Raw genomic sequence first — 55,031 nt, 5'->3', positions numbered from 1 at the left:
ATGCCGCTCACCACCCGGCCAAAGGCGGCGTAGCTGCCGTCCAGGTGCGGCGCGTCGGCGTGCATGATGAAGAACTGGCTGCCGGCCGAGTCCGGGTCCATGGCCCGCGCCATGCTGATCACGCCGCGGCTGTGGCGGATGGGGTTCTCCCAGCCGTTTTTCTGGAACTCCCCCTTGATGTGCCAGCCCGGGCCGCCCATGCCGGTGCCGTCCGGGCAGCCGCCCTGGATCATGAACCCGGGGATGATGCGGTGGAAGGTCAGGCCGTCGTAAAAGCCCTCGTTCACCAGCTTCAAAAAGTTCTCCACAGTCAGGGGCGCGGCCTTTTCGTCCAGCTCCAGCTCAATCACGCCGCCGTTTTTCATGGTGATGCGTACCATACTCGTTTCTCCATTCCCGCGCGCGGCGCCCTGGGGGCCGCGCGCGCTGTTTTTAGTATTGTGCAAGTATTATAGCATATGCTTAAAAAAACGGCAAACCGGCGTTTCCCGCACTGCTTTTTTCTCCAAATCGTCCCATATTTATTTCTTTCTTTTTCCATTTTTAAACTATAACACTTTTAATCATACTTTTAAATATAATTAACATTTTAAATCCTTATATAGCCACTTTTAAAATGTTTATCATTAGTTACAGTAATAATGAAAGTGGGGTGGACGTGTGGAACGGGATGCTTTTCGTCCATTTATCCGCGGGCGCATTACCACACTTCGTTTTGGCAAAGGCGTATCGGAATATGAGATGAGTCTGGCTTTGGGCCGTAATCACTGCTAATGTTAGGTATGGGAAGTAATATGGACAAAAAGAAAATAGGCAGAAGGATCAAAGAAGCGCGGCAACAAGTAGGATTTAGCCAAAGTGAATTGGCAGAGACAATCGAGGTGACGGTAAGTGCGATTTCAACAATAGAACGCGGTGTTCGCGCGCCGAGCCTCGAAGTCCTGGTAAATATATTAGGAGCGCTGGGAACGTCCGCCGACCTGGTACTTCAGGATGTTTTGGAATGCGGCTTTAAAATCCGGGAGACAGAGCTTGACGACAAATTACAGAATTTACCGCCGGAGGAGCGGGAACGGATTTTTCGTGTTATCAACGTGATGGTCAATGAGGAATACCAGTAGAGGATAATGAGAATGAAAGAAGGACTGTATTCCAAGGCGCAGCGCTTCGAGATCGAAAAAGTCCGCGGGGTGTTCAGCGCCTACTTCCAAACCAACTCGCAAAGGTGCGCACCTTCCTCACCCTGCTGGAATAGTCCATACACAAAAAAGATCCTGCCCGCGATGTTTTTCACGGGCAGGATCTTTTTTAATAAAAACCTTGTGCTCTTTTCTTCAGCCGGCAGCACCATTTGACACCATTGACACCATTCAGGCCAAAGCTCTCTTTTGGCCCTTCTTCGTCTCAGCGCTTCTCCCACTGCATGATCTTCTGCCCCATCAGCACCCCCATCACGCTGGACATCATCAGCCCCCGCGTCCACCCGGAAGAATCGCCCAGGCAGTGCAGGCCCCGGATGTTGGTCACCAGGTCCGCGTCCATGCGGATGCGGTTCGAGTAAAATTTCAGCTCCGGGCTGTACAAAAGGGTCTCGCCGCTGGCAAAGCCCGGCACCACCTGGTCCAGCATCTGGATAAACTCCACAATGTTGGTCATGGCCCGGTAGGGCATGGCGGCGGTAATATCGCCCGCCACCGCGTCCACCAACGTGGGCTTTACGTTCGATTGGCTCAGCTCCTTGGCCCAGGTGCGCTTGCCGTCCAGAATATCGCCGTAGCGCTGCACCATAATGTGCCCCGCCCCCAGCATGTTGGTCAGCTCGCCCACCTTTTGGGCATACTCGATGGGCTGGTTGAAGGGCTCGGTGAAGTTGTGGCTGCACAAAATGGCCAGGTTTGTGTTGGGGCTCTTTTTTTCCTTGTACGAGTGGCCGTTCACCACCGCCAGGTCGTTGTCGTAGTTCTCCTGGCTCACAAAGCCGCCCGGGTTCTGGCAGAAGGTGCGCACCTTGTTTTTAAAGGGCTTGGGGTAGCCGATGAGCTTCGACTCATACAGCACCTTGTTCACCTTTTCCATCACCTCGTTGCGCACCTCCACCCGCACGCCGATGTCCACCGTGCCGGGCTTGTGGGCGATGCCGTGCTCGGCGCAGATGTTTTCCAGCCAGTCCGCGCCGCGGCGGCCGGTGGCGATTACCGTGCGCTTTGCCCGCACCTCGCGCTCCGCGCCGCCATTCTCCCGCACCCGCACCCCCAGGCACTGGTCGCCCTCCAAAAGGATGTTGGTGCACTCGGTGCCAAACAGCATTTCCACCCCGTGATCGGCCAGGTAGTTCTGAATGGCAAGGTAAAGCCCCTGGGCCTTCTCGGTGCCCAGGTGGCGGATCGGGCAGTCCACCAGCTTCAGCCCCGCCTGGATGGCGTTCTTGCGGATCTCCTTGATCTCCTCGCCGTCGTATACCCCCTCCACGTGGGGGTCCGCGCCGAATTCCAGGTAGATGCCGTCGGTATAGTCCATCAATTCCTGGGCAAACTGTTCGCCGATCAGGCTGGGCAGATCGCCCCCCACCTCATAGCACAGGCTCAGCTTTCCGTCTGAAAAGGCGCCCGCGCCCGAAAAGCCGGTGGTGATATGGCAGTAGGGCTTGCAGTTCATGCAGCGGCCGGTTTCGGCCTTGGGGCAGTGGCGCTTTTCCACCGGGCGGCCCTTCTCCACGATCAGCATTTTTTGCTTTGAACCCTTGCGCAGCAGCTCCAGCGCGGTAAAAATGCCGGCCGGGCCGGCGCCCACGATCACCAGATCATACATGTTCAAAAAGCCCTCCTGTGAACAAAATTGTGGTTGTGGCCGCAAAAAAGCCAGCCGCCCGCGGACGCCGGCAGCTGGCCTAAAATGCTTGTTTGCAATGCCTTATCCCTTTTATTATTAGCACAAAGTCATACTATTGTCAAGAGATAACGCATCTTTTCTTTTATTTTCTTCCGGTCGCCTGCAAAATCAGCCCCGCGCACAGCTCCGGCCCCAGCTCGGCGTTCAGGCACAGGTCGTAGTGCCCGGCCGCGCCCCACCGGTATTCGGTGTAATAGTTGTAGTAGCCCGCGCGGCGTTTGTCCTCCTTCTCGATCAGCGCTTCCAGGGCGCGGTCGTCCAGGTCCGCGGGCAGCTGCTTTTGTGCAAGGCCCCACTTTCTCCGGTAGTCGGCGGGCGCGTGCAAAAACACGCTCAGCAGGCGCTCGTCGTCCCGCAGCACATAGTCTGCGCACCGGCCCACGATCACACAGGGCCCCTTTTCCGCCAGCGACTGGATCACCTTGCTCTGGATGATGTACACCTGGTCGCTCAGGGGCAGGTCGGCCCCCATGGTGTAAAGGCCGTACAAAAGGCTGCCCGTGCGGCGCTTTTCGCTGGCGGCCACCGCCTCCTCCGAAAGGCCGCTCTCCTTGGCGGCAAGGGTGATCAGCTCCTTGTCGTAAAAAGGCACCCCCAGCGTCTCGGCCACCTGGCGGGCGATGCCGATGCCCCCGGTGCAGTATTCGCGGCTCAGTGCAATGATGGTGCGTTCCATGGTATGACCCCCTTCTTTTTCCGGCCCGGCGGGCCGGTTTATCCGGATGTGTTCACCTCGCCCACCAGCGTGCAGCCGCTGGGCCAGATGGCGTAAACCGTAATCTTTTTGCTTTCGCCCAGCAATTCGGGCGGCAGGTGCACGCCGCCGTCGGCCGCCGCCTGCACGTAGCAAAAATGCTTGTGGGCCGTGGTGGCGTGGGCCGTGCCGTCCTGCACCGCGCAGGCAATCGTGCCTGCAAACTCTGCGGGCAGGGGCTGGTCCTCGCCCCCCTCGGTCTGGAACATGTAAGCGCCCACCTGGGGCAGCGGCCGCAGCGCAGCGTGGCGGCGGCCGGGGCTGCCTGCGCCCTGCTCCTTGTGCCTGCCCCGCACCAGCAGGGCCCGGCCGCTGTACGCCTTCCACAGGTCGTCGGCCTTATAGCGGTGCTCGGCCTCCCGGTCGCTGGGTGCCAGGCTGTCGTTTACCAGGGCGAACGCCGTGTCGCCCGCCAGCTCGAACCCGCGCAGCGCCATCAGCTGGTTTTCGCCGTTTGCAAACGCGCCGGGCAGCAGGGGCAGGCCGGTGGCCTGCGCGTCCTCGGGCGTGGCGGCGTAGTGCACCGCCAATGCCACCGACTCGCCCAGCTTCACATGGTTCCACACCGCCGCCGGGTCCAGGTACGCAAGGTACGCCTCGTAGCCGTAGGCGCCTGCCAGGGCCGCGGCGAAGGCGTGGTTGTGGCAGCCGGGGCCGCCGTGGTCGAACATGGCGTGGGCCAGCTCCTCGGGCAGCGCGTCCTGCCCCCACCGGTTCACAAGGCTCGCCAGCGCGGCGGCCGCGCTCATGCCCTGGCGCAGCGCCGGGTCCCGCACCTGCTGGCTGTAGGCGGGCAGCCGCAGCAGGCGGCCATAGGGCGCGGCAGGCTCCTGGGCCCACTCCGCCGGGCGCACGCTGGCCGCCAGCAGCCGCACACTGGGCGTCTGGCGCTCGTCGTCGGTATAAAGATAAATGCGCAGCTGCGCCTGGATCGCACGCCCCTGGGGGACATGCACCGTGTCGCCCTGCAGGTAGGCCGGGGCTGCGGGCGGTTGGCAGGCGCTGGCCCGCGAAAGGTACGGGCTCCACTTGCCAAAGCTCATCCAGCCGCTCCATGCGCCGTCCACCAGCACCCGGGCCTGCGCCTCCACCACCGTGCCCTGCGGGGTTTCGGCGTTCCAGCTCATGGCCAGTTCTGTAAACGGCGGGAAAGCGATCACCGGCGAGGTGTAGCACCCATACAGCACATAGCGGCCCGCCGTCTGTTCCAGGCACACCGCATTTTCAGCCAGGGCCACATTGTCCAGTTCCCCCCGGGTGAACGCCTCGGTGCCGGCCAGGATATACCCATTTTTTGCGTTCTGCATCTTCGCTCCGTCCCAAATTTGCGGGCGGCGGCATGCCGCCCTTTCTTATCTTTATGGTATCCCACGCGGCGGCCCATGTCAAGAAAAAGCCGCCGCATCCCCGGGTCCGGCAAGGCGGTTTCGCCGGGCGGCGCGCCCGCTGCGCTTTTTCCAAAAGGGGCTTTTTGTCCGGTTCCGGGGCTGGTTTTGGCGAAAAAGCGTCTTTGTCACTTGCTTCTTTTTCGCTGTGCGGTTATAGTATAGGTAAGTGCGCGGCGCAGGTCCCTTGGGGCGGCGGGGCGCGCTGTGTTTTGTGCGGGCCGCGGGGCCCGTTTTCCCATCACAAAGAACAGGGAGTGCCAGGCATGAAGATCATTATCGCCGGCGACGGCAAGGTGGGCATCGCCCTCACCCGGCAGCTGCTGCACGAGGGCCACGACGTGACCATTGTCGATTCCAACCCCCACGTATTGCAGGCCAACATGTACCTCGACGACGTCATGGCGGTGCAGGGCAACGCGGCCACCCTGGAGGCGCTGCGGCAGGCCAAGGTGAACGAGGCCGAGCTGCTCATCGCCGCCACCAGCGCCGATGAGATCAACCTGCTGTGCTGCCTCACGGCCAAAAAGCTGAACCCCCGCATCCACACCATCGCCCGGGTGCGCAACCCCGAATATTCCGAGCAGCTGTACGTCATGCGCGAGGAACTGGGCCTTTCGCTCACCATCAACCCGGAGCTTTCGGCCGCGCGCGAGATCTTTCACCTGCTGCAATTTCCCAGCTTCATCCGGCGCGACGGCTTTGCCAAAGGCCGGGTCGAGATCGTGGGCCTGCGCATCGACGAGGGCAGCCGCCTGGACGGCGTTCCCCTAAACCAGCTCTACCAGATCGCCCAGGTCAAGGTGCTGGTGTGCGCGGTGCTGCGCGAGGGCGAGGTCACCATCCCGGACGGCAGCTTTGTGCTGCGCCGGGGCGACCGCATCTTCGTCACCGCCCGGGCGGTGAACCTGGCCCAGCTCATCAAAAATCTGGGCATCACAAAGCAAAAGATCCGCCAGGTCATGCTGGTGGGCGGCGGCCGGGTGAGTTATTACCTGGCCCAGCGCCTTCTGGACGCCCGCGTTTCGGTCAAAATCGTGGAGCAGGACCGCGCCCGCGCCCGCCTTCTGGCCGACCAGCTGCCCGGCGCCTCGGTAGTCTGGGGCGATGGCTCCAGCCAGGCCCTGCTGGCCAGCGAGGGCCTGGCCCAGACCGACGCCCTTGTCACCCTCACCGGCATGGACGAAGAAAACATCGTCATCAGCATGTACGGCCACGCCCAGGGCGTGCGCAAGGTGGTCACCAAGGTCAACCGGCTGGAATACGGCCACATGTTCATGGACATGGGCGTGGGCAGCGTGGTCAGCCCCAAAGAACTGTGCAGCGCCCTCATCACAAGGTATGTGCGCGCCATGCAGAATAAGACCGGCAGCATCCTGGCACTGCACCACATTGCCGAGGGCGCGGCCGAAGCCCTGGAATTCCGGGTCGACGACACGGTCCTTCACCGGGGTGTGCCCCTCAAGGACGTGCCTGTAAAGCCCGGGGTGCTGATCTCCTGCATCACCCGCGGCCCCGACACCATCATCCCGGACGGCGCCACCCACTACGAAACCGGCGATACCGCCATCGTGGTAACGACCCGCCAAAGCCAGTTCCGGCGCATGAACGATATCTTTGCGTGAACACGCCCGCCGGCAAGGCGGGCAAAAAAGGAGTTGCGGCCTTGAACTTTCGTGTTGTGAGCCACACCATCGGCCTGATCCTGTTGGTGGAGATGGCTTTTATGCTGCCCAGCCTCGTTTGGTGCTGGGCCGACGGCGAGGGCGGCGTGGCCCTGGCCTTTGTGGTCTCTCTGGCGCTCATGGGCCTTGCGGCGGCCGCCCTGCTGCTGGCCGGCCGCCGGGCCAAGGGCGGTTTTTTTGCCCAGGAGGCCTTTGTCACCGTGGGCCTGTGCTGGGTGGTCATGTCGCTGCTGGGCTGCCTGCCCTTCTACCTGAGCGGCCAGATCCCCCGCTATGTGGACGCTTTGTTCGAGGTGGTCAGTGGTTTTACCACCACCGGCGCCTCCATCCTGGCCGACCCCGCCCTCCTCAGCCGGGGGCTGCTGTTCTGGCGCAGCACCACCCACTGGCTGGGGGGCATGGGCATTCTGGTGTTTGCCCTCGCCATCGTGCCCGCCGGGCGCAAAAGCGGCGCCTTTTATCTGATGCGCGCCGAGAGCCCGGGCCCCAGCGTGGGCAAATTCACCCCGCGCCTCAAGCAGACCAGCAAGATCCTGTACGCCATGTACGTTGCCCTCACCGCGCTCTGTGTTCTGTTTTTGCTGGGGGGCGGCATGCCCCTGTTCGAGAGCCTGTGCACCGCCTTCGGCACCGCCGGCACCGGCGGCTTCGGCGTAAAAGCCGACAGCATGGCAAGCTACACCCCCTACCTGCAATGGGTGGTCACCATCTTCATGGCCCTGTTCGGGGTGAATTTCAGCATTTATTATCTTCTGCTGCTGCGGCGCTTCAGGCTGGCTGCCAAAGACGAAGAGCTGCACTGCTATGTGCTGGTACTGCTGGCGGCGGGCGGGCTGATCGCCTGGAACATCCGCCCCATGATGGCAAGCTGGGGCGAGAGCATTCGCCACGCCTTTTTCCAGGTCAGCAGCATCATGACCACCACCGGCTTTTCCACCGTGAACTTTGATCTCTGGCCCGCCTTCTCCAAGGCGATCCTTCTCTGCCTCATGCTGATCGGCGCCTGTGCAGGCAGCACCGGCGGCGGCGTAAAGGTCATCCGGCTGGTCATCATGGCCAAGGTGCTGCGGTGCAACATCCGGCGTACCCTGCGCCCCCGCAGCGTGCAGCTGGTCCACGTGAACGGCAAGGTGGTCGAGGACGAGGTGCAGCAGGGCGTGTCGGCGTATCTTGCCGCCTACTGGTTCATCGTGTTCGCCAGCTTCATCTTCATCTCGCTCGACGGCTTCCCCCTCGAGAGCAATTTCTCGGCGGTGTTTGCCTGCATCAACAACATCGGCCCCGGCTTCGGGGTGGTGGGCCCCATGGCAAACTACGCCGCCTTCGGCGATCTGCCCAAGCTCGTGCTCACGGCCGACATGCTGCTGGGCCGGCTCGAGATCTTTCCCCTCCTGGCCCTCGTCAGCCGCCACAGCTGGAGCCGCCGCATCTGACACCCGTTTTTTTGGCCGAAAACCGGCAATACTCATTTAAAACTTGTTTTGGGAGAAATTCATCCATGCACCAGGCAGACCTTCAAAGCCCTTCCCCCATCGTCATCCGAAACGAAACCCCCGCCGACTACAGGCGGGTCGAAGAGATCACCCGCAAAGCCTTTTATAACCTTTATGTGCCCGGCTGTTCCGAGCACTATCTGGCGCACATCCTGCGCTCCCACCCGGACTTTGTGCCCCAGCTCGACCTCGTGATCGAGCTGGGCGGCCAGGTGATCGGCAGCATCATGTACACCAGGGCAAGGCTGGTGGATGAAACCGGCCTCGAAAAGCCCATCCTCACCTTCGGCCCCCTCAGCGTCCTGCCCCAATACCAGCGGCAGGGCTATGGCAAGCGGCTGCTCGGGCATTCCTTCCAAAAAGCCGCCGCCCTCGGCTTCGATCTCATCGTGATCTTCGGCGTCCCCGGCAATTACGTCAGCCGCGGCTTCAAAAGCTGCCGCAAATACAACGTCTGCCTGCCAAACGGCGCGTACCCCGCCGCCATGCTGGCAAAAGAGCTTCGCCCCGGCGCGCTGGACGGCCGCAAGTGGTTTTACCACGACAGCCCGGTCATGCAGCTCGACGAACAGCAGGCCAGGCTCTTCGACGAGGGGCTCGAGCCGCTCGAAAAAAAGTGGCAGCCCAGCCAGGAAGAGTTCTATATCCTTGCAAACTCCCTGCTCGGGCCCGAGGCGTAAAACAGCGCGGTCTCGGCTCTGCAGGCCCTGTCCAGGCGGGGGAAGCAAAATGCTTCCCCCGCCCTTTTCTTTTTCCAAAAAGTCACAGGCCGCCGCCCGCGGGGCTTGCAAAATCGGTTTCCATAAATTATAATAATAACTAATATCATATAGAAAGAGGGATCGCTATGAAAAAACTGTTGAACGCCGCGTTCGCCTATGGTGTCGCAGGCATTGTGATGGGGGTCGTTTTCCGCGAGACCAGCAAGTTTCTGCACTACACCGCGCCCACGGCCCTGGCCCGGGTGCACACCCACCTGTTTGCCCTGGGCATGCTGTTCTGCCTGGTGCTGCTGGCGCTGGAAAAGGGCTTTGGCCTGTGGGCCGACGGCAAGTTCAAGGGCGTCTTTGCGCTCTACAACGTCGGCGTCGTCGGCGCCGCCGTCATGATGAGCCTGCGGGGCTTTTCCCAGGTGTTCGGCCTCGCGCTGGCAAAGGGGCCGGACGCCGCCCTCAGCGGCGTCACCGGCCTGTTCCACATCCTGCTCACCGTGGCGCTGGTGCGCCTGTTCCTGCTGCTCGGCCGCCGGGTGGCCGCCTGCCAGCAGCCGGCCTGACCCCGGCGTTCCAACCCTCCGGCACAGGGCGAAAGGCCCGCGGCGCCCCTGCGATTCTGTTCCGGCCGCAATTGTTTTCTCCCCGTTTCCGCGCATAATAAAAACGAGATGGACGCCCCGTCCCCGGGGTGTCCATCCCGTTTTTTTGTTTCATCCGGCGGGCTTTTTTTCCGGCCGGTAAAGCAGCATGGCAATCACCACGCCCACCATGCACACCGCGGGCAGAATAAACATGGTCACGTCAATGCCAAACAGGGCCAGCGGGCTTTGGGTCTGGTTTGCCGCATAGCCGGTGGCGCCCAGAACAGCGCCGCTCACAAACCCGGAGATGGCCCCGGAAAATTTGTTGGCAAAGCTGGTCACCGAGTAAAGGATCCCGTCGGCCCTGAAGCCCTCCCGCCGCTCGGTCTCGTCGGTGATGTCCGCCACAAAGGCCCAGATCAGCGCATAGGGCACCGAGCCGCTGAGCCAGGTGATCATGGCCATGGCCAAAAACACCGCCACGCCGGCCGTGCGGGCCGCGTACAGGCCGCCGTAGGCCGCCACGCACACCGCCACGCTGGCAATGGTCAGCCACCGCTTGCCAAACCGTTTTGCCAGCCGGGGGGCCAGCAGCGCCGCCGCAATGTTCACAATGGAAGAAATGGCCATGTACACCGGCATAATGGACATATCGCCCCTGGAGTAGGTAAAGAAATACATGGCCGCGCCGTTGCTTAAAAAGATGCGCAGGTACATAAAAAAGTACATCAGCACCACCAGCATCAGGTTGCGGTTTTTAAAAATGAGCCGCAGCAGCAGCTTGGCGGTGTACTTGGGCGGGGCGGCCGCCTGCACAGGCCGCTCCTTCACCATAAAAAAGGTCACACAGAACAGGGCCAGGGCGATCGCGCCGTAAATAAGCCCCACCTTGCCAAAGCCGTCGGCTGTGATCTGTCCGTTGCCGAAAAACTGCAGCAGCGGCACCGTCAGCACCGAGGCCACCAGCACGCCCACACCCTGGAAACCGCCCTTGATCGAGGAAAGGGAGGCCCGGTCCTCGGGGGTGCGGGCCAGATTGCTCAGCATGGTGGTGTAGGGGATGAACGCCACGGTGTACGCCATGCCAAACAGGATATACACCGCATACATGTAGATCAGGTTGCCCTGGCCGGCAAAGCGGACGTTGTTCAGGTTTAAAAACAGCGAAGCCGCCAGGGGAACGCCCCCGATCAGCAGCCAGGGGCGGTACTTGCCCCACCTGGCGTAGCTGCGCTCGGTGATGATGCCCATCATGGGGTCGTTCACCGCGTCCCAAATGCGGGCCACCAGAAACATGGTCCCCGCCGCCGCGGTGGCAATGCCCAAAAAGTCGGTCATAAAGAACATCAGCTGGGTGGCCAGTGTATAGGATACGATCAGCATGCCCGCTTCGCTTACCGCATAACACACCTTTGTTTTCGTCGATAGCTTTTGAGAATCCATTTGCACATCCTCCTCAGGTTTGCCCCCCGGTTTCAAAGGCCGGCGGGTCCTCGCAGCGTGTTCAAAGCGTACTGCACAAACAGGCTGGCCCCATAGCAAAGGGCCTCCTCGTTCAAATCGAAGCCGGGGTTGTGGTTGGGGCGCGCCAGGCGCATGTCCCGGTGGTTCGCCCCCAGCTTGCCGTAGCAGCCGTCCACCAGGCGCAGATACTCCGCAAAGTCCTCCGACACCGAGTCGGTGCCCGTCTCAAACAGGCTGTCCGGCCCAAACAGCTGGGCCGCGCTTTCCCGCGCGCGGCGGCTGGCCTCCGGCCGGTTCACCAGCGGGTAGGCGATATGCTGCAGCTCCAGCTGGGCCTCCACCCCATAGGGGGCGCTCACCCCCCGGGCGATGCGCAGCATCCTTTCCGCCAGCGTGCCGCAAAGGGCCTCGTCCGAATACCGGCAGGTGCCCTCCACCCTCACCGTGTCCTCTTTTTCCTCCAGGCCGCCGTCCATCTGGCAGCAGGAAAAGGCAAACACGGTCTTGGGGTCCACCTCGCGGCTGGCCAGGGTCTGCAGGGCCGAGACCGCGGCGGCCGCCGCCCGGATCGCCTGGCTGCCCGGCCCGTTCCCCCCGCCCGCAAACCGCAGGGCAAAGCGGTCGGCCGCGCAGGTGCGCACCCCGGTGCTGATGTCAAAATGGCCGGCCGGCTGCTCCAGGGTAACATGCATGCCGAACACGGTGTCCACTCCCTGCAGCGCTCCGGCGGCGATCATCGCCCTGGCGCCCTGGCAGTTCTCCTCCGCGGGCTGGAACAGCAGCCGCACCTCGCCCTGTATCTGGTCCCTCAGCCGGCAAAGGATCGCGGCCGCCCCCAGCAGCGCGGCGGTGTGGCCGTCGTGGCCGCAGGCGTGCATGGCCCCCGGCCTGCGCGAGCAATAGCTGGCGCCCGTTTCCTCCTGCATGGGCAGGGCGTCCATATCCGCCCGCAGGGCCAGCGTCCTGCCCGGTTTTGTGCCGTAGATATGGCCTACCACCCCATGGCAGCTCAACAGCTGGCACTCGATGCCCAGCCGGCACAGCCGGTCATATACAAAGCGGGAGGTGTTTTCCTCCTGCCCGCTGGGTTCCGGGTTTTGGTGCAGATAGCGGCGGTCGGCCACCATCTGCTCCTGCTGTTCCCGGGCAAGGGCAAAAATATTGTGTGTCATCACTGGCCCTCCCCCTCAAATTGCAGGCTGCACTGCACCCGCAGCGCCTGCGCCGCCCGCTGGGCCGCCCGGCGCAGAGGTTCCTCGCAGCCGGCGGCGGTGTCGGGTCCGATCCGCAGCACTCCCTGCAGCCGCAGCTGCTCGGGGATGATGTTGAACCGGGTGCCGCCGTGCACCTGCTGCCAGCAGATCGCGGCCCCCTGGGCGGCGGCGGCCTCCTCCAGCAGCGGGATCAGCCAGGCGGCCGCCACAATGGGGTCCATCGTTTCATGGGGCATGGCGCCGTGTCCGCCCCGGCCCTGCAGGGTGCAATGGAAGATACGTTTATTTGTTTTCAAGCAGAATTTCCTTTCGTGAGGCCGCCTCTTAAAACCCGCCCCATGCCCGCGCGGTGTCCATCCCCCGCGGGCACAGGGCGGTAAAGAGAGGGCTCAGCCTTCGGTCTTGGCGGTTTCCTCGGGTTTCTTGTCGGCCTCGGGGCGGTTTTTCAGCGCGCTGAAAATGCCGCCGCCCAAAATGAACACCGCGCCCACGAGGAACTGCAGGGTGGGCACCTCCCCAAAAATGATGAAGCCCAGCAGCACCGCCCAGATGGGGCCGACATAGTTGTACACCATGGTCTTGACCGGGCTCACGTTAAAGCCTATATACACGCCCAGGTGCTGCGAGAAGGTGGGCAGGATGGCAATGCCCAGGATGGCCAGCAGCATGGTGACCGGGGGCATCACAAAGGGTTGGCCGTCCGCCAGCATCAATCCGCCGGACACTGCGGTCATAAACACCATCGAGATCAGCATCACGCTGCTGGGGTTCGAGTATTTGCGCAGCGCGCGGCCGCAGACTTCCAGCATGCCGATGAACATGGCCGCGGCGATCGCCACCAGCATGGGAACGATGCTGGAACCGAACTGGGGCGGGGTGATGATCAGCAGGCCGATGAAGGAAATTACCATGCCCGGGATGGCGAATTTGTTCAGCTTGTCCTTCAGGATCAAAACGGTAAACACGATGGCAAACAGGGGGCCCAGGTTTTTCACGGTGGTAAAATCCCCCAGGGGCATGTTCACCGCCGCGTAGAAGGTGGTGTAGGTCACCATAAAGCCCACCGCCGCGCGGGCCAGCTGCCAGGGCCAGTGGCCCACCACAAACTTATCCTTGCTCTGCACAAAGGTGAACACGATGAACACCAGGCCGATCAGGCTGCGCAGAAACACCTTTTCCCACATGGGGATGCCGGTCACGTACTTGTTGCAGGCGTCGCCCGCCGCAAACAGCAGGGCGTTGAGCAGCATCAGGGCCACCCAATACCAGGAAGATCTCGCTTTCTTTACCATTGTTGATTTCTCCTTTCACATTACCGCGCGTTGCTGCGCGCTTTACGCGCCCGTGTAGTCCGCCGTGCTGGCAAAATCCAGGCCCGTCAAAGCCATAAATCCCTGGGCGGATCCGGCGCCATATTCGCCCTCAAAGCATTCCAGCGCCTTTTTCATGATCTCTTCCGCTTCCACGGGCAGCGCCGCCTTCAGCGAATTTTCCAGGGAAACATAGGTGTGCGCCAGCTGATAGTCCCAATTTTTCAGCGCGGCCGAATTTTTGATGCGGCCGCCCCAGGCGCGCATCTTCTCCTGCACCTCGGGCCGGGCGATATGGACGCCGCGGAAATAAAGGTCACAGTGGGCGGCACCCTCGGTCAGGTTCCCCATCGAGTCGATCACGCAGGAGGGGTCAAACCCCTCTGCCAGCGCGCGGTCCACATGGCGGCAGTAAACGCCGCAGTACCGGGCAAGACCCAGCTCCTTCCACCGGGTGCTCCAGGGGCACTTGGTGGGGGTCGAGTGGAAATCGCCGTTGGGCTCGTGCACCTCCGGGCCGCCAAACTCGGCGGGGTCCACCGGGTATTCCCGGTACAGCAGGTAGGTGGACATGTTCAGGGGCAGGCCGTCGGTGATGGCCCGCTGGCGCATGCGGCCGCCCCGCTCGTGGCCATACTGGATGACCGCTTTTTCCAAAATGGCTTCGCCCTCCCCGGGGTGGCGAAGCATCACCTCCCGGGCGATAAAGCCAAAAAGGGCTGCGTGGGCGCCGGCAGAATAGGCTGGGTTCATCGTTCATTCCTCCACTTTATGTTTTTTCTTTTGTAACCAGATCGCGCACCCGCTGGCGGTGGGCGGCGGGCTCCAACACAAGGGGCTGGGCGGGGTCCACCAGCTGCAGGCAGGCCAGCCCGGGCCTGCCGTTCACCTGCAAAACGCACCGCCCGCAGATGCCGTGGTTGCAGGCGCTGTGCCTGTAATAGGCAAGCGAGGGGTCCTGCCGCAGGGAAATGTAGTCCAGCACATCCATCACGCTCCACACGTCCCCCCCGGCGGGCACCGGCACCTCGAATTGCTCAAAGCGGCCCTGGGGCAGCAGCTCCGGGTCGTAGCGGTACACCGTCACCTTCATTTTTTAACAGCACCTCCCTTTTGGCCCCGGTAACCGGTCCGCTCGCTCAAAAAATAGGCCATCACGTTTTCTTCCCGTCCGGTGGGCAGAGCGATGCGGGTGACCTTGGGCGCCTTGCGGCTTAGCCGGTGCCCGCCCCCGCAGTTTTCGTCGATCAGGCGCACACACCAGTTGTCGTGGTCCACCTGGGGGTAGTCCTGCCGGATGTGGCAGCCCCGGCTCTCCTTGCGCAGCAGCGCGGCGCGGATGCCCGCTTCGGTGCACACGGCGGTGTTTCTCACCGTACAGGCGGTGAGCCACTCGTAATTGTAGCGGCGGCTGGGGCTGCTCACCCCGAGCGTGTCCAGCTGGCCGGCGCATTCCCGCACCCTGGCCAGGGCTTTTTCCAGCCCCTCCTGTGTGCGGATCACCCCAAAGCCCTCGTCGGCGGCCTGCTCCAACCCGGCCTGCAGCGCCAGCGGGCTTTGCCCCGCCGGGCGCTGCAAGGGCGCCAGGATCTGGCTGCACAGGGCCTGCGCCTGCTCCTCATCCACGCCGGGCAGCTGGCCCTCGGCACAGTATTCGGCGGCGGACTGGCCGGCCCGCCTGCCCTGGCCCAGCATCTCGGTCAGGCCGTCTCCGGCGCGGCAGGCGCCGAACACGCCGCTGGCCGCCTCGCCCGCGGCAAAAAGGCCCGGCACATTGGTGCGCATCCCCGCGTCCACCAAAAGGCCGCCCATACTGTATTCATAGCCCAGACCCACCTCAAAGGGCCTGCCCTGCTCCACACAGTCCAGAATGGAGCGGATGTTGTCCCCCTTGTAGCAGCCGGGCGGGTAATGGCGCCGGTTGCCGGCGTCAAAATCGGCCACGTCCCGGGCGCGCAGCGCGGCATCGTTTTGCGAAAAGTCCATATACACGCCGCCGTCCGCGCTGCCGCGGCCCTGGGCGATGGCGTGGCCCCAGTAATAATCGCTGCAAAGCTTGCTCAGCTTGGTGCGGTGGCAAAGCCGGTAAATTTCAGGCGGGATACATATCTCCGCCCCATCCCTGTCCAGCACCCGGTGGCTGATGCGGCGCATGGCCATTTCAAACACGAAGGGGTAGATTGATCCCCGCAGGGCCCGGGGGTTCAGCGCGGTGGGAAACGCCAGCAAAAATTCCATATCCGCCAGTTTGGCGCCCGCCCGGAAGCCCATGGCCGGGCCGTCGCCGGTCATGTCGGTCACGGTATTCTTAAACGAGAAGGGCTGGTAACCGCCGGTGGCCAGCACCACCGCCTGGGCGCGGATCAGCACCAGCTGGCCGCTGTACAGCTCAATGGCCAGCGCGCCGCACACCCGGCCCCGGCTTGTGAGCAGCTCCACCACGGCGGTGTCCTCCAGCAGGGCGATGCCGCTGTTTTGCTTTAAGCCCTGCTTGATGCACTTGCCCCAGCTCAGCCCTGCCGAGGACCAGTTGGCCGGCGGGCGAAAATCAAAGGAAAGGTTTTGCGCCCTGCCCCAGTCCAGCAGCTCCTTCACCGCGGCGGGGCTCTCCTGTACGAACTGCTCCAGCACATCCTGTTCGCTTAAAAAGAAGCCCTCTTTTACAATGTTGTCAAAATACTGTGCCTGGGTATAGCTCTCTTCCGCCCGCTCCTCGCCCACAATGTGGCGGGCGCTGTAGCCGTCGGTCCCAAAGCCGCCGCCCGCCATGATGGCGTTGCCGCTGCGGCCCACCTTCCCCTTGCACACCAGCAGCACCTGTTTTTTCTGCCGGTGCGCCTGAATGGCGGCTGTAACGCCGGCGCCCGAGCCGCCCACCACCAAAACCTGTGTTTCCATAACGCGGTCTGCCAGCAGCTGCATGATCCCCTGCTCCTTTCCGGCCTCTAAGCCTCTTTGCACACCATCTGCTCCATCAGGCATTCCAGGTCCCGGGCGCTTGTGCCCCGGCGGCACAAAGCCAGCACCCGGTCGGCCTGGTCTTTTTCCACCCGGCCGTTAAAGTTCACGTTGTACCAATATTTTTCGGCAAATTCCTCGTCGGTCATCTCATTGCCGGGCACATCGCCCTTTACAAAGTCCAGCGCATGGCACAGGCTGCGGCCGTCCGCCAGCAGGATCTCCATGCGGCCCTGATGGGGGTCCTCCCCGGGCAGGGGGGCAATGTCGACCCGCCGGGCCAGCTCTGCCAGCTTCGGGTCCAGGATGACCCGGGGCGTGAACAGGTGGGGCAGCACCTGGCCGTAGGTCAGCGCGCAGGCGGTGTTGAAGCGCAGGTTGAACAGCGCGCTGCCCTGGGCAAACTCCGGCCGGGGCGCAAAGGGCGCGCAGACAAAAAGCCCCGTCTGCCAGGCCGGCAGATACATGCGCACGGCCTGCACCTGCTCCGGTTTTATTTCGTACCGCCCGCGCAGGGCCAGGGCGCACTGGATGGCGCTGTGGTTGAACCGGCACGAGGGGTAGGGCTTGTGGATCACCATGTCGTAAAAGCGTTCGCCCAGGCCCTGGGTCAGGTGCTCGGGCCGCGCGCAGCCGCCGCTGGTATAAAGGGCGTAATAGCCGGCCCGGCCCTGCAGCGGGTCGGTGGGGGCCGTCCAGCCAATGAGGGCCAGCTTCGCCGCAAAGATGCCGCACCAGGCGGCCCAGCCCTGGTTGAATTTAAAGCTGGTGCAGCCGGCCCACATGTTTTCAAAGCTGCCGCACATCATATTCAGGCTGTGGCCATAGGCGAACAGCTGCTGCTCTTCGCCCAGCCGCATCAAACGGCCGGCGGCGGTCACCGCTCCCAGCAGGGTGGAGGTGCCGGCGGGGTCGAACCCTTTGGGCGCGTCCAGGCCCGAGGCCTTTCCCACCCGGGCGCACACGTCGGTGGCCAGCACCAATGCGTCCAGCACCTGTGTCAGGCTTCTGCCATGGGCCTGTCCCACAGCCAGCGCCGTGGGCACAATGCAGGCGTACAGGTGGGCGGGGGTCATCACCTCAAAATCATAAGAGCGGCAGCTCACGCTGTTCATCAGCGCCGCGTCCTCCATGGCCAGGGCGCCGCCGTGCACCCACACTGTGGCTTTTTGCGGGCCCTCCTTTTGCCGAAGCAGCTCCAGCAGCTCCCGGTTCCCGGGGGCCTCGGCCCCGCCAAAAGCGCAGCCCAGCACATCCAGCATGCGCAGGCGGGCTTTTTGCCGTTCCTCCTGGGGGATCCGTCCGCCTTCACAGCGGCACACATGCCGTGCCAGCTGCCGCACAGGGGTCAGTTCGCTCATATTCGGTCACCTCACTGGTCCCAGTATAGCATGGGCCGCCCTGGGGGTGTTATGGGCCCCAAAATGAAATCTCCCGGCAATGTTTTGACCCGGCACACCGCCTTTCGTCAAAAACCGCCGCGTTTTTTTGGCGCTTTTCACGGATGATTTGGCAATTCCGCACAGGCGCCGCCCCCCTTGTTTTGTCAAAAAAGCTTAAAAAGCCGTATTTCCAAAGGATTTAAAAAGCACAAACACCATCGATCTTATTTGTGCTATAATACAATCAAATACAAAAACAGGGGGTATATCATGTCGGATATTTTTGTAAAAGAGCATGAATTGCTGCAAGCCTTGTACCAAAATACCAATTTGCAGCATATCTGCAACAAGATCGAAGAACTCACCGGCACCCCCATCGGGGTGGGTGATTTTTTCTGGGGCAAGGTGGCCATGTCCCGCGGCTTCCCCAAAGACGATCTGGCCGATATGGTCAACCGCATTGAGCACCTGCCCACCCAGCAGCGGGAGCGCAGTATGGAAAAGATGTTTCAATGGCTGCAGGACCGCCAGCCCCGCCTGATCGAGCTGCCCTATCTGCGCAACTGCCGCATGGTATGCGGGGTATTTCACCAAAATCAGCTGCTGGCTTATCTGGAAGCGCCGGATGTGGGCAGCTCTTATGACCAGCTGGACCTGGAGCTGTTCAAGGCCTGTGCCGATATCATGGGGCTGGCTCTTTATCTGAACCATTTTCCCGTCGTCCAGGCAGGCCGGCAGCCCTTTACCCTTTTGTGGAACCACTTCAACAGCACGGTAAGCGAAAAGTACATCGAGGACTGGAGCCATTGCCCCGAGTTTCGGGCGGTGGACCGGTTTACCATGCTCTGGCTGGAAAGCCCGTCTTTTGACGAAGCCCTGGCCCTGGAGCTGACCCATCTGGCCGCCCCCTATTGGCATTTGGCCCTGCCCGAGGGCTCCCTGTGCCTGTGGGGCGCCGGCGGGGAGCTGGCCGCCCCCCTGGCCCTGGCCGCCCAGCAGCAGGGCATGCTGGTGGGCGCCAGCGACAGCTTTGCAAGCCTGGACGACCTGGACGAGGCCCTGCGCCAGGCAAAGGCGGCCGCCGCCTTTGCCCGCCGCCTGGGGCCGGAGCGGGGGCTGGCCGTTTACAACAATTACAAGCTGCAGGATCTTCTGGGCCAGGCCGGCCGCCATTTGGAGCTGGGCAATTTTTGCAGCAACACCCTTTTCGAGCTGCGCGCCTGGGACGCGGAACACCAAACTGAATACGAGCGCACCTTAAAAACCTACCTTTTGTGCGGCCAAAGCATTTTGGCCACCGCCCGGCAGCTGTTTATCCATAAAAACACCGTGATCTACCGCGTCAACAAGCTCAAAGACCAATTTGGCGTCGACTTTAATGACTGCGGCCAGATAAGCCATCTGTACTGCAGCTTTTTGATCGACCGCTGACCCTCCCGCGCAAAAGATCCCCCCGGCCGCGAGGCCGGGGGGATCTTTTGCCATATCGTAACATGTGCAATCAATTTTACTCTTTGTATTTCTTCTTCCAGGCCCCGCTGGCAAACCGCCCCACAAAAAAGCCGGTGCGGCACACCCAATCCACGATCATGGCAATCCACACCCCCACGGCGCCCATGCCGCAGCGCACGCCCAGCACGTAGCTCAGCCCCAGCCGCCACACCGCCATGCTGGCAATGCTCACCGCCATGGTAAAGCGCACGTCGTTGGCCGCCCGCAGGGCGTTGGGCAGTGTAAAGCTGGCGGGCCACAGCAGCAGTGCGCTGCACCCGTGGATCAGCACCAGCAGCCGGGCCAATTCCAGCGATTCCCCGCTCAGGTTATAAAGGTTCAGCAGCAGCGGCAGGCACAGCATCACCAAAATATTCAGCGTGCCGTCCACCACATACACCAGGCCCACCAGCCTTTTGGTGTAGCGCACGGCCGCCTCGTTGTCCCGCGCGCCGATGCACCGGCCCGCCACCGCGATCAGTCCCAAACCGATGGCCTGGCCGGGTATGATGCCGATGTTGTCCAGGTTGTTGGCCACCGCGTTGGCGGCGATCTGCACGGTGCCAAAGCCCGCGATGATGCTTACCACCAAAAGCCGCCCCAGCTGGAACAGGCTGTTCTCAAACGCCGAGGGCACGCCGATGTTCAAAATGCGCTTTGCCATGCCCCCCTCCAGCCGCAGGCAGGCCCGCAGCTCCACCGGCAGCTGCCCCGCGGGGTCGGTGGCCCTGCGCAGGATCAGCACCGCCGCCAGCGCCCGGCCCACCAGCGAGGGGATCGCCACGCCCGCTACGCCCATTCCCAGGCCGAACACGCACACCGCGTTGCCAGCCACGTTTACAAGGTTCATCAAAATGCTGATCCGCATGCTCACCCCGCTGTCGCCCAGGCTGCGGAACAGCGCCGCCCCCCCATTGTACACCGCCAAAAACGGGAACGAAAGCGCCGAGATCTGCAAATAAGTAAGGGCCGCCGCCATCACGTCCGGCTCAATGGCCCCAAAAAACAGCCGCAGGATCGGCCGGGCCAGCGCCAGGCTCAGCGCCATCAGCGCACAGCCGGCAATGGCCGCAAGGCTGAACAGCTGCCCCGCACCCTGCCGGGCTTTTTCCCGCTGCCGCGCGCCCAGGTATTGGCTGATCACCACCGCGCCCCCTGTGGCCAGCGCCGCGAACAGGTTGATGATCAGGCCGTTGATCATGTCCACCAGCGACACGCCCGAGATCGCCGCCTCCCCCGCGTGGCTCACCATCATGGTGTCGGCAATGCCCACCGTCACCGCCAAAAATTGCTCGATCACCAGCGGCACCAGCAGGCGGCTCAGCTCCCTGCGGGTAAAAAGCACGCTCTTTGTCGCTTCCATTTCGTCCTTTCCCCCTCCTGCGCCCCGCCCGGGGCCCACGCCGGGGCGCGGCCCCGCTTTTTTCTTCCGGGGCCTTTCCCAAACCCCGTGCACACTTTACGGCCCCATTGTAGATCTTTGCCCCGCTTTTTGCAAGTATAGCCCCCGCAGCCCTTGTGCCCGGCGGTTGCCGGGGTGCGTCCCAGAGCATAGAATGGCGCACAGAACACTTGAAAGGAGAGGTTTTCCTCCATGAAAAAACTTTTGAACGCCGCCTTTGCCTACGGGCTGGCGGGGATTCTTGCCGGCATGGCCTGCCAGCTGCTGCTGCAGGTCTGGTACTGCCCCGAACACGCCCCTCTTGCGGGGGTACATTCCCATCTCCTGGTGATGGGAATGCTGCTGTTCCTGGTGCTGCTCGCGCTGGAAAAGGTGCTGCACCTCACCTGCGACCACGGCTTCTGCGCCTTTTACATCACTTATAATGTGGGGCTTGCCGGCGCAGCAATCGTGATGGCCCTCAACAGCCTGGAATACTTTTGTGCGCTGCCCTATGAGCTCACCTGGTTTTTGGGCTTTCTGGGCGCCGCGTTCCACATCCTGCTGGCGGTGGGCCTGGGTCTTTTGTACGGCGTTCTGCGCCGCCGCCTCCGGGCCTGCAGCTGCCCCGCCCACTAACGGGCTTCCATCCCTTCGCAAAAGTGCCGGCCCCGGAGCATCTGCCCGGGGCCGGCGCTTTTCTCTTTTTCAGTGCGCCCGCCTCCCGGCGTACAGCCGGCGGGTCCGGGGCGCTTTTTTCAACGGGCGGGCTCAGCCCAGCGCTTTTTCCAGGGCGTTCACCAAAAGCTCCAGTGCCTGCACCCGCGCATATTTTTTGTCCACCGACTGCAGGATGTGCCAGGGCGCATACTCGGTGCTGGTTTTTTGCAGCATCTCGTCCACCGCCTGCTCGTAGGCGTCCCATTTTTCCCGGTTGCGCCAGTCCTCGTCGGTGATCTTCCACTGCTTTTCGGGGCACTCCTGGCGCGCTTTAAAGCGCGCCAGCTGGGTGTCCTTGTCAATGTGCACCCAGAACTTCAGGATCACCGCGCCCCAGTCGGCCAGCTCGGCCTCGAACTCGTTGATCTCGTTGTAGGCCCGCTGCCAGTCATTCTCCGCGCAAAAGCCCTCGATACGCTCCACCATCACCCGGCCGTACCAGCTCCGGTCGAAAATGGCAATGTGCCCGGCCTTGGGCAGCCGGGTCCAAAAGCGCCACAGGTAGTGGCGCGCCTTCTCGTGGGGCTCGGGGCTGGCAATGGGGTTTACCTGGTAGCCCCGGGCGTCCAGCGCGGCGGTGACCCGCTTGATGTTGCCCCCCTTGCCCGCGGCGTCCCACCCTTCGTACACCACAATCACCGGCACTTTTTTCAAATACAGCCGGTTATGCAGCTGGCTGAGCCGTTTTTGCAGCTCCTTCTTGCGGGCTTCATACTCCTCGCCGGGCAGGGTTTTGTCCAGCTCCACCTGGCTGAGCCTGGGCATGGTGCGCAGCGGGAAGGTGTTCTGCAAAAGGGGCACCGCCAGGCTCTCGTTGTGCAGCGCGGTTTCAATGCCGGCACACAGCGTTTCCAGGATCTGCAGCTCCGCCCACTTTTTCTCTGCCGCGTCCACCACATACCAGGGGCTGCTGGGCAGGTTGGTGGCGCGCATATATTCCTCAAACACCGCCAGGCACTCGTCGTAGTGTTTGTTCTGCCAGCGGTCGCTGTAACTCACCCGCCAGGCGGTGTCTGCCTCCTCCAAAAGCCGCTCAATCCGCTTTTTCTGCTCCTTGCGGCCAATGTGCAAAAACAGCTTCATCACCAGGTAGCCGTTGTCGGTCAGGGTGCGCTCAAACCGGTTCACGCTGGCAATGCGCTTTTCGTACTTTTCGCCCTCCAAATGGTCCCGCAGCCGCGCCTTCACCACCTCATCCATCCAGCCGGAATCCAAAAAGGCAAACTTTCCCGTCTCGGGAATGGCCGCCATGTACCGGTGCAAAAAGGGGAAGCGCTGCTCCTCTTCGGTGGGCGCGCTCATGGAATTCACCGAGAAAAAGCGGGGGTCGATCTGCCGGATCACCCGGCCGATCATGCTTCCCTTGCCGGCAGCTCCCCAGCCCTCCACCAGTACCAGCACGGGCAGGCCGTGTTCCTTGATCTTCAGCTGCAGCGCCCCCAGCCGCTCCCGGGCGGCGGTCAGGCGGCGGGCCAGTTCTTCGCCCTCGGGCGGGCGGGGCGGGTTCCAGGATGTGAGCATAATGGTATCTCCTTTCCAGTGTTTGTGCGGTCAGGGCCTTTTTGTTTATTATACCACTTAATTTGCCCGGCGCGCGCACAATCGAAACAATGGCGCGGCATGGCCGGCTGCCCCAAAAGGCAGCCGGCCATGCCGTTTCCTTTTTATTCGATTTCCGCTCCCATCATGCGGGCGCGCCATTTGCCTGGCGTCATGCCGAAGGCCTTTTTGAACTGCCGGGTAAAGCTGGTGGGGGTGGCAAACCCCGCCCGGCTGCCCACCTCCAGCACCGAGGTGTCGGTGTGCATCAGCAGCGCACAGGCCGCCTCCATGCGGGTCAGCTGCAAATAGTCCAGCGGCGAGCACTCCATGATCTTTTGGAACATCCGCCGCAGATGGGTCGGGCTGATGTGGCACAGCTCGGCAAGCTGGGGCACGGTGAGCGGCTCCATATAGCACATCGAGATATGCTCAATGGCAGGCGCGATAATCTGCAAATTGTTACCCCGCGCGCCTGCCCCAGGCCGTTCCTCCTGCTGCATGCCGGCCCGCGCCATGCGCAGCAGCACCGCCACAAACGCCTGCCCCAGCCCGCGCACCGCGTCCTTATAGCCCTTTCCCCGCTCTTCCAGCTCCCGGATCATGCATCGCACGATCTCCACCATCTGTGGGGCCTCGCCCCCGGTCACCGTGCAGGGCACAGGCGTTTTGCCGTACAGCACGGCCATCAGCGCCTGTTCCTGCCCGTGGCTCATGCGGGGCAAAAGGCCGATGGGGTCCAGATACAGCCATTTCCACCGGCTCACCACGTTGCGCTGGCTGGTGCAGAAATGCAGCGCCTTGGCCGGGATCAGCGAAACCGTTTCGGTGCAGTAGGGATACAGCACCCCGTCGATCAGCGAATACCCCTGTCCCTCATAGCAATACCCCACCTGCAGGCAGTTGTGAAAATGCACCATGGTAATGGCCTGGTAGGGGGAATACCACTTGTCGCCCTGCATCAGCTCAACGGGGAACTCCGGCGCAAGGTTCAGGCGGCAGAATTTCACCTCCCGGGCCTGGGATGGTTGATTTTGCATGTATTATGCTCCTTTTCGTATTTGCCGGGTGTTTTAACAGCATTATAATGAATTCAGAAAAGAAACACAAGGCTATTTTCTCTTTTTATTTTGGTTTTTAGCTGGAATATGTATCCAATTTTATAAAGATTTATTTTCTGTTTTTTATTCAAAAAGTGCACGCCGGTTTATGTCTGCTCACAAAAGGAAAAATCCGCTTTCTTGCTCTTTCTCCCCCTCGTTCCGCCTATTTAGGTCGAATGTGCATGTTACCGTTCTGCGCGGCGTCAGGGCCCGGCGCGGCGCAGAGGCGGGGCGGCAGCGGGGGAGGGGCCTTTTGCGGGCCGGGCACAAGCCGTGAAACAAAAAATTGTCAAACCACAAAGGAGGAAAGAAATCATGAAACGCTTTATTGCCCTTGCAGTGCTGGCCGCGCTGTGCCTCAGCCTTTTGGCAGGCTGCGGCCAGCCCGCCCCCTCGCAGAGCGCCGCCGCGCCCAGCCAAACGGCCTCTCAGCCGGCCGGCAGCGCGCCCGCCGCAAAAGAATACCCCGCAGGCAAAATGACCTTTTGGACCTATGGCATGCCGGAATACATGAAGCGCTATTTCGACGGCTACATCTCCCGCGAGGGCAGCGGCGCCGCGGGTGTCGAGGTTGAAATGGTCAACTATTCGGGCGAGGCCGAGGTGCGCCAGCAGGTCATGATGAGCCTGACCGCCGGTTCCACCGCCGACCTGCCCACCGCCATCTCCACCTTCCCCGTCAGCATGCAGGTGCTGGCCGAAAACGGCATTTTGAAGGACATCACCGATCAGGTCCAGCCCTATCTCGACCAATTCATCCCCGGCGCCTTCGACCAGGCCACCTACAACGGCCGCATCTACGGCATCCCCTACGCCCTGCAGCCCAAGATGCTGTTCTACAACAACGACCTGTTCCAGGAGTACGGCATCGACCCTGCCCGCATGTCCACCATGAGCGGCTACATCGAGGTCGGCAGGGAGCTGCTGGAAAAGAGCGGCGGCAAGGTGCAGCTGTCGTATGTGGACCCGGGCAGCTACACCTGGCGCTACTGGTTCCGCCGCGGGCTCATGCCCCAGGCGAACGCAAAGATCTGGAGCGACGACGGTGCCTCGGTGGTGTTCGACACCGACCCCGGCACCAAGCTGGCTTTCGATACTTTCCAGCAGCTGTTTGAGGGCGGCATGCTGTACAACGCCGCCACCTTCCAGCCCGCCCAGTACGAGGCCGCCCGCGAGGGCAGGATCGCCACATTCTACATCGAGTCCTTCTGGGACTCCTACCTGCGCAGCAACCTGGCCGACATGAGCGGCTCCTGGCGCAGCATGCCTGCCCCTGTGTTCGAAGAAGTGGGCACCGCCGGGGCGCAGGCCATCGGCATGTACTGCATCGTCAACAAGGAAAACGACCCCTACACCGACCTGTTTGTGGACATGATGCTGGACTTCAACCTGAACACCGAGGCCCGCAACGCCTGGTCGGACGAGATGCTCGCCGAGGGCCTGCCCACCGAGCACCCCATCACCAAGGCCATGCTGGCCGACCCCTACTGGAGCCAGCCGTCGGAGTATTACGGCGGCGAGAGCTATAAGCAGATGGTCACCAAGGCCTACGAGAATCAGTCGGATAACCTGCCCGTCACCGAGAACGACGCCGAGGCCGATACCATCATCTCCTCTGAGCTGGAAAAATACGTGGCCGGCTCGCAGGATATGGATACCACCATTCAAACCATCGGCAAGCTGCTGCGGCAAAAGCTGAACCTGAAGTGACCTCTCTCCCAGGGCCTTTGGTGGCAGGCACAGCGCCCCTGCCAAAGGCCCTGGTCTTTTAGGAGGATGCAAATGACAAGCACAAAAAAAGCCGGACCGCCCCGCGCCCATTACCGCAAAAACGAGGTGTTTTACGGCTATCTGTTCATCGCCCCTTTTTATCTGCTGTTCCTGGTCTTCCAGCTCTACCCCATGCTCTGGTCCTTTGTTCTGAGCTTTTACAAGTGGAACGGCATCAGCCCCAAAACCTTTGTGGGCCTGGCAAACTACAGGGCCGTGCTCAGCGACCAGATGTTTTGGGATTCCATGCTGAACACCTTCTGGTATCTGGCCGCAAACCTGTTGTTCATTCTGCCGCTGGCGTTGCTGCTCGGGCAGCTTTTATGCAGCAGGTCCGTGCGCGCGCGCAAGCTGCACAAGACCATCCTGGTGCTGCCCTACATCACCTCCACCGCGGCGGCGGGCATTCTGTTCAGCATGCTGTTCGACGCGAACATCGGCGTAATCAACGGCCTGCTGCAAAAGCTGGGCCTGTCTGCCGTGCCCTGGCTCACCAGCGTGGAGTGGTCCAAGATGCCGGTAATGCTGCTCTCGATCTGGCGCAACACCCCCTGGTACATGCTGATTGTCATGTCCGCCATTTTGGGGGTGGACGCCCACCTGCACGAGGCCGCCCGCATCGACGGCGCGAACGCCTTTCAGCGCATGGTGCACATCACCCTGCCCGCCATTGCGCCGGTGCTGTTTTTCAGCCTCATCAACCTCACCATCGACTCGGCCCGCATTTTTACCGAACCCTATATTCTCACAAAGGGCGGGCCCGGCTCCTCCAGCCTGTCGGTGGTGCAATACCTCTACACCACCGGCTTTGATTCCTTCCAGCTGGGCTATGCCTCCACCATCGGCTACATGCTCACCTTCGTTCTGCTGATCGTGTCGGTGTTCTATTTTATCAGCCTGCGCAAGCAGAGCGGGGAGGGATAAAAAATGGACCGTTTTAACCGTCATATGGGCCGCTTTGCCCTGAACCTTGCCATGGTGCTGTTCTCGCTTTTGGCCCTGTTCCCCCTGTGCTGGGTGGCGCTCACCGCTTTCCAGCCTACCGACCAGGGCGTCAGCTTCGTTCTGGCCGACATCCTGGCCAAAAAGCCCACCCTGCAAAACTTTGTGCGGGTTTCGGAGCTCATCCCCATGGCGCAGAACTTCTGGAACAGCGTGGTGGTCTCGGTGGTGGGCACGCTGCTCACCCTGTTCTTCTGCGCTCTGGCGGGCTACGCCTTTGCCAAATTCCGTTTTCCGGGGCGGGACGCGCTGTTTTTACTGCTGCTCCTCACCATGGTCATCCCCCCCGAGGTGTGTATCGTGCCGCTGTTCGTGGTCATGCGCCGGCTGGGGTGGATCAACAGCATGCTCTCGCTCATCATCCCCCGCGCCGCCACAGCGGTGGGCATCTTTTACATGCGCCAGTACATCGGCCAATACCCCACCGAGATCCTGGAACAGGCCCGCATCGACGGCTGCCGCGAGTTCGGCATCTTCTGGCGGGTGGTGGTGCCCGGCATCACCCCGGCACTGGCCTCCTGGGGGGCGATCTCACTGATCGCCCGCTGGAACGACTTCATGCTCCCCATGATCTTTTTGCGGGATCCCAAAAAGCAGACCCTGATGGTGGCAATCTCGCAGCTCCCGGTGAGCGACGGCCTCTCCACCCCCTGGCCGGTGGTCATGGCCGGCATCGCCATTGCCACGGTGCCCCTGCTCATCGCGTTCATCATCCTGCAAAAATACGACATTGCCGACCTGATGGCCGGTTCGACCAAAGGCTGACCGGCAGCCGCCCCATTACTTTTTAGGAGGAACTCTATCATGGAACTGCAAAAGCTGTATTTCAGCGCCCCCACGCCCGACGCGCCCTATTACTTTGTAAAAGCAGCCCTCACCGGCGCCCCGGAGGTTGAGCTGGAAGTCACCGAGGTGCGGGTGAACGGGGTGCACAGCCGCGATTTTTCCGTTGCGAACGACGGCGCCAAGGCGGTGCCCGCCGTGTGGCGCGCGGGTGCTGCCCAGCGCCACCTGTATCTCCGGCTGGACTGGCAGAAGGGTGACGAGTTCGACATTGAGCTGGATCTGAAAGCCCCCGGCGCCGCCGCGCCCGAGACCCTGTGCGCCCGCTTTGTTGCCGACGGCGAGCACGGCTACTGGAACAAGTCCTGGAAGCACTACGCGAGCCATGTGCTCAAAGAAACCAGCGGCCGCGCCCGCGTGCAGGAACCTGTGCACCTGGTGCTGGGCCTTTATATGGACCGGCTCACCGATCCGGAAGCCGAGCTGCGGGTGGTGGAGATCGACCCCGCCACCGGCGCCGCGGCCGAGGTGCGCAGCCAGGTGTATTCCAGCTCAAACTGGGACAAGTGGCAGAACATCAACTGCCAGCCCACCACCACGGTGCAGATCGCCTTTTTGGCAGACGTGCCCGCAAATACCAGCAAGGTGTTTTTGATCTTCTACGGCAACCCCGGCGCGCAAAAGCCCAACTACCCCACCGACCTGAATCTCTCGGGCGAGGGGTACAGCCTGTCCATCGAGAACGCCTATTACACCGTGAACCTGCACAAAGAGAGCGGCTCCATTGATGAGATCCTGCCCAAAAGCCGGCCCGGCCTCGTTTACTGCCACCACCTGGAAACAAACGGCGCGCTGCAGTGGAACCCGGGCATCTATGCGCCGCCCAAAACCTGGATGCACGCGTCGGACTGGGTCTACCCCGCCAACTTCAAGGTCATCGCCGGCCCCATCTTTGTCATGGTCAAGCGCTTCGACCCCATTGTGGACTACGAGGAGGTCGAGTGCTCCATCACCTACACCTTCTACAGCAATAATCCCGGCGTCACCGTCGAGTCCAACATCGACGTGACCCGCGATCTGGACGTGGTGGCCCTGCGCAACGGCTCGGTGGTGCTGAACAAGGAAACCACCGGCGACTTTGTGTGGCAGGACGTGGATCACACGGTCAAAAACGTGCACATCACCGATCTGCCCCGCCACCCGGTCAAGGGCATGGTGTTCGACGCCCGCACCCCGTGGTTTGCCTTCTACGACCGTACCCAGGGCAACGCCCTGGGCGTTCTGAACCTGGAGTTCGGCGGCGTGCGCCGCGAGGGCGGCCTGATCGAGGCCGAACCCTACTACTACCTGCACTGGGGCCCCTGGTTCTATGTGTCCCGCCCCATTATCTACACCTTTACCTCCAACAACCCCCAGCGGGTCATGCACATGACCGCGGGCACCAGCTTTTTTGAAAAGTACCAGCTGTATCCCTTCGAGGTGGGCAGGGGCGAAGCGGAATACGACGACTTTACCCCCCTGGCGAACGCATGGGCCCTGGCGGCCGAGCCGCTGTCCAAAACCGCGGCCAAGTTCGACACTGACGCCCGCGTGCCGGACGAGTGGGTTCCCCCCATCCTGGTGAGCCATTTTGAAGAACTGGTCGATTGACCCCAAGGAGGCCTTTCATGGACGCAAGAAAGCGTTTTTCTGAATTTTTAGCCGGGCAGGGTTACACCGGGGGCGTGCCCGCCGCCTTTTTCCAGCACTTTGCCCCGGGGATCCGCCACGGGCAGGCGGCCCTGACCGCGCAGCTGGACTTTTTCGAGGCCACCGGTATGGACATGCTCAAGATCATGTTCGACGATATCTACCCCCCAATCCCTGGCATCCATTCCCCCGCCGACTGGGCGCGCATCCCCACCTTCCGCCGCAGCGACCCGGTGTTCACACAGCAGATCGACCTGGCGCGCCAGGTGGTGGAGCGGGCGGGCAAAAAAGCCTATGTGTTCCAAACCATTTTCACCCCCTACGTGAGCGCAGGCTGCTCGGTGAGCGGCCTTGTGGACTGGGACGAGATCATCAGCCCGCACCTGCTGCTGGACCCGGAGGCGGTCTGCGCCGGGCTGCAGAACATCTGCGGCGTGCTGGCCGATTTCGCGCAGGACCTGGCGGCCACCGGCATCGACGGGTTTTATGTGTCCGTGCAGGGCGGCGAGCGCGCCCGGTATCCCCGCTCCTTTTTCCGGCAATGGCTCAAGCCCATCGACCTGGCTTTCTTAAACGCCCTGCGGTCCACCGGCAAGCTCGTGTTCATTCATTTCTGCGGTGTGGGCATGCGGCTGGAGGAATATCTCGATTACCCCGGCGACGTCGTCAACCTGGCCGTGCACGGCAACGGGGTTTCGCTCGCCCGGGCGGCCGAGCTGTTCCGCCGCCCCGTTATGGGCGGGCTGGACAACACCGGCGTTATCTGCACCGGCACCGAGGCCCAGATCCGCGCCGAGGTCGAGCGCACTCTGCGCGCCGCCCCCGCCGGGGTTATGCTGGGGGCCGACTGCACCATCCCGCGGGAGGTCCCCGCCGGGCACCTGCGCTGGGCGGTGGAGGCCGCCCATGCGTTCCGCGGTTAGAAAGGAGTTCCCTCATGAACGAGCTTCTCACAAGCTACAAAAACTCCATCACCGGCCTGCTGGATCAGCTGCTGTGCACCCAGCAGGAGGCGATTGAACAGGCCGCCGGTGTTCTGTGCGCCGCCATTGTGGAAGACAGGCGCATCCATCTGCTGGGCGCCGGCGCCCATTCGCAGCTGGCAGTGGAAGAGGTTTTGTGGCGCGCCGGCGGCCTTGCCGCCTGGAACCCCATCCTGGACCCCGGCACCAGCCTTGTGCACGGCGCCAAGCGCAGCGTGAGCTTTGAGCGGCTGCCCGGCTACGGGGTGGGGGTGCTGAACGCAAACCGCGTGGGCGAAACCCCGGGTGAAACCCTCATCCTGGTGGATGCCTACGGCATCTCACCGCTCTCGCTGGACCTTGCCCTGGAATGCCGAAAGCGCGGGGTCTGCACCATCGCGGTCACCTCCCCCGCTTACGGCCTCGCCACCCCGGAAAACAGCCCCCTGCGCCACCCCAGCCGCAAAAACCTCTTCCGCGAGGTGGATCTCGTCATCAACAGCGGCGTCCCCCTGGGCGACGCGGTGGGCAGGGTGCCCGGCTTTGCCCAGCCTGTGGGCTCCAGCTCCACCTTTTGCAGCTGCATGGCTCTGGAATTGCTGGTGCTTGCCACCGTGCAAAAGTTGGTGGAGGCCGGCGCCGAGCCCCCTGTGTTCATGAGCGCCAACCTGCCGGAGGGCGACGCCGCAAATGCCCGCTGGGAGGCAAAATACGCCCCCCGCGTGCGCTGCCTGCTATAGCTCCGCTTTCCGGGGCTCCAAAAGCGCTTTCTCCGCGTTTAAAATGCCTTTTTCAAACGTTTTCTCCAAAGCAAAAGCCCCCCTGCGGCGCAGGGGGGCTTTTGTGTTTTGTATCAGGGGGCCGTTTCCTCGGGCCCTGCGGGGGCGGGCTGCTGCCCCGTTTCCCCTTTTCCGACCCCTGGGTCCGCCTCAGCGGGTGCGCTGCCCTGCTCCGTTTGCTCCGTTTCCTCGGGCTCCGGCGCCTCCTGCGTTCCGGCGGTCTGCTCCGGGGGCTCCGCTGCTTTTTTGCGGCGGGGCCGGTCGCCATGCTTTTGCCCCAGGGCGCGGTTCACCAGGGCCAGGGCCCCGGCCAACACCGCCAGCAGGGCAAACCCGCCTGCCAGCCACCGCCAGCCGCCCTGCAGGGCGGCAAAGATCGCTGAAAGCTCCACTCCGGCTTCTCCCCCTTTTGTCTTGTGGCTGCCGGGGCGGCTCAGCCGCCCTCGGCCACATGGGTGCGCACCAAAGCGCGCTTGAGCTTGGCCTGGGCCAGTTCCATCTCCCGGGCGTCCAAATCCTTTTCGGCCAGGCGGGCCTTCGCCTTTTCCTGGGCGGCCCGGGCGCGCTGTGCGTCAATGTTTTCCGCCCACTCAAAGGTGGTGGCCACCAGCCGCGCGCGGCCCTTGGCCACGGCCAGCATGCCGCCGATGCAGGCGGCGCGGCGCACCGTTCCGTCCTCCAGGGTCACCCGCGCCTCGCCCATGCCCAGCGCCGTCAGGTAATCGCAGTGCCGGGGCAGAATGCACACGTCCCCCGCAATGGTGCGGCAGAACAGCTTTTGGGCCTGCCCGTCAAAGGCGCTGCCGTCCGGCGTTACGATCTGCAGCTGGAAGGTGCTCATGCTCCTTCCCCTTTCTTTGCCTTTGCCACCACCTCGTCAATGGTGCCGGCGAACAGAAATGCAGACTCGGGCAGCTCGTCGTGCTTGCCCTCCAAAATTTCCTTAAAGCCCCGCACGGTTTCCTTCAGTGGCACGTACTTGCCCTCCATGCCGGTAAACTGCTCGGCCACGGTAAAGGGCTGGCTCAAAAAGCGCTGGATCTTGCGGGCCCGGTTCACGGTGATCTTGTCCTCTTCACTGAGCTCGTCCATGCCCATGATGGCAATGATGTCCTGCAGCTCCTTGTAGCGCTGCAGCACCTGCTGCACGCCCCGGGCCACCTGGTAGTGCTCCTCGCCCAGCACGTCCGGCGACAGGATGCGGCTGCTGGATTCCAGCGGGTCCACCGCCGGGTAAATGCCCAGGCTCGCAATGTTGCGGCTCAGCACGGTGGTGGCGTCCAGGTGGGCAAAGGTGGTGGCGGGGGCCGGGTCGGTCAGATCGTCGGCCGGCACGTACACCGCCTGCACGCTGGTAATGGAGCCCTCTTTGGTGGAGGTAATGCGCTCCTGCAGCGCGCCCATCTCGGTGGCCAGGGTGGGCTGGTAGCCCACGGCGCTGGGCATGCGGCCCAGCAAAGCCGACACCTCGCTGCCCGCCTGGGTAAAGCGGAAAATGTTGTCGATGAACAGCAGCACGTCCTGGTGCTCCCTGTCCCGGAAGTACTCGGCCATGGTCAGGCCCGAAAGGCCCACCCGCATGCGGGCTCCCGGCGGCTCGTTCATCTGCCCGTAAACCAGGGCCGTCTTGCTCAAAACGCCCGATTCCTTCATCTCGTTGTACAAATCGTTGCCCTCGCGGGTGCGCTCGCCCACGCCGGTGAATACCGAAAGGCCGCCGTGCTGCTTGGCAACGTTGTTGATGAGCTCCATGATGAGCACGGTCTTGCCCACGCCGGCGCCGCCGAACAGGCCGATCTTGCCGCCCTTTGCGTAGGGGCAGATCAGGTCCACCACCTTGATGCCGGTCTCCAGGATCTCGGTGGTGTTCTGCTGGTCCTCATAGCTGGGCGGGTCACGGTGGATGGGCCAGCGCTCCTCAATGGGCGGGGCGGGCATATCGTCCACCGGTTCGCCCAGCAGGTTAAAAATCCGGCCCAGGCACTCCTTGCCCACCGGCACGGTGATGGGGCCGCCGGTGTCCACGGCCTTTGCGCCGCGCACCAGCCCGTCGGTGCTGCTCATGGCGATGCACCGGGCCACATTGTCGCCGATCAGCTGCGCCACCTCCACCGTGAGGGGCTTGCCGCCGTTGTCCACATGGATGGCGTTGAGCAGCTCAGGCAGCTCTCCATCCGGGAATCTGATATCCAGCACCGGGCCGGTGATCTGCACCACGGTGCCTTCGTGTTGCTTGGGCATGCGCATATCTCCTTTTTGGGGCGGGGGCGACTACTGCTCGGCGCCCGCCACGATTTCCGTGATCTCCTGGGTGATGGCCGCCTGCCGGGCCCGGTTGTAATGCAGGCTCAATTCGTCGATCATCTCGCCGGCGTTTTTGTTCGCCGCGTCCATTGCGGTGCGCCGGGCGCCCAGCTCGCTCGCCACCGACTCGCACAGCGCCCCATAGATCAGCCCCGCCAGGTATTCGGGCACAATGGCGTTGTACACCTCTTCGCTGGAGGGCTCGTACAGGGTCAGCGAGCGGGGGGTGCTGCCTTTCGCCACCGGCTCGTAATTCAGGGGCAGCAGCTTTAAAATGGCGGGCTGCTGGCTCAGCATGGACACAAAGTTTGTGTACGCCACAAAGATCTCGTCGTACTCGCCGGCCAAAAAGCCCCTTGCAAGAATGCTGGCCACCGAAAAGCAGCCGCTCACCTCCACCTCGGCCGCAAGGCCGTACCGCTCGGTTACAATGGGCACCTTGCGCCGCTGGTAATGCTCCAGCGCTTTTTTGCCCACGGGCAGCACGCACCAATCCTTGCCCTCGGCGTGGGCCGCCACCGCCTTCAAAATGTTGGCGTTGTAGCCGCCGGCCAGGCCCCGGTCGCCCGCGATCACCACGTAGCAGCTGCGCTTTACCGGCCGCTGGGCGATGTAAGGCGAAGAAAACTCGGCGTTCGAATAGGCGATGTCGGTCAGGGCCGTGTGCAGCACGTCAAAGTAGGGGCGGCTTTTTTCCACCCGCTCCTTCGCCCGCCGCAGCTTCGAGGAGGCCACCAATTCCATAGCCTTGGTGATCTGCATGGTGCTCTCCACACTTTTAATGCGGAGCTTGATGTCTTTCATCGAAGCACCTGCCATGCGCTCTCCTCCTTACTTGTGGGTATCGCAGAACTGTTTGGTATAGGCCGCAAGCACGGCGTTCAGTTCCTTTTCGGTGTCCGCTTCCAGCTTGCCGGTGGTGCGGATCGCCTCCAGCACTGCCAGGCCCTGGGCGTCCAGATAGGAATACAGGCCCCTCTCATACTCTTTCACGCCTGGCACGGCCACCTCTTTCAGGTAGTCATGGGTCACCGCGTAGATGATGCACACCTGTTTTTCCACCGGCACGGGGCTGTTGCGGTCCTGTTTCAGCACTTCCACAATGCGCTCGCCCTGGGCCAGGCGCGCCTTGGTGTCCGCGTCCAAGTCCGAGCCGAACTGCGCGAAGGACTGCAGCTCCCGGTACTGGCTGTAGATGAGCTTCAGGGTACCGGCCACCTTTTTCATGGCCTTGATCTGGGCGTTGCCGCCCACGCGGCTCACCGAAATGCCGGGGTTCACCGCGGGCATCACGCCCGAATGGAACAGCTCGGTCTCCAAAAAAATCTGGCCGTCGGTGATGGAAATAACGTTGGTGGGGATGTAGGCCGAAACGTCGCCCGCCTGGGTCTCAATGATGGGCAGCGCGGTCAGGCTGCCCCCGCCGTATTCGGGCGCGATGCGGGCAGCGCGCTCCAAAAGGCGGCTGTGCAGGTAGAACACGTCGCCGGGGTAGGCCTCGCGGCCCGGCGGCCGGCGGATCAAAAGGCTCAGCGCCCGGTAGGCCACCGCGTGCTTGGAAAGATCGTCGTAGATCACCAGCACATCCCTGCCCCCGGCCATGAAGTATTCGCCCATGGCGCAGCCCGAGTAAGGCGCGATGTACTGCAAAGGGGCCATCTCGCTGGCGGTGGCGCTCACCACGATGGTGTAATCCATGGCGCCGTTTTCTTCCAGGGTGCTCACCAGCTGGGCCACGGTGCTCTGCTTCTGGCCAATGGCCACGTAGATGCAGATCACATCCTGCCCTTTCTGGTTGATGATGGTGTCGGTGGCGATGACCGTCTTGCCGGTCTGCCGGTCGCCGATGATCAGCTCGCGCTGGCCGCGGCCGATGGGGATCATGCTGTCGATGGCCTTGATACCGGTCTGCAGCGGCACCGAAACGCTTTTGCGCTGAATGATGCCGGGCGCGGGCGACTCGATGGGCCGGTACCCGGCGGCTTCCACAGGCCCCTTGCCGTCAATGGGCTGGCCCAGGGCGTTTACCACGCGGCCAATCATTCCCTCGCCCACCGGCACGCTCACCACCTTGCCGGTGCGCTTTACCACGCTGCCCTCCTTCAGGCCCGCGTCGCTGCCCAGCAGCACAATGGACACGCTGTTTTCTTCCAGGTTCTGGGCCATACCGTACTCGCCGTTCTCAAACTGCACCAGCTCGCCGCTCATGCAGTTTTCCAGCCCCACGGCCCGGGCGATGCCGTCGCCCACCAGGATCACGGTGCCGGTCTCGCTCTGCTCGATCACATTCTCGTAGTGCTTGATCTCGGCCTTGATGATCCGCGAGATCTCTTCAGGTTTTAATTGCATCCTATCACCTTCTCACTAAACAGTGGCCGCAAGGCGGCGGCGCAGCGCGTCCAGCCGGTTCTGCACCGTGCCGTCCAGCTGCGTTCCGCCCACTTCCAGCCGCACGCCGCCGAGGCAGGCGGGGTCCACCCGCGAGCTCAGGGCAATGGTTTTGCCGGTCAGCGCCGCGAGCTTTGCCCGCAGGGCTTCGGCCTGCCGCCCGGTCAGGGGCACCGCGCTCACCGCCGTGGCCTCCAGAATGCCGTGGGCCTGGTTGTAGCGGGCCCGGTATTCTTCGGCACAGTCCGGCAGGGCGCGGATCTCGCCCTTTTCGCATAAAAGCTTCAAAAAGTTCAGCAGATACGGCTCTACCTGGCCGCGGAACGCCTTGTCCAGCGCGGCGCACCGGTCTGTTTTCGGCACGCTGGGCATGGCCAGCAGCTTTACATAGGCCGGGTATTCGGCAAAAAGAGCGCGCACCCCGTCCAACTGCGAAAGCACGGCCCCGTCCAGGCCCTCCTCCGCCGCCAGCTCATACAGCGCGCCGCCGTACATCTTGCCCGCTTCGGTCATGAGGCGTCACCCACGTTCTTGATGAACTCGTCGATCAGGGCCTGGTGGTCTTTTTCGTCGATCTCGCGCTCCACCACCTTGCTGGCGATCTCCATCGCCATGCCGCCGATCTCGTCCTTCACCTCGTTCAGCGCCTTTTTGCGCTCCTGCTCGATCTCGCTCTCCGCGCGCTCCTTCATGCGGCGGGCGCTGGCCGCAGCCTCGGCCAGCAGCTCCTCGCTGCGCTGGCCGGCGGCGCGGGTCGCGTCCTCCACAATGCGCGCGGCCTCGCCGCGGGCGCCGGCCATGCTCTGTTCATACTCGGCCTGCATGGTCTGCGCCTTCTCCCGGGCCGCCCGGGCCTCGCTCATCACCGCGTCTGCGGCGGCCTGGCGCTCGGCCAGGATCTTCTGCACCGGCTTGAACAGGAACTTTTTGACCAGCAGTGTCAGGATCAGCAGGTTGCACAACTGGGTGATCATTTCCCAGGGCATAATGCTGACCAAATCTACATATTCCGGCAATGGTCAATTCCCCTTTCTGGGTTTACTTCCCGCCCTCACAGCAGGCCAAGGAACATGCGGGGCGCCGCGAAGATCAGCAGCAGGCCTGTCACGAAGCCGTAAATGCCGGTGGTCTCGGCAATGGCGCAGCCCAGCAGCATGGTGCTGGTAACGCTGCCCTTGCACTCGGGCTGGCGGCCAATGGCGGCACAGGCCTGGCCCACGGCGTACCCTTCGCCGATACCGGGGCCGATACCGGCGATCAGTGCGAGACCTGCGCCGATGGCGCAGCCGGCCAGAACGATTGCTTTGTCCAACATGGAAATTTTCCTCCTAAAGTGTTTTTTTACAATCGAGTGCTCTTTTTATCCTCGCGCGGCAGATCCGCCGCGGAAAATCTCAAGGGCCGCCCTACTCCTCGTCGGTCTGGGCGGCGTTGGCGATGTACAGCATGGTCAGCATGCAAAAGATGAACGCCTGCATCAAGCTGCTGAACAGGTCAAAATAGACCGAAAGGATCGCCGGGATGCCCACCTGGAACAGCGGGATCTCGCCCAGCACCTGCCCCAGCACGCCGGGCAGCAGCCCGAACACCGCGTGGTTCAGCACGGCCAGGGCCGCGTATACCAGCGTGCTGATGACCCCGCCCGACACAATGTTGCCAAAATGGCGGAACGCCATCGAGATGGGGGTCGCCAGCTCGCTGATGATGTTGAAGGGGGTGAACACCCAGATGGGGGTGGTGAAGCCCTTCAGGTAGCCCCCAAAGCCGTTTGTCCTGATTTTGGTGAAGGTGATCATGCAGAACACCAAAATCGCCCACGAAAGCTCGGTGGACAGGCTGCTGGTGGCCGGGAAGGCCCCCACCAGGCTGGAAAGGCTGCACAGGGCCGACAGGCTGAACATCGCCCCGATAAAGGGGGCGAAATGGGCGTATTTTTCGCCCATATTCCCGTTCACAAAGTTCTGGCAGGTGTTCACCAAAAGCTCCGCCACCGCCTGGCGCTTGCTCACGCCCTCCACCTTGAGGCCGCGGGTGAGCCAGATGCAAAGCCCTGTGATGATCAGCACCACAGCCCAGCCGTTCACCATGCTGGAGGTGATGGGGATGCCCCCGAACACCGGGATGGTAAAATAGATCTGGGCGCCGTTGATACTCACGTCCATGCCTTGCTTATTCCCCCTCTCCGCTCTCGCCCGGTGCGCCGCTCCCGGGCCCGGGGCCGTCTTTTTTGTAGTGCCCGGTCAGCTGCATCACCGCAATGGTCAGCCGGGGCAGCAGCAGCGGGATCAGGGCCGCCACCCAATTGAAAAACGGCGCCGCCACCGCCAGGATCAGCCACAGCACCATCACCAGCATGCGCATGTTGTACGAGAACTGCATCATCTTGCGGCCGCGGCCCTCGTCGTCCTGGTTTGCGATCCGCTGCACGGTCACGCCCAGCAGCAAAAAATTCGCAACCGCCAAAGCGCCGCCCAGCACCCCGCTTACTGCCACGCCCCAGCTCATGCGTCCGATCAGCGCGAACACCGCCAGCATCGCCGCCACGCCCACCGCGGTGCCCGCCGCGATGTGGGCCGTCTCCTTTTTTACCGCCGGCTGTAATTTCATCTGTGCCGCCCCCTCGTTTTACTGATGGTCGTTAAAAGCGGGCGGGTCCTTTTTGTGGGCCCGCTCGCTTTTTTTCTGCGTATACCTATAAAAATTATAAAAGCTCACGGCCGCCGCGCCAAAGCCCAGCGCCAGCGCGGGCAGCATGCTCCAGGCCGGCCAGCCCAGCCGGCCCATGGCCCACCAGCACACCGCGGCGCACAAAAGGGGCGGCGTGATCAGCGAGAGGCCCAGCTGGGTGAGCCACGCAAGCTCCCGAAACGCTTTCAGCCACCCCTGCACCTGCCATTTCCTCCCCTCGCCCTGCTTAAAACTCATATGTCTTATTATACCAAAGGGGGCGGGCAAGTACAATTCTTTTTAAAAACCACTTGTAAAATTTTTGTGCATATCTTTAGACATTTCGCAGGCTCTGTCCGTTTTTTTTCGGTTTGCGGCAGACTTCGCGCCCGGACGGCGGTCCGCCTGCCCGCCAAAGCGCCCCTTCCAGGGCGGCGGCCCCTGTGTAAACAGCCGTTTTCGCTTTGCCATGTTTGTTGTATAAATACAACAAACATGGTATAATTAAATACAACTTCGCGCCCCGGCAGTCCGGGGTGCGAAGGCACAAAAATTCCCATGGAATGTAAAACAGGGGGTGGCGGCATGCTGCTTTCCATCGTGGTGCCCTGCTACAACGAGCAGGAGGCACTGCCACTTTTTTATACCGAGATCACCCGCGTGGCGGCCGGGATGCAGGCCAGCCACGGGGCCGCTTTCGAGTTCATTTTTGTGGACGACGGCTCCAAAGACGGCACCTTAAAGATCGCCCGCGAACTGCACGAAAAAGACCCCCGGGTGCGCTACATCAGCTTCAGCCGCAATTTCGGCAAAGAGGCGGGCATCCTTGCCGGCCTGCAGGCTGCAAAGGGCGAGTATGTGGCCATGATGGACGCCGACCTGCAGGACCCCCCCGCCCTTTTGCCCCAAATGCTGGACGCCCTGCTGCACGAGGATTACGACTGCGCGGCCACCCGCCGCACCAACCGCAAGGGTGAGCCTCCCATCCGCAGCTTTTTTGCCCGCATGTTCTACAAGCTCATCAACAAAATGAGCGACGCCGACATTGTGGACGGCGCGCGGGATTACCGCCTGATGCGCCGCCGCATGGTGGACGCCATTTTGTCCATGCCCGAATACAACCGTTTCTCCAAGGGCATCTTCGGCTGGGTGGGCTTTAAGACCAAGTGGCTGGAATACGTGAATGTGGAGCGGGTCGCCGGCGAGACCAAGTGGAATTTCTGGAAGCTGTTCCGCTATTCGCTCGAGGGTATCATCGGCTTTTCCACCGCCCCCCTCGCTCTGGCAAGCCTTCTGGGCATCTTTTTCTGCCTGCTGGCCTTTATCCTGATCGCGGTCATCATCGTGCGCACCCTTGTTTGGGGCGACCCCACCAGCGGCTGGCCCAGCATGGTGTGCATCATCTTCTTGTGCAGCGGCGTGCAGCTGTTCTGCATGGGGGTGCTGGGCCAGTATCTGGCAAAAACCTATATGGAAGTAAAGCACCGCCCGATCTATATTGTTCGGGAAACCGAGCAGAGCGAGGCTTGAGCCCGGTCCTTCTTTTTTATGGTCGTCAGGCAGCACAAAAGCGCCCCCGTAGCGGGGGCGCTTTTAATTTTCTGCGCGGGCTTATTCCAGCTTTCCCTTTTTGAACAGCCAGTAAGCGATGCCGATCGCCATCGCGCCCGACACCAGGATCAAAAACGACACACTGCCGATCAGGCTGGGCACCGCCACAAACAGCGCGCACATAAACGCCAGGGGCGCCGCCGCGATCTTCAGGTTTTTGGAGAAATATTTGAACGCCAGCGCGCCGAACAGCGCCGGGATCACATTGTTGAAGGCCGGCACAAGGGCCGGGTTCTCCAGGATCGGGCGCAGCGGCACCAGGCACAGCACGCCGATCGCCAGCACGGCGGTGGTCACCAGGCTGCTCACCGCCACCGACAGGGTGGATACGATGTCGTTTTCCGGGGTGCCCACCTCGGTGCCGCACACCTCCCGCGCGTTCACAGCGCAGGGCAGTTTCAAATTGAGCACATTGCCTGTGATAAAGGTCAGATAGCTCGCCCCGGAGCCCAGCATGGGCGCATAAACCAAAAACTCCATCACGCCGCTGGTCCAGTAGATCAGCGCCACCTGCACAAACCCCAGGCCAAAGGCCTTCCAGTCCGGCCCGGTGCCCAGCAGCCAGCCCATGGTCAGGGGCACGGCCAGCATCATCACAATTCCCACCGACAGGCCAATGCGCCCAATACGGTGAGCCCCGTTTTCATATTTCTCGTAAAATTGTTCGCGTTCCGCTCCGTTCATTCCGCCCGCCTCCTTTACACTGCCAGGCCCAGCAGCACCGCGGCGGCCATTCCCACCAGCATGCTGCCCGCCATGGAAAAGTTGTCCAGCCAGCTCATGTTTCTGCGCCGGGCAAAATACTCAAACACCGCCATGGCCACCGCGGCCACCGCCGCCACGAACAGGGGCATATAGTTGCCCATGCTGGTCCATTCTCCCAGGTAGGAACCAATGTACGCGCTCACCAGCCCCACGAACATGGCGGCAAACATGTAATCCCCAAATCCCTTTTTGCCCTTTTCTTTTTTGCCGGCGGCTTTGTGGATGCGCTTCATGTAAGTTTTTAAAAAGAAAATGCACAAAAGGCATCCTGCCAGAATGCCCGCGGTCATTACCAGGCCCACGGTCACGAAAACCTTCGCGGTGAGCGGTTCGCTGCCAAGGCCCCCCGCCATTCCGGCGGCGCGCGCCGCAATGTCGGCCACGTTCCCCTCGTAGTGCAGCGCCCCCACCACCGACAGCCGCATCCAGGGCAGCGGGATGCCCAGGCTGCCGGAAAGGGCGATGACCCCCAGCAGGATCGACACGCTCGGCAGCAGGGTAAAGGTGGCGCTGGACGTGATGGCCCGGCGCAGCTTGGCCTTGTCCATCCCCAGGGCCACGCCGGCCCGGTAGCTCTTAACCAGATACAGTACGCTGAGCCCCAGGATAAACAGGATCACCGCCCCCACGATGGCAAACATGGGCAGGCTGTTCAATTGCGCTAACAGATCCATGGTTTCCTCCTCCAAATTTTATTGTGCTAAAGCAATGGTTTCATTGTACCATACCGGCGCCCCCTTGCCAAGTAACACAGGGCGTTCCGCTTTGGCCTCCGGCGGGTAAATTGCGCCCGCAGGGGAATGAATAAAAAAGCGAAGAGGAGATGAAGTATGAAACGCCTTTTAACGGCCCTGGCGCTGGCAGGCGCGGCGGGGCTTTTGCTTTGGGGCTGGACAGCGCGCACCGAAGCCTCCGCGCATATTCCGCCCGGCACACAGCCTGTGGATCTGGCGCCCCTGCTGCGGGGCGTGCAGCCCGCGCCGCAGGCCGAAGCCCTGCTTTTTCAGCAAACGGGCCTCGGGCCAACGGGGCTTTACGCGGTGTGGCGGCAGGAGGGCGCGCAGGGAGTGCTCGCCTTTCAGCGCCAGCTGTTCGCCCCGGTCGCCTGGCAGTGCGGCTACGGCACCCTGCTCACCCGCCAGGACATACTGGCCAGCCCCGTGCGCCTTGCCCCCCTGGAGGCCGGCGACATTCTGGTAACACCGGCCTCCCACTGCCTGGGCTGGCGCAACGGCCACGCGGCCCTGGTGGTGGACGCCCAAACGGGCCGCACCCTGGAATGTGGGCCGGACGGACCGTTTTTCGGCCTTGCCTCAGCCTGGGGCGACCGGGCAAGCTTTTTGGTGCTGCGCCTGGCCGGGGTGAGCGGCGAAACCCGGGCCCTGATCGCCCGCGAGGCACCCCAGGCGCTGGCCGGCGCCTCCTACAGCCCCACCGTGGGGCTGTTTTCCCCAAAACTGCCCGGGGGCCAGTTCACCGCCACCCAGTGCGCCCACCTGGTATGGGCGGCGTTCGCCCGCCAGGGCTACGACCTGGACGCCACCGGTGGCTGGCTGGTCACCCCGCGGGACATTGCACTCAGCCCGCTGCTGGAGGTGGTGCAGGTTTACGGCCTGCCCCCCGGCCAGCGCTGGCCCTGAAGCGAAACTGCCGCAAAAATTATTCCGTCGGCGCCTCTTCCCGTAAAATCCCCTTATTCCAACAATCCCCCTGTGCTACGATAGGGACAACCAGTTCATCAAAAAGGAGTTGTTCGTATGCCGGAGCAAAAACGCGTAAGGCGCACCCCGCAGCAGATCGCCGCTGCGATCGACGCACAGATCGAAGCGCTGGAAGGGGCCATGCAGGAAACAGAGCACAAAAAAGCAGCGGCCATTGCCGAATTCGATCATAAGGCCGCCGTCCTGCGCGGCAGGATCGCCGCTCTGCAGGAGAAAAAAAAGGCGGCCCTGGGGCCCAAACAGCGCAAAAAGCGCAAAACAAAGGCCGAAAAGATCCAGGAGCTGGTGAGGCAGGCCCAAAAATCAGGCCTCAAATTGGACGAGATCGCCGAAAAGCTGGGCGTGCCCGCGGCCAGCTGAGGCTCCGGCCCCCGCAGCTTCCCCATACAAAAGAGCGGACCTTCCAGCCCGAAAGCCGGAAGGTCCGCTCTTTGCATCCCGCCGCATCCGGCGGCAGGGGCTGCCGTCAGCGGTTGAACTGGTTCTGCTGGTTCTGACGGTTGTTCTGATTCTGCTGATTGTTCTGATTCTGGCGGTTGTTCTGGTTCTGCTGATTGTTCTGGTTCTGCTGATTGTTCTGGTTCTGCTGATTGTTCTGGTTCTGCTGGTTGTTCTGGTTCTGCTGGTTGTTCTGGTTCTGCTGGTTCTGCTGGTTCTGCTGGTTGTTCTGGTTCTGCTGGTTGTTGCGATTGTTGAATTCCATTGTTTTACCCTCCCAAAAATTTAGGTTGTATGGATAGTTTGCCGCGCTTTGGGCTAAAATATTCCCGGAATTCACACAAAATCATTTCAAGCACAGGAGGGCGTGTATGCTGCTCGTTCAAAATGGCATTCTTCACACAATGGAAGCCGGGGGGGATATAAAAGCGGATCTTTTGGCCGCAGACGGGGTGATCGCCCAGATCGCCCCTCACATCCCCCCGCCTGAAGGGGCCGAGGTGTTCAACGCCGCCGGGCTTCATATTTATCCAGGCATCATCGACGCCCACAGCCACATCGGCATCTCGGAAGAAAAGGTGGGCCTGCAGGGCGACGACTGCAACGAGGGCACAACCCCCGTGACCCCCTGCCTGCGCGCCATCGACGCCATCAACCCCATGGACAGCGCGTTCCACAACGCGGTGGCGGCGGGCATCACCGGCGCCATGGTGGGGCCGGGCAGCGCCAACGTGGTGGGCGGCCAGTTCGCCTTTATCAAAACCGACGGCCGCCGCATCGACGACATGGTGGTGCTGGCCCCCGCCGCCATGAAGGTGGCGTTCGGCGAGAACCCCAAGGGCAACTACGGCCCCAATGGGAACATGCCCGCCACCCGCATGGCCATCGCCTCGCTTTTGCGGGAAGAATTGTTCTGCGCCCGCCAATACTTTGAAAACGAAAAAAAGGGCGGCACCCAGCCAGACTTTCACTGGGAGAGCTACCGCCCTGTGTTCGAGGGCAGGATCCCCCTCAAAGCCCACGTGCACCGCGCCGACGACATTTTTACCGCCATCCGCATCGCCGAGGAATTTGGCCTGGGCCTCACCCTGGACCACTGCACCGAGGGGCATCTGATCCCCGCCGAGATCGCCGCCAGCGGCTTCCCCGCCATCGTGGGGCCGTCGCTGGCCTCCCGCAGCAAGATCGAGGTGGAGGGCGAGGATTTTAAAACCGCAGGCATTCTGGACAAAGCCGGGGTCCTGGTGGCCCTCACCACCGACCACCCCGTTACCCGCATCCACCAGCTGCCTTTGTGCGCAGCGCTGGCCGCAAAAAAGGGCATGGGCGAGGAGGCCGCTTTGCGCGCCATCACCATCAACGCCGCGCGCATCTGCCGGGTGGCCGACCGGCTGGGCAGCCTGAAAGAGGGCAAGGACGCGGACTTTGCCCTGTTCGACGGCAGCCCCCTGCGCCTGGAAACCCGGGTGCACGCCACCGTGATGAACGGGCAGATCGTCTACCGCGCCGGCCGGCTTTAGGCCGGCGCGGTTTGTTTTTTTGCCCGGGCGGCAGGGCCAACGGGCCGCGCCTGTTTCGCGGCGCTCACACCTCCACCGCCTCCACCTGCTCCATGGCCTCCATATCCCGCACCACGTCCGGCGGGTAGGCCCCCGCCGGGTATTTGAGCAGCAGCTCCAGCTTGACCGCACCGCCCTTTTTGCGGGTCATATCCAGGTTTTGTATCTCAATGCCCCGCCGTTCAAACAGCGGCAGCACGTCGTTCATATCCCCGCCCCGGTGCAGCTTAATGGTCATCACGCCCCGGCCAGGCAGGTGCAGCCAGCGGTACTCCCGCCGCAGCAAAAGCTGTGTCAGCAGCACCAGCAGCGTGCAGAACCCACCCACCGCATACAGCCCCGCTCCCATGGCCATGCCGATGCCCGCTGTGGCCCAAATGCCCGCGGCGGTGGTCAGCCCGGTGATGCTCTGGTTGCGCATAAAAATCATGCCTGCCCCCAAAAAGCCGATGCCGCTCACGATCTGTGCCGCCACGCGCGAGGCGTCCACGCTCAGGTGGCTGTAGCCCGCCAGGTCAAAAAAGCCGTACTTCGATACCACCATGATCAGCGCCGAACCCAGCGCCACAATCAGGTGGGTGCGCATGCCCGCCTCTTTCAGGCGGTTTTTGCGCTCGATGCCCAGCGCCAGGCCGCACAAGGCAGCCAGCAAAATGCGCAGCATGTATTCGCCCTGTACCAGGGCCCCGCTCCAATCCATCCCTTTTCCTCCCGTAAAAAACACGGCGGCGCGGGTCTTGCCCGCACCGCCTTTTTTGCTGTGATGCCGCAGCGCGCTTCAGCCGAACAGGGCGCACCGAAGCCCCTGCGGCTCCAGCTCCAGTTCCGCCAGCTCCCCTGTGCAGCGCACCGGCCGGGCCGCCCGGTCCACATCAAAGCACTCGGCCTTCCCCGCAGCAGCCGCCAGCCGCAGGCGCAGCGTGCCGCCATGCGCCCGCTCGTCGCGGCTGGCAAGCACCATGCGCCGCCCGTCGGCCAGCTCCCAGCAGGTGGCATTGCAGCCCGCGGGGCACTCCTCCAGCCAGGCGTCGTCTGCAAAGCGCGCCCCGCGCAGCAGCGGAGCAAGCGCCTGCCTGAAACCCAGCGCCCGCCGGGCGTAGGTGTGGTATTCGCCGTCCTGGGGCCGCATGCGGGTGGTAATGCCCATCCACAGAACGCTCCCCAGCAAAATGGCCCGGTGCATATCCCGGTAAAACCACAGCCGCTGGTCCCGATCCTCGGTCTCCCAGCCGCGGGGGTTCACCATGTTCACCTGCACAAATTCCGGGAAGGTGTACTTGAATACATTGTAGTATTCATCGTATTCCGCGCCGTTCCAGGTCAGGTTGCCCCAGGTGTAGCTGCCGTAAATATCGCCGCAGTTCTCGGTCATCAGGTATGCGTTGGGGTTGCGCGCCTGCAGCCGGCGCAGCAGCTCTTTCAACACATAGGCGTTGCCGTTGTTGAATTCGCCGATGTTCCCGTGGCTGTGCTCCGGGTTATAGCAGGCAAGCGGCTCGGCCGAGGCCAGCTGATCCAGATACACGCCGTCGCAGCCGTAGCCCAGCGCGCAGAACTCGGCGGTGTCGATCAGGTACTCCCGCCATAAGGCATCCGAAGGGCAGTTCACCGTAAAGTGCTCGGGGCCGTAGGTCTCGCGCACCGGCTCGCCTTTTTCGTTGCGCAGCGCCATCCTCTCGCCCATTGTATGATGAAAATCAGACTTGGTGTCAAAGATGCGTGCATTGATGTACAGGGTGGAAAAACCGCCCTGCCCGCGCACGTATTCCAGCCCGCGCCGCAGCTCCATCGCGCTGCCCAATTCCATGTCCGGGTAGTATTCCGGGTAGAAGGAATCGAACCCGGTGCGGTTCCAGCCCGCAAGGAACATGTGCCGCACGCCCCAGGCGGCCCCGGCCTCGTACATGGCGGGGATATCCCTGAAATCGTGCTCGATCTTTCCGCCCCGCTTGAAATTGTAGCACTGGTTTAAAGCGCACTCGTCCTGCAAAAAGGCCGGGGTGTGGTCAAAATCAAGGTGGGGTGCAATGTAGGCGCGGTATAGCTCTGCGCCGTAATGCCAATCCCTGGTTGTTACAGCCAGCACATAATCGCCGGTTTCCCAGCACTCTCCAGGGCCGATGCGCCAGTGTTTTCGGAACCCAAAGCCCATCCACGGGTCCGCGGCGCTGCCGCTGGTCTCGGCGATCACGCCGGTCACCGGGAAGCGCGGGTCGTGGCTGCCGAAATACAGGCCGTTCTCCGGGTCGTAGTAGTACATCCAGCTCATGGAGGCCAGGCCGCAGTAATTGATCTCGCGGCGGTAAATGTCCTCAAAGCGGACGCTGCTGGCGCGCCAAAAGTCCTTTTTGTTCACGCCGTAGCCCGCCACCGGGTTCACCGTGCGCTCCCCCGCATGGTGGGGGTAGATGATGGCGTCGTCGGTGTGGGTGGCGCCCAGGCATACGCCCCCCAAATGTGGCATGAGCGTCTCCACAATGGGGCTTTCGCTCTCGTTTTGGATCTTTGCCCGAATGGTCAGCCGGTCGCCCTGCGCAAGGCACTCCACCTCCACCCGCACCGGCCGGCCGCCGAACTGCTCATAGTGCAGTGCCAGACCTCCCGGCACCGCTTCTTCCCGCACCGGGCCCGGGCGCAGCTCCGCCTTCTGCCGCCCGTCCAGGGCAAACAGAGTCACCAGCGGGTCTCGGGGCGGGGCCTTGATGTAGTCGTCGCCGGTGGCAAGGTTTACAAGGCTTGTAAAATTGTTCGCCTGCGGGTCAAACTCGGCCCGGAAGGCGCTGGTTTCCAGTTTCATCAGGCGTTCTCCCTCAATAGCCGAATTGTTCGTACCGCTCCAGCGCCTCGCCGTTAAGGGCCGAGGCGTTTGGCATGTGGTTCGAGATATACACGCTGGGCTTCAGTCCCATTTCCAGCAGCTTTTCCACCACGGTGCTCTGCAGCGCCCACATCAGATAGCTGGCGCTGATGCCGCTGGCCGGGCAGATGGCCTGCCCCAGCTCCTCCACCTCCACAAGGGTATCGCCGTAATTGGTGCAGTTATCAAGGCAGAAGGTGCAGGCCTCAAACAGGCGCTTGCCGCTGGGGTGCTTGCTGGTCAGATGGCGGGAATACTCCACCGAGGTGATGGCCACGGTGGCGCAGCCCATCTCGTTCGCCTTGAGCGCCAGATCCACCGGGAAATAGTTGTATCCAGACACCGAGCCGATCATGATCACATCGTCCGGCAGGATGTTGGCGCGCCCCAGCACATAATCTGCAAAGCCGGGGATGCTGTCGTACCCCACAATGCCCCGGGCCGGGGCCGGGCGGTAACGCACCGGGTTCTGGATCTCACAGGTAATGCGGATGGGCTTCAGGGCCATCATGCCGCCGGTGCGCCCCACCCCCTCGAACATCAGCATATGGCCGGTGTCCATGATATGCCAGGCCCCGCCGCGGGCAAGCCGCGCCGCGATCTCCCCGCCTGCGGCCAGCAGGGTTTCCTTCTGGGTCTTTTCCACTGTTTCCAGCACGCCTTTCATGCCCTCAAAATAGCGGTCCATCAACATAAATCAGTTCCCCCGTTCATTCCTTTTGTCAGGCTTTCGCCAAGATCGGCGGCGCAGAGATCCACACCCGCCATTTCGGCCAGCACACACAGGGCGGCGCCCACCACAGGCGCATACCGGGCCGGCTGCCAGCGGCAGGCGGGCAAAGCCCCGGCCAGCGCCGCCCGGAAGCGATCTTCCATCAAATCGCCCATGCGCGCCACCCCGCCGGTCAGCGCCACGGGCAGCGCGGTTTCCCCCAAGGTGTCGGCCACGGTTTTTGCAAGCCCCGCCAGGGCGGCCGCCGCCGTGTCCAGGATCTGGCCGGCGCGCTCGTCGCCCCCGCGGGCCGCCGCAGCCACCACCGGGCACAAAGCCGCCACGGCACTGCGGTCAAACCCGGGCTGGTAGGCAAGGCGGCGCAGGCTCAGAACATCCGGCGCGCCCAGCGCCTCCAGCGCCAGCGTTTCCAGCAGCGTGCCCTCAAGGCCCCGGTCGTGCAGCCAGGCCAGCCGGTTCAGGCACATGGCGCCGATGTGGTAGCCGCTGCCCTCGTCGCTGAACAGGGGGCCCCAGCCGCCGGCCGTGGCTTCCTTCCCGCCGCGCCCGCGCCCGGTGGCAAACGACCCCGTGCCGCTCAGCACCGCAATGCCCGCCGGGCCGCCCAGCGCCGCGTAAAACGCGTTTTTCTCGTCGCCTGCCAGCTGTACCCGGTCGTGCCCCAAAAAGCGCCGCACCTGCTCCAGGCAAGGCCCGAAGCCCGGGATGAACAGCCCTGTGCCCGCAAGCTCGCCGGCGGTCAGCCCGCCCTTTTCCAGGCAGGCCCCAATCCCCCGGCACACAGCCTGGGCCGCCTTTTCCTGCGGCAGGAAAATGGCGTTGGCCCCGGGGCCCCGGGTGTGTGCCAGCACCCGGCCGTCCTCCCAAAACAGCAAAAACTCCGTTTTGCTGCCTCCGCCGTCGCATACCAGATACGCCCTCATTGCTTCCTCTCCTTTTTTGCCGCCGGTGTTTCTATTCTAGCACAACGCGGGAATGCGTGCCCGGTATTCTTCCACCAGCCGCTCGTTGAACGCATCCCCGCCGGGCAGGTTCGCGCTGCACAGCACCGGCGGCTCCAGACCGTCGGCCAGGTACAGGTTCTCGATCTTCAGGGCGATACGCTGCGCGATAAACAGGCTGCCAAAGGTGGAGGCCCCGCCCGTGACCTGCCCCGAGGGCAGCTCCAGCAGCCCGTCCCCCTTGGGCGCGTGGTTGTCGATCACAATATCGCTCACCTCGTACAGCTTTTTGCCCTGCGGGTGCCGGGATTTCAGCGTTTTCGACACCTGCAGGCTGGTCACACAAATCACCGTGAGCCCCTGCCCTTTTGCGTAAAGGGCAGCCTCCACCGGCACCGTGTTGATGCCCGAATTCGAGGAGATCAGAATGGTATCGCCCGGCCGCAGGTTCGCCCGGCTCAATATCTCGGTGGCCTTGCCGCTCTGCCGTTCCAGCCTTGTGCTGGTGATCGCGCCGGTGTGCAGCATCAGTTCCTCCGACAGGATGGGGTCAATGGGCACCAGCCCGCCGGTGCGGTAAAACATCTCCTCCACAATCATGTGGGAGTGCCCGGTGGAAAAAGCGTGCAGCAGCCCCCCCTGCCGGATCGAGGCGTACGCCGCGCCTGCCGCCGCCTCAATGGGCCCGCACTCCTCGCGTTCAATGGCATGCAGCATTTCGCATATTCCGGGCAGATACGCCTCGTCCTGCAACAGTTGTTGGCTCATGTTTGGTCTCCGTTCTTACCGTATGCCGCGGTTTTCTCAAAGCGAGGGAGGCCAAAGCCTCCCTCGCGGTCAGGGGCAACTTGCCCGCTTCGTTTACTTGCTCAAAATTTCAGCGCCCTGTTCGTCGACCCGCTTTGCAAATTCAGCCGGATCAATGGCGCCAGCCCACAGGCTCTCGCATTCCTTCTGGAACATGGTCTGGAACGCGGCGCCGTTCAGGTTCACCGGGTAGGGCACGGCGTTTTCCAGCGCCTGCACATAGTACTTGTTGGTGGGCTTTTCTGCCTCGAAGGCGCTGGTGTCCACCAGGGTGGAGGCGGGCAGGCCGAACTTCATATCCAAAGCGATCTGCTGGCCCTCCTTGCCGGAAAGGAACTCCACCACCCGCCACGACAGCTCAGGGTTCTTTGCTGTTTTGGGGATCACCCAGGTGTTCACGAACGAGGAGGTCTGGCTCTTGCCGTTCACGGTGGGCATGGGCAGCACGGTGTAGGCAGTGCCGCTGGCGTCAAAGTTCGCCTCGGTGGAAAGCGCGCCCACCTGCATGGCCACCTTGTTGGCCATAAACGGCGCAAACTCGCTGTCGCCGAACTGGGCGGCCTGGGCCGCGCTGGGGCAGACCTTATAGGTATTGTACAGATCGTACATGAACTGCATGCCCTTCTGGGTGTTCGCGTCGGTGGTAAACACGCTGGCCTTGCCGTCCTCGGCGTACATGCTGCCGCCAAAAGCGGCGATCATGGCAAAGGTCTGGTCGGCGTAGTTCTTCCAGTAGTAACCCCACTGGGCGTCGGCGCCGCTGCCCTTGGTGAGCTGCTTTGCGATCTCCACAAACTCGTCCATGGTCCAGTCTTCGGTGGGCAGGGGAACGCCCGCGTCCTCAAACATCTTGGTGTTCAGGAACATGACCTTGGGGGTAACGTCGCGGCCCGCGGCATACAGGGTGCCGTTCACGGTGAGCGCGTCCTTCACCACCGGATACAGCGCGTCCTTGTATTCCTGGCTGGCCAGGTCGTCCAGCGGCAGCAGCATGCCGGAGAGCGCGTAGCGGGGCACCTGGTCCATGGCCAGCATCATCACATCGGGGATCTCGCCGCCGGCGAGCTTGGTCACCATGGTGTCGGCGTATTTGCTGGGCACGGTCACAAACTCCAGCTTGATGTCGGGGTTCTGCGCCTCGAAATCTTCCTTCATTTTCTGCAGGTGCTCAAATTTGGTGATGTCCCACCAGGTGTACACCTTCAGGGTGGTGGGCTCGGCCGGGGTGCCGGCCTGGCTGCCCGCCGTGCTGCCGGAGCCCGGGGCCGCCGTGCTGGGCGCGCCGCCGCAGGCGGCCAGGCCAAGGGCCAGCGCCAGGGTCAGAACAAGGGCCAAAGCTTTGACGAATGCCTTTTTCATGATCGTTTTCCTCCAATATGATTGTTTTTATACAGGGCCCTGCGGCCCGGAATACCAAAAAAGAGAGCCTCACTTCCCGCCAAACCCGGAGTTCATGCTGGACGCCATAAAGTGCTTTTGGAAGATCAGGAACACAATGACGATGGGCACGATGCTCAGGGTCGCCCCCGCCAGCAGCACCGCCCAGTTGGGCTCCCACTCCTTCAGGTACTTCAGACCGACCGTCAGGGTGAGCTTATCATAGTCGTTGATGATCAGCATAGGCATCAGAAAAGCGTTCCACACGCTGCGGAAGGAAAGGATCGCCGTGGTGGCGATGGCGGGTTTTGCATTGGGCAGCACCACGCGGAAAAACACCTTAAACCGCGAGCAGCCGTCGATGATGGCCGCGTTCTCCAGATCCTTGGGGATGCTCAAAAAGAACTGCCGGAAGAAAAAGATGTTGAACGCGTTGGAGGCCGTGAACACGTTGGTCAAAAAAAGCGCGGTGTAAGTATTGTAAAGGTTCATGTCCACGATGGTCTTGTAATTGGGGATCAGGGTCACATGGCTGGGGATCATCATGGTTGCAATGAACGCCAGAAACAGCAGGTTGCGGCCCCAAAACTCCAGCCGCGTCAGCGCGTAGGCCGTGATCGACGCGATGGCGATCATGCAGATGGGGATCGCGATGGAAAGAAACACCGAGTTCAGCAAAAAGTTCCCAAAGGGCAGCACCTCAAAGGCGCGCTTGTAATTGTCCAGCGTAAAGGGATGTGGGATCATGTTCAGCGGGCTGTCGGTGTACAGCTGTTCCCGCGCCTTGAACGAGGAAAACAGCGACCAGATAAAGGGGTAGATCATCGCCAGGCTGAGCAGCACCATAAACACATGGTAGACCGCGTTGCCCGCCCTGCGGCGGCCGGACATACCGAGCGCTTTTTTCATCTCATTCACCCCCCTGCTCATTGCGGAACCGGTACTGGATCAGCGTCACCACCATAATGAGCGCGAAGAAGATCCATGCCAGGGCCGAGGCATATCCCATGTCGTAGTTGGTAAAGCCCTGTTCGTAGATGTAATACATAATGGTGCTGGTGGAGCCAAGCGGCCCGCCGGCGGTCATGATAAAGATCGACTCGAACATGTTGAACGCTTCGATCACCAGCAGGATCGCCACCACGAAGGTGGTGTTCGCCAGCATGGGCACCGTGATGCGGAAGAACTTCTGCAAAGGGGTGGCGCCGTCCACCTCGGCCGCCTCGTACAGGCTCTCGGGAATGGTCTGCAGCCCTGCCAGGAACATAATCATGTAATAGCCGCACATCTGCCATACCCGCATGATCACCAGGGCGGGCTTGCTCCACTCGGTGCTGGCCAGCCACATGGGCGGGTTGTTGAAGCCCAGCACCGTGAGGAAGTTGTTCAAAAGCCCCATGTCCGGGTTGAAGATCCACAGCCAGACCATACTCACCGCCACAGTGGAGGTGATACTGGGCAAAAACAGCGCCACCCGGTACGCCTTGGTCAAATGCCCTGCCTTTTTGTTGATGAGGATGGCCAGCAGCAGCGAGCAGACCAGCACGATGGGCACCAGCGTGATCACAAAATAAAAGGTGTTTGCGAAGTACTGGTAAAAGTATTGATCCTTGGTAAAAGCCCGGATATAGTTTGCAAGGCCCACAAAGTTCGGCTGGCTCAGCAGGCTGTAATCCGTGAGTGAATAGTAAAACGAGCGGATGATCGCCCCAAACGTAAAGATGGCGAACCCGATCAGCGCGGGCGACACGAACACCCAGCCGGTCAGCGCCTCGCGGCGCTTCAGGCTCAACCGGCGCGCCCGCCTTTTCGGGGCCGCACCCGCATGTTTTTCTGCCTGCATACTCCCTGCCTCCTGCCTTTCACAACTCAAAATACAATTTCAAAATTTGTTATGTTGTCATAATAACTTGGGGTAAAAATGAGCGGCGCCCGCTCATTTTTCCAGGGTCACGTTGAACACATATTTGTCGCCCCGGTACACCGATTCCACATATTCAAAGGCGGTGCCGTCGCTCTCGTAGGTGGTGCGGCAGATGCGCAGCACCGGCGCGCCGGGCTTGATCTCCAGCAGCTTTGCCTCCTGCCCTGTGGCCGCCCCTGCCTGGATGCTCTGCACCGCCCGGCAGCTTTCGCAGCCGTAATTTTCCCGCAAAAGCGCGTAAACCGAGCCGCTCAGGTCCTGGTTCTCAATTCCCGCAAACCGGTAAAAGGGCATGTGCAGCCGCTCCACGGCCATGGGAACCCCGTCCGCGCAGCGCACCCGAACGATGTAATACACCTTCTGCTTCGGGTCGAGCTTGAGCTGCTGGGCCACCGTTTCGTTGGGAAAGACCAGCTGCAGGTCCACCAGCAGGTTCGAGGGGGCAAGCCCCAGGCTGCGCATCTCGTCGCTGAAGCCGATCAGGTGGTTCAGCTGCATATCCGCTTTTTTGGGCGAAATGAAACTGCCCTTTCCCTGGATCTTGTAGATGTAGCCGGCCTGTGCCAGGCCGTCCAGCGCCTGCCTCACCGTAATGCGGCTCACGCCGAACAGCTCGCCGATGGTTTCTTCGGTGGGCATCTGCTGCCCTTCTTCCAGCTTGCCGGCCTCGATCAGGCCCTGGTAATAATTGATGATCTGCGAATATCTGGGAACCGCTTTCACGTTCCGTCCCCCTTGCCGGCAGGTAATGCGTGCCTGCAAACTCATCATGTTGTTATGACATCATCATAATAGCATCCGCCGGGGCCCGCGTCAAGCGCGCCGGCCGCATTTCTGCCTATTGCCCAAGGCGCGCCTCTTTTGTTTGTGCGAATTGCCTGTTTTTATCCGATCTCATAGCATTCAAAGATCTGCGAAAGCACGGCCCCGGGGTACTCCTCCCGGGCCTGCGCAAGGATCGCGTCGGCCCAGCGCGCGGGGTAATGGGTCAGCACCAGGCGCCGCGCGCCGGCGCTGGCTGCAAACAGGCCGGCCTTTCCCGCGCACAGGTGGTGCCCCTGCTCGGCCGTCTGTTCGTTGCGCAGGCTCGCCTCGCAGAGGAACAGGTCCGCGCCCTGTGCGAGGGCCTGCACCTCCGGGCTCACCCCCGTGTCCCCGGAATAGGCAAAAGTCTTTCCCTCCGCGCGCAGCCGCAGCCCGTACGACTCCACCAAGTGGGGCAGCGCATAGGGGCGCACCGCCACCCCCTGCAGTTCCACCTCCCGCCCCGGCTCCAGCGGGCAGAATTCAAACACGCCGCCGCTTGTCAGCTCGGCCAGAGCCCAGGGGGGCGCGGGGGGCCCCGCAAGCGGGATGGGCCGCACCGCCTCCCCGTTTGCCGCCCGGGTTTCCAGCTGATATTTGGCACAGAACAAATCGCCCATGTGGTCAAAGTGCCAGTGGCTGATCAGGATCAGATCGATCTGCGCCAGGTCGATCTTTTGCTGCAATTTTGCCAGGCTGGCATCGCCCAGGTCCAAAAGGATCTTTTTGTCCGCCGCCTCAAGCAGATAGCAGGCGCAGGCGCCGTCCGCCTCCGGGCAGGTGGCGTTGTTTCCAAAAACAGTCAGCCGCATCTTGTCGTCCCCCTTCGGTCCGTTTATATTGTCATGATAACATTACATTTTAAATTGTCAAGGGCCCGTTTGCCTTCCCGCCATAAAGGGGTTACGCTGCATTCCAAAGCGTGGAAAAAAGAAAGAAGCCCTGCGGGAAGGAGTAATCCTTCCCGCAGGGCTTCTTGTCCGAGAAAGCCGGCGCCTTCCTATTTTCCCGGGCCGTCTCCAGCCAAGTATCTTCGGCACCACAGAGCTTAACTACTGTGTTCGGAATGGGAACAGGTGGGTCCT

General features: G+C 62.3%; 56 protein-coding genes and 1 rRNA gene (1 of these 57 running past the window's edge). 17 read left to right on the top strand and 40 right to left on the bottom strand.

The annotated features are described in order from the left end of the window. Positions 1-380, bottom strand: the 5' portion of a protein-coding gene (locus tag ACMLHZ_RS14950) for a peptidylprolyl isomerase (RefSeq protein ID WP_418668468.1). The gene continues 97 nt to the left of window position 1, outside the view; 380 of the gene's 477 nt are visible here — the first part of the coding sequence; it begins with the start codon at positions 378-380; its stop codon lies beyond the left edge, outside the window. A gap of 414 nt (positions 381-794) precedes the next feature. On the opposite strand from ACMLHZ_RS14950, the gene ACMLHZ_RS14945 reads away from it, so the two are divergent. Beyond that, positions 795-1,121 (top strand): helix-turn-helix domain-containing protein, encoded by a 327-nt coding sequence (locus ACMLHZ_RS14945; protein WP_418668467.1) that lies wholly within the window; start codon positions 795-797, stop codon positions 1,119-1,121. Positions 1,122-1,404: 283 nt separating this feature from the next. Here ACMLHZ_RS14945 and ACMLHZ_RS14940 read toward each other — a convergent pair whose 3' ends face one another. From ACMLHZ_RS14940 to ACMLHZ_RS14930, 3 genes are all read right to left on the bottom strand, one after another. After that, positions 1,405-2,808 (bottom strand): NAD(P)/FAD-dependent oxidoreductase, encoded by a 1,404-nt coding sequence (locus ACMLHZ_RS14940; RefSeq protein WP_418668466.1) that lies wholly within the window; start codon positions 2,806-2,808, stop codon positions 1,405-1,407. 163 nt (positions 2,809-2,971) lie between these two features. Beyond that, complete coding sequence (locus tag ACMLHZ_RS14935; protein ID WP_418668465.1) at positions 2,972-3,565, bottom strand: AAA family ATPase; 594 nt, start codon at positions 3,563-3,565, stop codon at positions 2,972-2,974. 38 nt (positions 3,566-3,603) lie between these two features. Then, positions 3,604-4,950, bottom strand: a complete 1,347-nt coding sequence (locus ACMLHZ_RS14930; RefSeq protein WP_418668464.1) for a hypothetical protein — start codon at positions 4,948-4,950, stop codon at positions 3,604-3,606. 344 nt (positions 4,951-5,294) lie between these two features. Here ACMLHZ_RS14930 and trkA point away from each other — a divergent pair, with 344 nt between their 5' ends. From trkA to ACMLHZ_RS14910, 4 genes are all read left to right on the top strand, one after another. After that, a complete protein-coding gene (trkA, locus tag ACMLHZ_RS14925; RefSeq protein WP_418668463.1) occupies positions 5,295-6,653 on the top strand; it encodes a Trk system potassium transporter TrkA in 1,359 nt (452 codons plus the stop codon). A 41-nt stretch (positions 6,654-6,694) separates the two neighbouring features. Then, positions 6,695-8,146: a TrkH family potassium uptake protein gene (locus tag ACMLHZ_RS14920; RefSeq protein ID WP_418668462.1), complete on the top strand. Its 1,452-nt coding sequence runs from the start codon at positions 6,695-6,697 to the stop codon at positions 8,144-8,146. A 65-nt stretch (positions 8,147-8,211) separates the two neighbouring features. Next, on the top strand, positions 8,212-8,886 hold the full coding sequence (locus ACMLHZ_RS14915; protein WP_418668461.1) for a GNAT family N-acetyltransferase: 675 nt from the start codon (positions 8,212-8,214) through the stop codon (positions 8,884-8,886). Between the two features lie 167 nt (positions 8,887-9,053). Beyond that, the gene (locus ACMLHZ_RS14910) at positions 9,054-9,482 is read left to right on the top strand and encodes a DUF2871 domain-containing protein (RefSeq protein ID WP_418668460.1); all 429 of its coding nucleotides are present in this window, start codon (positions 9,054-9,056) and stop codon (positions 9,480-9,482) included. 150 nt (positions 9,483-9,632) lie between these two features. Here the strand turns inward: ACMLHZ_RS14910 and ACMLHZ_RS14905 are convergent, their stop codons facing one another. From ACMLHZ_RS14905 to ACMLHZ_RS14870, 8 genes are all read right to left on the bottom strand, one after another. After that, entirely contained in the window at positions 9,633-10,946 is a 1,314-nt protein-coding gene (locus tag ACMLHZ_RS14905; RefSeq protein WP_418668459.1) for an MFS transporter, read from the bottom strand. Between the two features lie 32 nt (positions 10,947-10,978). Continuing rightward, entirely contained in the window at positions 10,979-12,139 is a 1,161-nt protein-coding gene (locus ACMLHZ_RS14900) for a M20 metallopeptidase family protein (protein WP_418668458.1), read from the bottom strand. Then, positions 12,139-12,477: a peptidase dimerization domain-containing protein gene (locus ACMLHZ_RS14895; protein ID WP_418668457.1), complete on the bottom strand. Its 339-nt coding sequence runs from the start codon at positions 12,475-12,477 to the stop codon at positions 12,139-12,141. The genes ACMLHZ_RS14900 and ACMLHZ_RS14895 overlap by 1 nt, the downstream gene beginning before the upstream one ends. 93 nt (positions 12,478-12,570) lie before the next feature. Then, positions 12,571-13,473, bottom strand: coding sequence for a DMT family transporter (locus ACMLHZ_RS14890; protein WP_418668456.1), 903 nt, complete (start codon positions 13,471-13,473; stop codon positions 12,571-12,573). A gap of 42 nt (positions 13,474-13,515) precedes the next feature. Then, positions 13,516-14,244, bottom strand: a complete 729-nt coding sequence (locus ACMLHZ_RS14885) for an L-2-amino-thiazoline-4-carboxylic acid hydrolase (protein WP_418668455.1) — start codon at positions 14,242-14,244, stop codon at positions 13,516-13,518. Positions 14,245-14,260: 16 nt separating this feature from the next. Then, on the bottom strand, positions 14,261-14,584 hold the full coding sequence (locus tag ACMLHZ_RS14880) for a 2Fe-2S iron-sulfur cluster-binding protein (protein WP_418668454.1): 324 nt from the start codon (positions 14,582-14,584) through the stop codon (positions 14,261-14,263). Then, positions 14,581-16,413: an FAD-binding protein gene (locus ACMLHZ_RS14875; protein ID WP_418668453.1), complete on the bottom strand. Its 1,833-nt coding sequence runs from the start codon at positions 16,411-16,413 to the stop codon at positions 14,581-14,583. Before ACMLHZ_RS14875 ends, ACMLHZ_RS14880 begins: the two co-directional genes overlap by 4 nt. A 23-nt stretch (positions 16,414-16,436) precedes the next feature. Beyond that, entirely contained in the window at positions 16,437-17,810 is a 1,374-nt protein-coding gene (locus tag ACMLHZ_RS14870) for an MmgE/PrpD family protein (RefSeq protein ID WP_418668452.1), read from the bottom strand. Positions 17,811-18,101: 291 nt separating this feature from the next. On the opposite strand from ACMLHZ_RS14870, the gene ACMLHZ_RS14865 reads away from it, so the two are divergent. Continuing rightward, positions 18,102-19,262, top strand: a complete 1,161-nt coding sequence (locus ACMLHZ_RS14865; RefSeq protein WP_418668451.1) for a PucR family transcriptional regulator — start codon at positions 18,102-18,104, stop codon at positions 19,260-19,262. A gap of 76 nt (positions 19,263-19,338) precedes the next feature. On the opposite strand, the gene ACMLHZ_RS14860 is transcribed toward ACMLHZ_RS14865, so the two are convergent. After that, on the bottom strand, positions 19,339-20,685 hold the full coding sequence (locus ACMLHZ_RS14860) for an MATE family efflux transporter (RefSeq protein ID WP_418668450.1): 1,347 nt from the start codon (positions 20,683-20,685) through the stop codon (positions 19,339-19,341). Between the two features lie 231 nt (positions 20,686-20,916). Between ACMLHZ_RS14860 and ACMLHZ_RS14855 the strand changes: the two genes are divergently transcribed. Next, positions 20,917-21,342 carry a DUF2871 family protein gene (locus ACMLHZ_RS14855; RefSeq protein ID WP_418668449.1) on the top strand — a complete coding sequence of 142 codons (426 nt, stop codon included), beginning with the start codon at positions 20,917-20,919 and terminating at the stop codon, positions 21,340-21,342. Between the two features lie 132 nt (positions 21,343-21,474). On the opposite strand, the gene pap is transcribed toward ACMLHZ_RS14855, so the two are convergent. Beyond that, a complete protein-coding gene (pap, locus tag ACMLHZ_RS14850) occupies positions 21,475-22,944 on the bottom strand; it encodes a polyphosphate:AMP phosphotransferase (protein ID WP_418668448.1) in 1,470 nt (489 codons plus the stop codon). Positions 22,945-23,087: 143 nt separating this feature from the next. Beyond that, entirely contained in the window at positions 23,088-24,002 is a 915-nt protein-coding gene (locus ACMLHZ_RS14845; protein WP_418668447.1) for an AraC family transcriptional regulator, read from the bottom strand. Between the two features lie 378 nt (positions 24,003-24,380). Between ACMLHZ_RS14845 and ACMLHZ_RS14840 the strand changes: the two genes are divergently transcribed. From ACMLHZ_RS14840 to ACMLHZ_RS14815, 6 genes are all read left to right on the top strand, one after another. Then, positions 24,381-25,775, top strand: a complete 1,395-nt coding sequence (locus ACMLHZ_RS14840; protein ID WP_418668446.1) for an ABC transporter substrate-binding protein — start codon at positions 24,381-24,383, stop codon at positions 25,773-25,775. A gap of 72 nt (positions 25,776-25,847) precedes the next feature. After that, positions 25,848-26,759, top strand: a complete 912-nt coding sequence (locus ACMLHZ_RS14835) for a carbohydrate ABC transporter permease (protein ID WP_418668445.1) — start codon at positions 25,848-25,850, stop codon at positions 26,757-26,759. 3 nt (positions 26,760-26,762) lie between these two features. Continuing rightward, positions 26,763-27,602, top strand: a complete 840-nt coding sequence (locus ACMLHZ_RS14830; RefSeq protein WP_418453939.1) for a carbohydrate ABC transporter permease — start codon at positions 26,763-26,765, stop codon at positions 27,600-27,602. Positions 27,603-27,641: 39 nt separating this feature from the next. Further along, complete coding sequence (locus tag ACMLHZ_RS14825) at positions 27,642-29,270, top strand: hypothetical protein (protein WP_418668444.1); 1,629 nt, start codon at positions 27,642-27,644, stop codon at positions 29,268-29,270. 17 nt (positions 29,271-29,287) lie between these two features. Further along, positions 29,288-30,232, top strand: a complete 945-nt coding sequence (locus tag ACMLHZ_RS14820; RefSeq protein WP_418668443.1) for a uroporphyrinogen decarboxylase family protein — start codon at positions 29,288-29,290, stop codon at positions 30,230-30,232. 14 nt (positions 30,233-30,246) lie between these two features. After that, positions 30,247-31,011, top strand: coding sequence for a sugar isomerase domain-containing protein (locus ACMLHZ_RS14815; RefSeq protein ID WP_418668442.1), 765 nt, complete (start codon positions 30,247-30,249; stop codon positions 31,009-31,011). A gap of 113 nt (positions 31,012-31,124) precedes the next feature. Here ACMLHZ_RS14815 and ACMLHZ_RS14810 read toward each other — a convergent pair whose 3' ends face one another. The 11 genes from ACMLHZ_RS14810 to ACMLHZ_RS14760 form a co-directional block, all read right to left on the bottom strand. Further along, positions 31,125-31,442: a hypothetical protein gene (locus ACMLHZ_RS14810; RefSeq protein ID WP_418668441.1), complete on the bottom strand. Its 318-nt coding sequence runs from the start codon at positions 31,440-31,442 to the stop codon at positions 31,125-31,127. A 41-nt stretch (positions 31,443-31,483) separates the two neighbouring features. Beyond that, a complete protein-coding gene (gene atpC / locus ACMLHZ_RS14805; protein WP_418668440.1) occupies positions 31,484-31,891 on the bottom strand; it encodes an ATP synthase F1 subunit epsilon in 408 nt (135 codons plus the stop codon). Then, positions 31,888-33,291, bottom strand: a complete 1,404-nt coding sequence (gene atpD / locus ACMLHZ_RS14800; protein ID WP_418668439.1) for a F0F1 ATP synthase subunit beta — start codon at positions 33,289-33,291, stop codon at positions 31,888-31,890. The genes atpC and atpD overlap by 4 nt, the downstream gene beginning before the upstream one ends. A 30-nt stretch (positions 33,292-33,321) precedes the next feature. Then, the gene (atpG, locus tag ACMLHZ_RS14795) at positions 33,322-34,173 is read right to left on the bottom strand and encodes an ATP synthase F1 subunit gamma (protein ID WP_418668438.1); all 852 of its coding nucleotides are present in this window, start codon (positions 34,171-34,173) and stop codon (positions 33,322-33,324) included. A 12-nt stretch (positions 34,174-34,185) separates the two neighbouring features. Then, complete coding sequence (gene atpA, locus ACMLHZ_RS14790; RefSeq protein WP_418668437.1) at positions 34,186-35,703, bottom strand: F0F1 ATP synthase subunit alpha; 1,518 nt, start codon at positions 35,701-35,703, stop codon at positions 34,186-34,188. A 15-nt stretch (positions 35,704-35,718) separates the two neighbouring features. Then, positions 35,719-36,255 (bottom strand): ATP synthase F1 subunit delta, encoded by a 537-nt coding sequence (atpH, locus tag ACMLHZ_RS14785; RefSeq protein WP_418668436.1) that lies wholly within the window; start codon positions 36,253-36,255, stop codon positions 35,719-35,721. Further along, complete coding sequence (gene atpF, locus ACMLHZ_RS14780) at positions 36,252-36,758, bottom strand: F0F1 ATP synthase subunit B (RefSeq protein ID WP_418668435.1); 507 nt, start codon at positions 36,756-36,758, stop codon at positions 36,252-36,254. The genes atpH and atpF overlap by 4 nt, the downstream gene beginning before the upstream one ends. A gap of 35 nt (positions 36,759-36,793) precedes the next feature. Next, a complete protein-coding gene (gene atpE / locus ACMLHZ_RS14775; RefSeq protein ID WP_418668434.1) occupies positions 36,794-37,057 on the bottom strand; it encodes an ATP synthase F0 subunit C in 264 nt (87 codons plus the stop codon). A gap of 91 nt (positions 37,058-37,148) precedes the next feature. Next, positions 37,149-37,904 (bottom strand): F0F1 ATP synthase subunit A, encoded by a 756-nt coding sequence (locus ACMLHZ_RS14770; protein ID WP_418668433.1) that lies wholly within the window; start codon positions 37,902-37,904, stop codon positions 37,149-37,151. A gap of 7 nt (positions 37,905-37,911) precedes the next feature. Next, positions 37,912-38,349, bottom strand: coding sequence for an ATP synthase subunit I (locus ACMLHZ_RS14765; RefSeq protein ID WP_418668432.1), 438 nt, complete (start codon positions 38,347-38,349; stop codon positions 37,912-37,914). An 18-nt stretch (positions 38,350-38,367) separates the two neighbouring features. Beyond that, entirely contained in the window at positions 38,368-38,667 is a 300-nt protein-coding gene (locus tag ACMLHZ_RS14760) for an AtpZ/AtpI family protein (protein WP_418668431.1), read from the bottom strand. A gap of 327 nt (positions 38,668-38,994) precedes the next feature. Between ACMLHZ_RS14760 and ACMLHZ_RS14755 the strand changes: the two genes are divergently transcribed. Then, the gene (locus tag ACMLHZ_RS14755; protein WP_418668430.1) at positions 38,995-39,939 is read left to right on the top strand and encodes a glycosyltransferase family 2 protein; all 945 of its coding nucleotides are present in this window, start codon (positions 38,995-38,997) and stop codon (positions 39,937-39,939) included. An 81-nt stretch (positions 39,940-40,020) separates the two neighbouring features. Here ACMLHZ_RS14755 and ACMLHZ_RS14750 read toward each other — a convergent pair whose 3' ends face one another. After that, complete coding sequence (locus tag ACMLHZ_RS14750) at positions 40,021-40,704, bottom strand: hypothetical protein (protein ID WP_418668429.1); 684 nt, start codon at positions 40,702-40,704, stop codon at positions 40,021-40,023. 14 nt (positions 40,705-40,718) lie between these two features. After that, complete coding sequence (locus ACMLHZ_RS14745; RefSeq protein WP_418668428.1) at positions 40,719-41,459, bottom strand: DUF5058 family protein; 741 nt, start codon at positions 41,457-41,459, stop codon at positions 40,719-40,721. A 156-nt stretch (positions 41,460-41,615) separates the two neighbouring features. Here ACMLHZ_RS14745 and ACMLHZ_RS14740 point away from each other — a divergent pair, with 156 nt between their 5' ends. Beyond that, on the top strand, positions 41,616-42,425 hold the full coding sequence (locus tag ACMLHZ_RS14740; protein WP_418668427.1) for a hypothetical protein: 810 nt from the start codon (positions 41,616-41,618) through the stop codon (positions 42,423-42,425). Between the two features lie 117 nt (positions 42,426-42,542). Continuing rightward, positions 42,543-42,866 carry a hypothetical protein gene (locus tag ACMLHZ_RS14735; protein WP_418668426.1) on the top strand — a complete coding sequence of 108 codons (324 nt, stop codon included), beginning with the start codon at positions 42,543-42,545 and terminating at the stop codon, positions 42,864-42,866. Between the two features lie 106 nt (positions 42,867-42,972). Here the strand turns inward: ACMLHZ_RS14735 and ACMLHZ_RS14730 are convergent, their stop codons facing one another. After that, the gene (locus ACMLHZ_RS14730) at positions 42,973-43,209 is read right to left on the bottom strand and encodes a hypothetical protein (RefSeq protein ID WP_418668425.1); all 237 of its coding nucleotides are present in this window, start codon (positions 43,207-43,209) and stop codon (positions 42,973-42,975) included. Positions 43,210-43,315: 106 nt separating this feature from the next. Here ACMLHZ_RS14730 and ACMLHZ_RS14725 point away from each other — a divergent pair, with 106 nt between their 5' ends. Further along, complete coding sequence (locus ACMLHZ_RS14725) at positions 43,316-44,464, top strand: amidohydrolase (RefSeq protein WP_418668424.1); 1,149 nt, start codon at positions 43,316-43,318, stop codon at positions 44,462-44,464. Positions 44,465-44,528: 64 nt separating this feature from the next. Here ACMLHZ_RS14725 and ACMLHZ_RS14720 read toward each other — a convergent pair whose 3' ends face one another. The 11 genes from ACMLHZ_RS14720 to rrf all read right to left on the bottom strand — a co-directional run. Then, the gene (locus ACMLHZ_RS14720; protein ID WP_418668423.1) at positions 44,529-45,203 is read right to left on the bottom strand and encodes an MgtC/SapB family protein; all 675 of its coding nucleotides are present in this window, start codon (positions 45,201-45,203) and stop codon (positions 44,529-44,531) included. Between the two features lie 78 nt (positions 45,204-45,281). Next, the gene (locus ACMLHZ_RS14715; RefSeq protein WP_418668422.1) at positions 45,282-47,300 is read right to left on the bottom strand and encodes a DUF6259 domain-containing protein; all 2,019 of its coding nucleotides are present in this window, start codon (positions 47,298-47,300) and stop codon (positions 45,282-45,284) included. A gap of 13 nt (positions 47,301-47,313) precedes the next feature. Beyond that, positions 47,314-48,054, bottom strand: a complete 741-nt coding sequence (locus tag ACMLHZ_RS14710; RefSeq protein WP_418668421.1) for a sugar isomerase domain-containing protein — start codon at positions 48,052-48,054, stop codon at positions 47,314-47,316. Further along, positions 48,048-49,016, bottom strand: coding sequence for an N-acetylglucosamine kinase (locus tag ACMLHZ_RS14705; RefSeq protein WP_418668420.1), 969 nt, complete (start codon positions 49,014-49,016; stop codon positions 48,048-48,050). The genes ACMLHZ_RS14710 and ACMLHZ_RS14705 overlap by 7 nt, the downstream gene beginning before the upstream one ends. 36 nt (positions 49,017-49,052) lie before the next feature. After that, positions 49,053-49,802: an SIS domain-containing protein gene (locus ACMLHZ_RS14700; protein WP_418668419.1), complete on the bottom strand. Its 750-nt coding sequence runs from the start codon at positions 49,800-49,802 to the stop codon at positions 49,053-49,055. A 93-nt stretch (positions 49,803-49,895) separates the two neighbouring features. Then, positions 49,896-51,200, bottom strand: coding sequence for an ABC transporter substrate-binding protein (locus tag ACMLHZ_RS14695; protein ID WP_418668418.1), 1,305 nt, complete (start codon positions 51,198-51,200; stop codon positions 49,896-49,898). 69 nt (positions 51,201-51,269) lie between these two features. After that, positions 51,270-52,127, bottom strand: a complete 858-nt coding sequence (locus ACMLHZ_RS14690) for a carbohydrate ABC transporter permease (protein WP_418668417.1) — start codon at positions 52,125-52,127, stop codon at positions 51,270-51,272. A 1-nt stretch (position 52,128) separates the two neighbouring features. Continuing rightward, positions 52,129-53,061, bottom strand: coding sequence for a carbohydrate ABC transporter permease (locus ACMLHZ_RS14685; RefSeq protein ID WP_418668416.1), 933 nt, complete (start codon positions 53,059-53,061; stop codon positions 52,129-52,131). 93 nt (positions 53,062-53,154) lie between these two features. After that, positions 53,155-53,865 (bottom strand): GntR family transcriptional regulator, encoded by a 711-nt coding sequence (locus ACMLHZ_RS14680; protein ID WP_418668415.1) that lies wholly within the window; start codon positions 53,863-53,865, stop codon positions 53,155-53,157. A 161-nt stretch (positions 53,866-54,026) separates the two neighbouring features. Beyond that, positions 54,027-54,758, bottom strand: coding sequence for an MBL fold metallo-hydrolase (locus ACMLHZ_RS14675; protein ID WP_418668414.1), 732 nt, complete (start codon positions 54,756-54,758; stop codon positions 54,027-54,029). 175 nt (positions 54,759-54,933) lie between these two features. Further along, positions 54,934-55,031: ribosomal RNA gene (rrf, locus tag ACMLHZ_RS14670) — 5S ribosomal RNA — on the bottom strand; the annotation flags it as partial.

It is taken from the genome of Allofournierella sp., from assembly GCF_048388525.1.
In the GTDB taxonomy this organism is placed as follows: Bacteria; Bacillota; Clostridia; order Oscillospirales; family Ruminococcaceae; genus BQOK01.
This window is presented reverse-complemented; position numbering and strand designations above follow the sequence as displayed.

Coding starts and splice junctions, on each gene's coding strand:
- ACMLHZ_RS14735 (WP_418668426.1), top strand. CDS start 42,543: ATGCCGGAGCAAAAACGCGTAAGGCGCACCCCGCAGCAGATCGCCGCT.
- ACMLHZ_RS14945 (WP_418668467.1), top strand. CDS start 795: ATGGACAAAAAGAAAATAGGCAGAAGGATCAAAGAAGCGCGGCAACAA.
- ACMLHZ_RS14815 (WP_418668442.1), top strand. CDS start 30,247: ATGAACGAGCTTCTCACAAGCTACAAAAACTCCATCACCGGCCTGCTG.
- atpH (WP_418668436.1), bottom strand. CDS start 36,255: ATGACCGAAGCGGGCAAGATGTACGGCGGCGCGCTGTATGAGCTGGCG.
- ACMLHZ_RS14690 (WP_418668417.1), bottom strand. CDS start 52,127: ATGAAAAAAGCGCTCGGTATGTCCGGCCGCCGCAGGGCGGGCAACGCG.
- ACMLHZ_RS14935 (WP_418668465.1), bottom strand. CDS start 3,565: ATGGAACGCACCATCATTGCACTGAGCCGCGAATACTGCACCGGGGGC.
- ACMLHZ_RS14820 (WP_418668443.1), top strand. CDS start 29,288: ATGGACGCAAGAAAGCGTTTTTCTGAATTTTTAGCCGGGCAGGGTTAC.
- ACMLHZ_RS14770 (WP_418668433.1), bottom strand. CDS start 37,904: ATGGACGTGAGTATCAACGGCGCCCAGATCTATTTTACCATCCCGGTG.
- ACMLHZ_RS14730 (WP_418668425.1), bottom strand. CDS start 43,209: ATGGAATTCAACAATCGCAACAACCAGCAGAACCAGAACAACCAGCAG.
- ACMLHZ_RS14710 (WP_418668421.1), bottom strand. CDS start 48,054: ATGTTGATGGACCGCTATTTTGAGGGCATGAAAGGCGTGCTGGAAACA.
- ACMLHZ_RS14865 (WP_418668451.1), top strand. CDS start 18,102: ATGTCGGATATTTTTGTAAAAGAGCATGAATTGCTGCAAGCCTTGTAC.
- ACMLHZ_RS14725 (WP_418668424.1), top strand. CDS start 43,316: ATGCTGCTCGTTCAAAATGGCATTCTTCACACAATGGAAGCCGGGGGG.
- ACMLHZ_RS14745 (WP_418668428.1), bottom strand. CDS start 41,459: ATGGATCTGTTAGCGCAATTGAACAGCCTGCCCATGTTTGCCATCGTG.
- ACMLHZ_RS14915 (WP_418668461.1), top strand. CDS start 8,212: ATGCACCAGGCAGACCTTCAAAGCCCTTCCCCCATCGTCATCCGAAAC.
- ACMLHZ_RS14870 (WP_418668452.1), bottom strand. CDS start 17,810: ATGAGCGAACTGACCCCTGTGCGGCAGCTGGCACGGCATGTGTGCCGC.
- ACMLHZ_RS14930 (WP_418668464.1), bottom strand. CDS start 4,950: ATGCAGAACGCAAAAAATGGGTATATCCTGGCCGGCACCGAGGCGTTC.
- ACMLHZ_RS14705 (WP_418668420.1), bottom strand. CDS start 49,016: ATGAGGGCGTATCTGGTATGCGACGGCGGAGGCAGCAAAACGGAGTTT.
- ACMLHZ_RS14875 (WP_418668453.1), bottom strand. CDS start 16,413: ATGCAGCTGCTGGCAGACCGCGTTATGGAAACACAGGTTTTGGTGGTG.
- ACMLHZ_RS14825 (WP_418668444.1), top strand. CDS start 27,642: ATGGAACTGCAAAAGCTGTATTTCAGCGCCCCCACGCCCGACGCGCCC.
- ACMLHZ_RS14755 (WP_418668430.1), top strand. CDS start 38,995: ATGCTGCTTTCCATCGTGGTGCCCTGCTACAACGAGCAGGAGGCACTG.
- ACMLHZ_RS14740 (WP_418668427.1), top strand. CDS start 41,616: ATGAAACGCCTTTTAACGGCCCTGGCGCTGGCAGGCGCGGCGGGGCTT.
- ACMLHZ_RS14695 (WP_418668418.1), bottom strand. CDS start 51,200: ATGAAAAAGGCATTCGTCAAAGCTTTGGCCCTTGTTCTGACCCTGGCG.
- ACMLHZ_RS14760 (WP_418668431.1), bottom strand. CDS start 38,667: ATGAGTTTTAAGCAGGGCGAGGGGAGGAAATGGCAGGTGCAGGGGTGG.
- atpA (WP_418668437.1), bottom strand. CDS start 35,703: ATGCAATTAAAACCTGAAGAGATCTCGCGGATCATCAAGGCCGAGATC.
- ACMLHZ_RS14750 (WP_418668429.1), bottom strand. CDS start 40,704: ATGAACGGAGCGGAACGCGAACAATTTTACGAGAAATATGAAAACGGG.
- ACMLHZ_RS14845 (WP_418668447.1), bottom strand. CDS start 24,002: ATGCAAAATCAACCATCCCAGGCCCGGGAGGTGAAATTCTGCCGCCTG.
- trkA (WP_418668463.1), top strand. CDS start 5,295: ATGAAGATCATTATCGCCGGCGACGGCAAGGTGGGCATCGCCCTCACC.
- ACMLHZ_RS14860 (WP_418668450.1), bottom strand. CDS start 20,685: ATGGAAGCGACAAAGAGCGTGCTTTTTACCCGCAGGGAGCTGAGCCGC.
- ACMLHZ_RS14900 (WP_418668458.1), bottom strand. CDS start 12,139: ATGACACACAATATTTTTGCCCTTGCCCGGGAACAGCAGGAGCAGATG.
- ACMLHZ_RS14940 (WP_418668466.1), bottom strand. CDS start 2,808: ATGTATGATCTGGTGATCGTGGGCGCCGGCCCGGCCGGCATTTTTACC.
- ACMLHZ_RS14765 (WP_418668432.1), bottom strand. CDS start 38,349: ATGAAATTACAGCCGGCGGTAAAAAAGGAGACGGCCCACATCGCGGCG.
- ACMLHZ_RS14885 (WP_418668455.1), bottom strand. CDS start 14,244: ATGAACCCAGCCTATTCTGCCGGCGCCCACGCAGCCCTTTTTGGCTTT.
- ACMLHZ_RS14840 (WP_418668446.1), top strand. CDS start 24,381: ATGAAACGCTTTATTGCCCTTGCAGTGCTGGCCGCGCTGTGCCTCAGC.
- atpD (WP_418668439.1), bottom strand. CDS start 33,291: ATGCCCAAGCAACACGAAGGCACCGTGGTGCAGATCACCGGCCCGGTG.
- ACMLHZ_RS14830 (WP_418453939.1), top strand. CDS start 26,763: ATGGACCGTTTTAACCGTCATATGGGCCGCTTTGCCCTGAACCTTGCC.
- ACMLHZ_RS14715 (WP_418668422.1), bottom strand. CDS start 47,300: ATGAAACTGGAAACCAGCGCCTTCCGGGCCGAGTTTGACCCGCAGGCG.
- atpC (WP_418668440.1), bottom strand. CDS start 31,891: ATGAGCACCTTCCAGCTGCAGATCGTAACGCCGGACGGCAGCGCCTTT.
- ACMLHZ_RS14685 (WP_418668416.1), bottom strand. CDS start 53,061: ATGCAGGCAGAAAAACATGCGGGTGCGGCCCCGAAAAGGCGGGCGCGC.
- ACMLHZ_RS14700 (WP_418668419.1), bottom strand. CDS start 49,802: ATGAGCCAACAACTGTTGCAGGACGAGGCGTATCTGCCCGGAATATGC.
- pap (WP_418668448.1), bottom strand. CDS start 22,944: ATGCTCACATCCTGGAACCCGCCCCGCCCGCCCGAGGGCGAAGAACTG.
- ACMLHZ_RS14910 (WP_418668460.1), top strand. CDS start 9,054: ATGAAAAAACTGTTGAACGCCGCGTTCGCCTATGGTGTCGCAGGCATT.
- ACMLHZ_RS14855 (WP_418668449.1), top strand. CDS start 20,917: ATGAAAAAACTTTTGAACGCCGCCTTTGCCTACGGGCTGGCGGGGATT.
- ACMLHZ_RS14675 (WP_418668414.1), bottom strand. CDS start 54,758: ATGCGGCTGACTGTTTTTGGAAACAACGCCACCTGCCCGGAGGCGGAC.
- ACMLHZ_RS14890 (WP_418668456.1), bottom strand. CDS start 13,473: ATGGTAAAGAAAGCGAGATCTTCCTGGTATTGGGTGGCCCTGATGCTG.
- ACMLHZ_RS14835 (WP_418668445.1), top strand. CDS start 25,848: ATGACAAGCACAAAAAAAGCCGGACCGCCCCGCGCCCATTACCGCAAA.
- ACMLHZ_RS14880 (WP_418668454.1), bottom strand. CDS start 14,584: ATGAAGGTGACGGTGTACCGCTACGACCCGGAGCTGCTGCCCCAGGGC.
- atpE (WP_418668434.1), bottom strand. CDS start 37,057: ATGTTGGACAAAGCAATCGTTCTGGCCGGCTGCGCCATCGGCGCAGGT.
- ACMLHZ_RS14720 (WP_418668423.1), bottom strand. CDS start 45,203: ATGGATTGGAGCGGGGCCCTGGTACAGGGCGAATACATGCTGCGCATT.
- atpG (WP_418668438.1), bottom strand. CDS start 34,173: ATGGCAGGTGCTTCGATGAAAGACATCAAGCTCCGCATTAAAAGTGTG.
- ACMLHZ_RS14905 (WP_418668459.1), bottom strand. CDS start 10,946: ATGGATTCTCAAAAGCTATCGACGAAAACAAAGGTGTGTTATGCGGTA.